The 47,654-nt window shown below is 70.6% G+C and carries 44 protein-coding genes; 20 read left to right on the forward strand and 24 right to left on the reverse strand.

The features are described 5' to 3' along the window. The 3 genes from HNV26_RS19785 to HNV26_RS19795 form a co-directional block, all read left to right on the forward strand. A partial coding sequence (locus tag HNV26_RS19785; protein WP_253816819.1) for an SDR family NAD(P)-dependent oxidoreductase occupies positions 1-1,573 on the forward strand: 1,573 nt, incomplete at its 5' end. Positions 1,574-1,592: 19 nt separating this feature from the next. Continuing rightward, the gene (locus HNV26_RS19790) at positions 1,593-2,084 is read left to right on the forward strand and encodes an Rv1443c family protein (protein ID WP_216612524.1); all 492 of its coding nucleotides are present in this window, start codon (positions 1,593-1,595) and stop codon (positions 2,082-2,084) included. A 6-nt stretch (positions 2,085-2,090) separates the two neighbouring features. Continuing rightward, entirely contained in the window at positions 2,091-2,414 is a 324-nt protein-coding gene (locus HNV26_RS19795) for a TerB family tellurite resistance protein (RefSeq protein ID WP_171441699.1), read from the forward strand. 15 nt (positions 2,415-2,429) lie between these two features. On the opposite strand, the gene HNV26_RS19800 is transcribed toward HNV26_RS19795, so the two are convergent. The 3 genes from HNV26_RS19800 to HNV26_RS19810 are packed head-to-tail and all read right to left on the reverse strand — an operon-like array spanning position 2,430 to position 5,713. Further along, positions 2,430-3,773, reverse strand: coding sequence for a sigma-54-dependent transcriptional regulator (locus HNV26_RS19800; protein ID WP_171441700.1), 1,344 nt, complete (start codon positions 3,771-3,773; stop codon positions 2,430-2,432). Beyond that, positions 3,770-5,200 carry a sensor histidine kinase gene (locus HNV26_RS19805; protein ID WP_090484865.1) on the reverse strand — a complete coding sequence of 477 codons (1,431 nt, stop codon included), beginning with the start codon at positions 5,198-5,200 and terminating at the stop codon, positions 3,770-3,772. Before HNV26_RS19805 ends, HNV26_RS19800 begins: the two co-directional genes overlap by 4 nt. A gap of 45 nt (positions 5,201-5,245) precedes the next feature. Continuing rightward, on the reverse strand, positions 5,246-5,713 hold the full coding sequence (locus tag HNV26_RS19810; RefSeq protein WP_171441701.1) for a hypothetical protein: 468 nt from the start codon (positions 5,711-5,713) through the stop codon (positions 5,246-5,248). A 298-nt stretch (positions 5,714-6,011) separates the two neighbouring features. On the opposite strand from HNV26_RS19810, the gene HNV26_RS19815 reads away from it, so the two are divergent. The 5 genes from HNV26_RS19815 to HNV26_RS19835 all read left to right on the forward strand — a co-directional run bounded on the left by HNV26_RS19815 (position 6,012) and on the right by HNV26_RS19835 (position 14,014). Continuing rightward, a complete protein-coding gene (locus HNV26_RS19815) occupies positions 6,012-6,254 on the forward strand; it encodes a hypothetical protein (protein WP_171441702.1) in 243 nt (80 codons plus the stop codon). A 286-nt stretch (positions 6,255-6,540) separates the two neighbouring features. Next, positions 6,541-7,131, forward strand: coding sequence for a GAF domain-containing protein (locus HNV26_RS19820; protein WP_171441703.1), 591 nt, complete (start codon positions 6,541-6,543; stop codon positions 7,129-7,131). 114 nt (positions 7,132-7,245) lie between these two features. Continuing rightward, positions 7,246-9,084 carry a serine/threonine-protein kinase gene (locus HNV26_RS19825; RefSeq protein WP_171441704.1) on the forward strand — a complete coding sequence of 613 codons (1,839 nt, stop codon included), beginning with the start codon at positions 7,246-7,248 and terminating at the stop codon, positions 9,082-9,084. 85 nt (positions 9,085-9,169) lie between these two features. Further along, entirely contained in the window at positions 9,170-12,949 is a 3,780-nt protein-coding gene (locus HNV26_RS19830) for a DUF3858 domain-containing protein (RefSeq protein WP_171441705.1), read from the forward strand. A 114-nt stretch (positions 12,950-13,063) separates the two neighbouring features. Continuing rightward, positions 13,064-14,014, forward strand: a complete 951-nt coding sequence (locus HNV26_RS19835) for a YXWGXW repeat-containing protein (RefSeq protein ID WP_171441706.1) — start codon at positions 13,064-13,066, stop codon at positions 14,012-14,014. Positions 14,015-14,029: 15 nt separating this feature from the next. Here the strand turns inward: HNV26_RS19835 and HNV26_RS19840 are convergent, their stop codons facing one another. Further along, positions 14,030-15,139 carry an isoaspartyl peptidase/L-asparaginase family protein gene (locus HNV26_RS19840; protein ID WP_171441707.1) on the reverse strand — a complete coding sequence of 370 codons (1,110 nt, stop codon included), beginning with the start codon at positions 15,137-15,139 and terminating at the stop codon, positions 14,030-14,032. 166 nt (positions 15,140-15,305) lie between these two features. On the opposite strand from HNV26_RS19840, the gene HNV26_RS19845 reads away from it, so the two are divergent. Further along, the gene (locus tag HNV26_RS19845) at positions 15,306-15,977 is read left to right on the forward strand and encodes a type 1 glutamine amidotransferase domain-containing protein (RefSeq protein ID WP_171441708.1); all 672 of its coding nucleotides are present in this window, start codon (positions 15,306-15,308) and stop codon (positions 15,975-15,977) included. A gap of 18 nt (positions 15,978-15,995) precedes the next feature. Here the strand turns inward: HNV26_RS19845 and sufT are convergent, their stop codons facing one another. The 7 genes from sufT to HNV26_RS19880 are packed head-to-tail and all read right to left on the reverse strand — an operon-like array spanning position 15,996 to position 22,301. Further along, entirely contained in the window at positions 15,996-16,538 is a 543-nt protein-coding gene (sufT, locus tag HNV26_RS19850; protein ID WP_140860970.1) for a putative Fe-S cluster assembly protein SufT, read from the reverse strand. 14 nt (positions 16,539-16,552) lie between these two features. Then, the gene (sufU, locus tag HNV26_RS19855; RefSeq protein ID WP_171441709.1) at positions 16,553-17,011 is read right to left on the reverse strand and encodes a Fe-S cluster assembly sulfur transfer protein SufU; all 459 of its coding nucleotides are present in this window, start codon (positions 17,009-17,011) and stop codon (positions 16,553-16,555) included. Beyond that, a complete protein-coding gene (locus HNV26_RS19860) occupies positions 17,008-18,231 on the reverse strand; it encodes a cysteine desulfurase (protein WP_171441710.1) in 1,224 nt (407 codons plus the stop codon). Before HNV26_RS19860 ends, sufU begins: the two co-directional genes overlap by 4 nt. After that, on the reverse strand, positions 18,228-19,568 hold the full coding sequence (gene sufD, locus HNV26_RS19865) for a Fe-S cluster assembly protein SufD (RefSeq protein ID WP_171441711.1): 1,341 nt from the start codon (positions 19,566-19,568) through the stop codon (positions 18,228-18,230). Before sufD ends, HNV26_RS19860 begins: the two co-directional genes overlap by 4 nt. Beyond that, a complete protein-coding gene (sufC, locus tag HNV26_RS19870) occupies positions 19,565-20,347 on the reverse strand; it encodes a Fe-S cluster assembly ATPase SufC (RefSeq protein ID WP_171441712.1) in 783 nt (260 codons plus the stop codon). The genes sufD and sufC overlap by 4 nt, the downstream gene beginning before the upstream one ends. 2 nt (positions 20,348-20,349) lie before the next feature. After that, positions 20,350-21,786 (reverse strand): Fe-S cluster assembly protein SufB, encoded by a 1,437-nt coding sequence (gene sufB / locus HNV26_RS19875; RefSeq protein WP_171441713.1) that lies wholly within the window; start codon positions 21,784-21,786, stop codon positions 20,350-20,352. Beyond that, positions 21,783-22,301, reverse strand: coding sequence for an SUF system Fe-S cluster assembly regulator (locus HNV26_RS19880; protein ID WP_171441714.1), 519 nt, complete (start codon positions 22,299-22,301; stop codon positions 21,783-21,785). Before HNV26_RS19880 ends, sufB begins: the two co-directional genes overlap by 4 nt. Positions 22,302-22,484: 183 nt before the next feature. Here HNV26_RS19880 and HNV26_RS19885 point away from each other — a divergent pair, with 183 nt between their 5' ends. After that, a complete protein-coding gene (locus tag HNV26_RS19885; RefSeq protein ID WP_171441715.1) occupies positions 22,485-23,669 on the forward strand; it encodes an ABC transporter substrate-binding protein in 1,185 nt (394 codons plus the stop codon). A gap of 25 nt (positions 23,670-23,694) precedes the next feature. On the opposite strand, the gene HNV26_RS19890 is transcribed toward HNV26_RS19885, so the two are convergent. The 9 genes from HNV26_RS19890 to HNV26_RS19930 all read right to left on the reverse strand — a co-directional run bounded on the left by HNV26_RS19890 (position 23,695) and on the right by HNV26_RS19930 (position 34,229). After that, on the reverse strand, positions 23,695-23,874 hold the full coding sequence (locus tag HNV26_RS19890) for a hypothetical protein (RefSeq protein ID WP_011551270.1): 180 nt from the start codon (positions 23,872-23,874) through the stop codon (positions 23,695-23,697). Continuing rightward, the gene (locus HNV26_RS19895; protein ID WP_171441716.1) at positions 23,871-24,728 is read right to left on the reverse strand and encodes a hypothetical protein; all 858 of its coding nucleotides are present in this window, start codon (positions 24,726-24,728) and stop codon (positions 23,871-23,873) included. The genes HNV26_RS19890 and HNV26_RS19895 overlap by 4 nt, the downstream gene beginning before the upstream one ends. After that, complete coding sequence (locus HNV26_RS19900) at positions 24,728-25,843, reverse strand: hypothetical protein (RefSeq protein WP_171441717.1); 1,116 nt, start codon at positions 25,841-25,843, stop codon at positions 24,728-24,730. Before HNV26_RS19900 ends, HNV26_RS19895 begins: the two co-directional genes overlap by 1 nt. Next, positions 25,840-27,417 (reverse strand): hypothetical protein, encoded by a 1,578-nt coding sequence (locus HNV26_RS19905; protein ID WP_171441718.1) that lies wholly within the window; start codon positions 27,415-27,417, stop codon positions 25,840-25,842. Before HNV26_RS19905 ends, HNV26_RS19900 begins: the two co-directional genes overlap by 4 nt. After that, positions 27,378-28,160 carry a TadE/TadG family type IV pilus assembly protein gene (locus HNV26_RS19910; RefSeq protein WP_171441719.1) on the reverse strand — a complete coding sequence of 261 codons (783 nt, stop codon included), beginning with the start codon at positions 28,158-28,160 and terminating at the stop codon, positions 27,378-27,380. The genes HNV26_RS19905 and HNV26_RS19910 overlap by 40 nt, the downstream gene beginning before the upstream one ends. A gap of 176 nt (positions 28,161-28,336) precedes the next feature. After that, entirely contained in the window at positions 28,337-29,872 is a 1,536-nt protein-coding gene (locus tag HNV26_RS19915) for a DUF4388 domain-containing protein (protein ID WP_171441720.1), read from the reverse strand. A 16-nt stretch (positions 29,873-29,888) separates the two neighbouring features. After that, positions 29,889-30,719 carry a tetratricopeptide repeat protein gene (locus HNV26_RS19920; RefSeq protein ID WP_171441721.1) on the reverse strand — a complete coding sequence of 277 codons (831 nt, stop codon included), beginning with the start codon at positions 30,717-30,719 and terminating at the stop codon, positions 29,889-29,891. A gap of 33 nt (positions 30,720-30,752) precedes the next feature. Beyond that, on the reverse strand, positions 30,753-31,958 hold the full coding sequence (hemW, locus tag HNV26_RS19925) for a radical SAM family heme chaperone HemW (protein WP_171441722.1): 1,206 nt from the start codon (positions 31,956-31,958) through the stop codon (positions 30,753-30,755). Positions 31,959-31,970: 12 nt separating this feature from the next. Beyond that, the gene (locus HNV26_RS19930) at positions 31,971-34,229 is read right to left on the reverse strand and encodes a coiled-coil domain-containing protein (RefSeq protein ID WP_171441723.1); all 2,259 of its coding nucleotides are present in this window, start codon (positions 34,227-34,229) and stop codon (positions 31,971-31,973) included. Positions 34,230-34,428: 199 nt separating this feature from the next. Between HNV26_RS19930 and HNV26_RS19935 the strand changes: the two genes are divergently transcribed. Beyond that, a complete protein-coding gene (locus HNV26_RS19935; protein ID WP_171441724.1) occupies positions 34,429-37,032 on the forward strand; it encodes a M16 family metallopeptidase in 2,604 nt (867 codons plus the stop codon). Positions 37,033-37,065: 33 nt separating this feature from the next. Here HNV26_RS19935 and HNV26_RS19940 read toward each other — a convergent pair whose 3' ends face one another. Beyond that, positions 37,066-37,977 (reverse strand): hypothetical protein, encoded by a 912-nt coding sequence (locus HNV26_RS19940; RefSeq protein ID WP_253816821.1) that lies wholly within the window; start codon positions 37,975-37,977, stop codon positions 37,066-37,068. Further along, a complete protein-coding gene (locus HNV26_RS38500; protein WP_253816822.1) occupies positions 37,974-38,210 on the reverse strand; it encodes a hypothetical protein in 237 nt (78 codons plus the stop codon). The genes HNV26_RS19940 and HNV26_RS38500 overlap by 4 nt, the downstream gene beginning before the upstream one ends. Positions 38,211-38,379: 169 nt before the next feature. On the opposite strand from HNV26_RS38500, the gene HNV26_RS19945 reads away from it, so the two are divergent. After that, positions 38,380-39,246 carry a 50S ribosomal protein L11 methyltransferase gene (locus HNV26_RS19945; protein WP_171441726.1) on the forward strand — a complete coding sequence of 289 codons (867 nt, stop codon included), beginning with the start codon at positions 38,380-38,382 and terminating at the stop codon, positions 39,244-39,246. Positions 39,247-39,378: 132 nt separating this feature from the next. On the opposite strand, the gene HNV26_RS19950 is transcribed toward HNV26_RS19945, so the two are convergent. Then, on the reverse strand, positions 39,379-40,500 hold the full coding sequence (locus HNV26_RS19950; protein WP_171441727.1) for a metal-dependent hydrolase: 1,122 nt from the start codon (positions 40,498-40,500) through the stop codon (positions 39,379-39,381). An 86-nt stretch (positions 40,501-40,586) separates the two neighbouring features. On the opposite strand from HNV26_RS19950, the gene HNV26_RS19955 reads away from it, so the two are divergent. The 3 genes from HNV26_RS19955 (at position 40,587) to HNV26_RS19965 (ending at position 42,757) form a co-directional block, all read left to right on the forward strand. After that, complete coding sequence (locus HNV26_RS19955) at positions 40,587-41,633, forward strand: AraC family transcriptional regulator (RefSeq protein ID WP_171452852.1); 1,047 nt, start codon at positions 40,587-40,589, stop codon at positions 41,631-41,633. 107 nt (positions 41,634-41,740) lie between these two features. After that, on the forward strand, positions 41,741-42,232 hold the full coding sequence (locus tag HNV26_RS19960) for an Mpo1 family 2-hydroxy fatty acid dioxygenase (RefSeq protein ID WP_090486952.1): 492 nt from the start codon (positions 41,741-41,743) through the stop codon (positions 42,230-42,232). Between the two features lie 9 nt (positions 42,233-42,241). Continuing rightward, positions 42,242-42,757, forward strand: coding sequence for an Mpo1 family 2-hydroxy fatty acid dioxygenase (locus tag HNV26_RS19965; protein ID WP_171445539.1), 516 nt, complete (start codon positions 42,242-42,244; stop codon positions 42,755-42,757). 22 nt (positions 42,758-42,779) lie between these two features. Here HNV26_RS19965 and HNV26_RS19970 read toward each other — a convergent pair whose 3' ends face one another. After that, positions 42,780-44,024, reverse strand: a complete 1,245-nt coding sequence (locus HNV26_RS19970) for an adenylate/guanylate cyclase domain-containing protein (protein ID WP_366816905.1) — start codon at positions 44,022-44,024, stop codon at positions 42,780-42,782. 234 nt (positions 44,025-44,258) lie between these two features. Between HNV26_RS19970 and HNV26_RS19975 the strand changes: the two genes are divergently transcribed. The 5 genes from HNV26_RS19975 to HNV26_RS19995 form a co-directional block, all read left to right on the forward strand. Then, positions 44,259-44,993, forward strand: coding sequence for a 16S rRNA (uracil(1498)-N(3))-methyltransferase (locus tag HNV26_RS19975; RefSeq protein ID WP_171445541.1), 735 nt, complete (start codon positions 44,259-44,261; stop codon positions 44,991-44,993). A gap of 110 nt (positions 44,994-45,103) precedes the next feature. Beyond that, positions 45,104-45,370, forward strand: a complete 267-nt coding sequence (locus HNV26_RS19980) for a GlsB/YeaQ/YmgE family stress response membrane protein (protein ID WP_140860942.1) — start codon at positions 45,104-45,106, stop codon at positions 45,368-45,370. A 192-nt stretch (positions 45,371-45,562) separates the two neighbouring features. Next, a complete protein-coding gene (locus tag HNV26_RS19985; protein ID WP_171452853.1) occupies positions 45,563-46,144 on the forward strand; it encodes a hypothetical protein in 582 nt (193 codons plus the stop codon). Further along, positions 46,141-46,977 carry an RDD family protein gene (locus HNV26_RS19990; RefSeq protein ID WP_253816823.1) on the forward strand — a complete coding sequence of 279 codons (837 nt, stop codon included), beginning with the start codon at positions 46,141-46,143 and terminating at the stop codon, positions 46,975-46,977. Before HNV26_RS19985 ends, HNV26_RS19990 begins: the two co-directional genes overlap by 4 nt. Before the next feature lie 52 nt (positions 46,978-47,029). Continuing rightward, positions 47,030-47,654 (forward strand): GspE/PulE/PilB domain-containing protein (locus HNV26_RS19995; protein ID WP_495525091.1); only part of this gene is annotated, 625 nt, incomplete at its 3' end.

Genomic DNA, 47,654 nt, shown 5'->3' on the forward strand with positions numbered 1-47,654 from the left:
CGCCGAGACTGCTCCGATTCCCGCCCCCGAAGCGCCGCCCGCTGCCCCCCTGTCCCTGGACGAGGTACGCCGCATCACCCAGGTCCTGGAGGCCATCAGCGAGGACCGCTTCCTGTTGGCCGGCCTCCCCGAGGAGGACCGCATCGCCTTCCTGAGCGCCGCGGGCCGCGTGCTGCACCCGGACCGCGACACCAAGTCCCGGATGGCGAAGGCGCTGCGCCGAGACAGGAAGAAGACGAAGCGCGAGCACGACCGCGCCATCCGCGCCACGACGGAGATTCGCACCCTGCGCCGCTCCGCCATCTTCACGGTGCCGGCGCTGCCCCCGCCGCCCCCGACGGAAGCAGGGCCCGAGCGCATCCTCGAGCAGCCCCGCCGCTGCTACGTCTGCAAGGCCGAGTACCGCAAGCTGCACTTCTTCTACGACGCGATGTGCATCGAGTGCGCGGACTACAACTACGCCAAGCGCACCCAGCGCGCCGACCTGAATGGGAAGGTCGCGCTCATCACCGGCGCCCGGGTGAAGATTGGCTTCCAGGCCTCGCTGATGCTGCTGCGCTCCGGCGCGCGCGTCATCGCCACCACGCGCTTCCCCAACGACGCCGCGAAGCGCTACGTCCAGGAGCCGGACTTCGCGGACTGGGCGCACCGGCTGCACATCCACGGGCTCGACCTGCGGCACGCGCCCAGCGTGGAGCTCTTCGCGAAGTACATCGAGCAGACGCACGAGCGCCTGGACATCCTCATCAACAACGCCGCGCAGACGGTGCGCCGGCCCCCAGGCTTCTACGGCCACCTGCTGCCGGGAGAGATGCGCCGCGCGGACGACCTGCCGGCGGCGGCGCGCGCGCTGCTCGCGGGCCATGACGCCTGTGTCGCCACGGTGCAACCGGCCGCCCTGGGCGCGGGCAACGCGGGCGGTTCGGAGCTGGCCACCACCTGGCGCAGCAGCGACCCGGCGCTGGGCATCCACTCCTCCGCCGCGCTGTCCATGCTGCCCTACAACCTGGAGCAGGAGGGGGACGAGCGCGCCCTCTTCCCGCAGGGCCGGCTGGACGCGGACCTGCAGCAGGTGGACCTGCGGGACATGAACTCGTGGCGGCTGCGGCTCGCCGAGGTCCAGACGGCGGAGATGCTGGAGGTCCACCTCATCAACGCGGTGGCCCCCTTCATCCTCGTCGGGAAGCTGAAGCCGCTGATGCTCAGGGACCGCTCGTCTCCCGGCCACGTGGTGAACGTCTCCGCGATGGAGGGCAGCTTCTCGCGCGGGACGAAGACGGACAAACACCCGCACACCAACATGGCGAAGGCGGCGCTCAACATGATGACGCTGACCTCCGCGCCGGACTACGCCCGGGACAACATCTACATGAACGCCGTGGACACCGGCTGGGTCACCGACGAGGACCCCGCGCAGCACGCGGAGCGCAAGGTGCAGGAGCTGGACTTCCAGCCACCGCTGGACATCGTCGACGGGGCGGCGCGGGTGGTGGACCCCATCATCGCCTCGGAGAACAGCGGCGAGTACGTCTGGGGCAACTTCTTCAAGGACTACCGTCACACCGCGTGGTGACACGCGGACCGGGGGCGTCATGGCAACCCGCAGTCTCCGCTTCGAGTCGTACGTGGAGGTCACCCCTGCTGAAGCCTGGGCGTGGGTGACGTCGATGAAGGGCATCTCCACGGAGATGCACCCGTACCTGCGGATGACGGCGCCTCCGGGCGTGGCGAGGCTCGAGGACGTGCCCTTCGAGCCTGGCCAACCGCTGTTCCGCAGCACGCTGCTGCTGGGCGGCGTGCTGCCGGTGGGCTGGTCCGACGTGACGCTGCGCGAGTTGGAGCCGGGACGCCGCTTCGTCGAGGAGTCCCCCATGAGCACGATGCGTCAGTGGCGGCACGAGCGCCGCATCATCGAGGCGCACGCCGGCGTCGACATCATCGACCAGCTCGACTTCGAGCCCCGCTTCGGCGGCCGGCTGGCGGAGGCCTTCATCCGGCGCCTCTTCGAGCACCGCCATTCGGTGCTCCGCCGCGCGCTGACGCCGTCAATAGGTGGACGGGCGTCCCAGGAAAAGCCAGCCTAGCGGGACATGAGCCCCGAACAGTTCCACGTCGAAGTCCTCAAGCTGCTGCTCCAGGTCGCCACCGTCGATGGCCGCGTCGCGCACTCCGAGATTCGGCACATCCTGGACACCGCGCGAGGCATGAGCGTGCCCCTGCAGGAGCTGGCTGCGCTGACGCGCTGTCTGCAGAACAACGAGCCCCTGCCTCCGCCGAACATGGGCCTCCTGCGCACCAACCCCTCCGCCGTCATCCAGGAGGCGAAGGCGCTCATCGCCAGCGACGGCAGCGTGCACGCGGCCGAAATCGAGCTGCTACGGCAGATTCGGGAGCTGCTCGGCGTCAGCAACTGACGGGCGCCGCGCGCGCTACGACTCGGCCTCCGGGGCCTCCAGCAGCTTGTAGAGCGTCTTGCGGTCCACATCGAGCAGGCGCGCCGCCTCGCTCTTGTTGCCGCCCACGTGCTGGAGCACCTGCGCGGCGTAGCGGCGGGACAGCTCGGCCAGACTCGGCATGTCGCCCGCCAGGCCCGCCATCTTCGGGGTGGACGCATCCCCGATGGGCTCCGGGAAGTCCTGGGGTCCCAGGACGCCCGTCACGTTGAGCGCCAGCGCCCGCGCCACCACGTTCTCCAGCTGCCGCACGTTGCCCGGCCAGTCGTAGGCCGCCAGGCGCGCGTTCGCCTCCGGCGTCACCACCGGCCGCACGCCGCCGCGCGCATGTCGCCCGGCGAAGTGCTCCACCAGCGCGGGGATGTCCTCGCTCCGCTCCCGCAGCGGCGGCAGGTGCAGGTGCACCACGTCCAGGCGGTACAGCAGGTCCTCGCGGAAGAGGCCTTCCGCCACCCGCGCCTTGAGGTCCTTGTTCGTCGCCGCCACCACGCGCACGTCCACCTTGACGGGGACGCTCTCACCCACGCGGCGGATTTCGCCCTCCTGCAACACGCGCAGGAGCTGCGACTGCACCTTCATGCCAACGTCGCCAATCTCATCCAGGAAGAGCGTGCCGCCGCTGGCCTCCTCGAAGACGCCTCGCCGCGCGCCGGACGCGCCGGTGAAGCTGCCCTTCGCGTGGCCGAACAGCTCGCTCTCCATCAGCGACTCGGTAATCGCGCCGCAGTCCACGGGGATGAAGGGCCCGTTCATGCGCGGCGAGCGCTTGTGCAGCGCGCGCGCCACCATCTCCTTCCCCGTGCCCGTCTCGCCCGTAATCAGCACGGGCACGTTGCTGGCCGCCGCGCGCGCCACGTGCTTGTACACCTCCAGCAGCGCCGGGCTGCGGCCCACCAGCATCGGCGAACCGCGCTCCACCTGCTGGCGCAGCGAGCGGTTCTCCTCCACCAGCCGCTTCTGCTCCAGCGCCCGGCGCGCCACGCGCAGAATCGCGTCCACGTCGAAGGGCTTCGCCAGGTAGTCGAAGGCGCCCTGCTGGATGCTGTCCAGCGCGCCCTCGATGTTGCCGAAGGCCGTCACCACCACCACGGGCGTGTCCGGCAGCTGCGCCTTCACCTCATGGAGCACCTTCAACCCGTCGCCCGGCTCGGGCATGGCCATGTCCGTGAGGACCAGGTCAAAGGCGCCCTCCGCGATGCGCTCGGTGGCGCGGCGCGGGTCCGGAGCCTGCGTCACCGCCCCCAGCGGCCCCAGCAAGCGCTGGAGCAAATCGCGGGCCTGCGGGTCATCATCCACGACGAGGATGCGGGCTGAGCTCATGTGCCGACCTTGCGAATTCCGGCGGAAGCAGTCGTTGTCTGAGAACCGCTGGTGCCCGCCGCCGGGCGCACCACGCGGGGGAAGCGCACCACCACGTGCGTTCCCTTTCCTTCTTCCGAGCGCACCACCAGCGTGCCGCCGTGCGCCTCCACCACGCGCTTGGTGGTGACCAGCCCCAGTCCGTGGCCCGGCAGCCCGCGCACCTCGGGCGCGCGGAAGAAGGGCTGGAACAGCGAGGCCTGGGTGCCCGGCGCCATGCCGATGCCGTTGTCCACGACCTCCAGCACGGCCATGCCGTCCTCGGTGGCCACGCGCACCTTCACCCGGGGGTCGGGCCGGCCCGCCGAGTACTTCACCGCGTTGGTGAGCAGGTTGCGCGCGCTCACCTGCAACAGCTGCCCAGGGCAGTCCACCGCCACGCCGGGCTCCAGCTCCCGCTCCAGCGCCACGCCCTGCGCCGCCGCCGTCTGCGCCACCTCCAGCAACACGGTGGTGACGGCCGTGTCCAGCTCACCCACCGTGCTCTCGCCGCGCGTACCGGCGCGGCAGAAGCGCAGCAGCGCCTCGATGAGCTCGCCCATGCGAACAGCGCTGGACTCACACTGCGCCAGCATCTCCAGCGCGCCCGCGTCGTTCACCGCGCCGGTGCGGCGGATGAGCGTCAGGTAGCCCTTGAGCGGCGCCAGCGGGGAGATGAGGTCGTGCGCCACGCGCCGCGTGAAGGCGTCCAGCTCCTGGTTGTGCCGGCCCAGCTCCTCCAACTGGCCCTGGATGATGGCCTCCTGGCGCTTGAGCAGCGAGGTGACGCGCCAGCCCACCAGCGACGACAGGAGGATGGCCAGCAGCGTGGCACCCGCGCCCAGGGCGGTGTTGCGCACGCGCAGGTCCTCCAACCGGTTCACCAGCCTGCGCGCCTCGGCCGCGTTCTCCTCCTCCAGCGCGCCGCCCAGCGCGTCCAGCTCCGCCGCCAGCGGGCGGATGCGCTCGGCCAGGTGGCGCCGGGCCCGCTCCGCCTCGCGGCGCTGTGAGAAGATGGCCGCCGCGCGCACCTGGTCCGCCAGCCCCTGGCACGCGGCGTTGAAGCGGTACCACAGCGCCTTCTCGCCCTGTGGGAGGTTGCGGGTGTACGCCTCCGACGAGGCGCGGATGTCCGCGAGAATCTGCTCCATCACCGCGTCCGCGGCGCGGCGCTCGGCGTCACCCGTGGCGCGGACATGCGCCTCGATGGCGGCCTCCAGCGACAGCGCGTCCACGCGGATGCGGCCAATGGAGCCGGCCCGCTCCAGCGCCTCCTGCACCAACCCGTCCACCTGGCTGCCCGTGCGGACCTCCGTCCACAACGTGAAGGCGGTGACGGCGGACAGCAGGACGACCACGAAGAAGAAGCCGGCCCGGTAGCCGCGGATGGGGATGCGGGAGCTCGCCACGCCGTTCCTCTATCACGGGGCCGGCGCCGCGCGTCCGGCGGGACGTCAGGGCACCGTCGGGGCGACGTTTCCGGCCGCCGGGAGGGCAGCCGGCTGGGGCGGATTGTTCAACCGCCGCCGTGCACGCTCCAGCGCGGACTCGTACCAGACGTCCGACAGCTCCTCGTGCATCTCCTTCAACTCCTTCAGCTCGTTGACCTCGCGCTCCAGCGCCAACAGCTGGGTGTTGTGCTCCTCCAGCGCGTGCCGGTCCGCCTCGGTGCGCACCAACTCCTCCAGCAGCGCCGCGCGCGCCTGCTCCGCTTCCGCGCGCTCCAGCCGCACCCGCTCCAGCGCGGACTCCAGCTGGGCCATGCGCAGCGCGAACGCCTCGGCCCGCTCCCGCTCCGCCTCGTACTCGCGACGCCACCGGTCCGCCTCGAGGACCTGGGCCTCCAGTCGCTCGAGCGGAATACCCGTCGCGCAACCCGTACCCAGGACGGCCAACGCTGTCGCGAAACTGAGGAACCGCATGGACCATCTCTCCCACACCATGACCGCGCGACATGCGCGGCGAAGGTGCTGGGCCGACACCCTGCAACCAGATGACGCGTGCAGCTTGCTCAAGTGCTCCGTCATCGTCAAAGCAGCAACTGCCCGTCTGGGGAGCCCGCCCCCATTGTCGGAGCTCCAACTGCGGAGTTTCTCCCCACGGACATCCCCGCAAGACACCTGCTCTCCCTCTGACAACGCTCCTGGCACGCCGCCTGCTCAAGCCCTCGCTCGCTGGGACGGCGCAATCTCGCGTCGTCGTTCGTCAACGGAGCTTTTCATGAAGACCGTGTTCGCCGCCGCCCTCCTCGCCGCCGCCACTGCGTTCGCCAACACCCCGGCTCCCGCCGAGCCCGCTGCCGGAGCCAAGCCCGCCGCCGCCGAGGCCAAGCTCGAGACCGCCGAGGCGCCCCAGGCCGAAGAGGCGAAGGCCGAGCCGGCCCCCGAGGCCAAGCCCACCAAGAAGGCCACGAAGCCGGCGAAGAAGGCCGCCAAGGCCACCTCCGCCTCCGAGGCCAACTAATCAAGATTTACGGCTTTGCAGCCAGCACGCGGGGGTACCTCTTCCAAGAGAGGTACCCCCGTTGTCTTTGCGGGTCCATAAAAACCCGTCTTACCTCTATTTCTGAGATATCCTCTCGAAATGCCTATTGAGGTCCGAGAAAACCCATCCGGGTCAGGACTTTCGCACACCCGTCAATCCGTCCAGTGAACGTGAGATTTGACAGAAACAGAAGAAACCTGCTTAATGCGACTTCAGAGAATCACTGACTGTCCCGGATAGGGACGGAACTCGAACGAGCGCACCAATGATCGAAGCCTTCTCGAAGGTGTCGGAAGCCTCGAAGCTGCTGCTGGAGAAGGGCCTGGGCCCGAGCACCGGCATGGAGGCGCTGAGCATGGTGGGCCACGCGCTGGGCGTGGACCGCGCGTACATCCTGGAGAACCGCGTGCAGGGCACGTACGGCCGGTTCATCACGGACATGCGCCACGCCTGGGCGGAGCCGCCCACGCCGTCGCCGCTGGCCAACCCGGTGATGCGGGCCTTCTCCTTCCGCGAGTTCGCGCCGGGTTGGGTGGACATGCTGGAGGCCGGCATGGTGGTGGCGTGCCCCACCCGTGACGCGCCCCCGATGATGAAGGATTTGTTGGAGCGCCAGGGAACGCAGTCCATCCTCCTGTGCCCCATCAACCCCTCCCGGCAGCAGTGGTGGGGCATGGTGGCCTTCGAGGACTGCCGCCGTCCCCGCGCCTGGAAGCCGGAGGAAGTGACGCTGCTCAAGTCCCTGGCGCGCGCGGTGGCGGCGTCCGTCCGACATGGGCAGATGCGCTCCTCCCTGGACCAGGTCCGAAACAGCCTGCGCCAGGCGGTCAGCCGCACCCCAGTGTCCGGCCCCTGAGCGGCAGGCGGGCGGGGCGCCTGACGGCTTGCCGGGGGGCAATGCCGACCCGCGCATGAGCGACATTTCCAACGCCGGGTTTCTGCTACCCTGGCCGCCCCTTCGCTCACCGCCATGTCCTCAATCGACCCCACCGCGATCAGCCGTCCGCGCTCGCCGGACATCATCAGCGGCTACCACCTCGACAAGCTTGTCGGCAGCGGAGGCATGGGGGAGGTCCACAAGGCCACCCAGCTCTCGCTAGGCCGCACGGTGGCGGTGAAGCTCCTCAATCCCGAGCTGGCGAAGGACCCGTCCTTCATCGCGCGCTTCCAGAAGGAAGCCGCCGCGCTCGCGGCCCTGAGCCATCCCCACATCGTCTCCATCGTCGACAAGGGGAAGACGGACACCACGTACTACCTGGTGATGGAGTTCGTGGACGGCCCGTCGCTGCGGGAGCTGATTCGCGAGCCGCAGCTGGACGTCATGGGCGCCCTGCGGCGCATGCTGCAGATCTGCCGCGCCATCGAGTACGCGCACGGCCGCGGCGTCATCCACCGGGACCTGAAGCCGGAGAACATCCTGCTGGACCAGCAGGCCGGCGGCATCGCCAAGGTGTCGGACTTCGGCCTGGCGTCCTTCCTGGAGGATGCCAGCCCCTCCTCGCGCTACGCGCTCACGTCCACGCACGTGTCCATGGGTACGCTGTCGTACATGGCGCCCGAGCAGCGCGTGGACGCGAAGAGCGCGGACGCGCGCGCGGACATCTTCTCGCTGGGCGTCATCCTCTACGAGTGGCTCACGGGAGAGGTGCCGCTGGGCACGTTCGACCCGCCGTCGCGGCGCAAGCCGGGGCTGGACTCGCGGCTGGACGCCATCGTCACGCGGTGCCTCAAGCCGGACCCGGAGGACCGCTACCCCTCCGTCACCACGCTCATCGCGGACCTGGAGCTGCTCGTCCCGGGCAGCCTGCCGTCCCTGGCGCCGGTGAAGCTGACGCACCTCCAGCGCGTCCGCCAGGGCGTGCGCAAGGTGGTGCGCATGGCCCTGCAGGCCGCGGCCGTGCTGCTGGTGATGGCGGCGCTGGCCGTGCTGGGCCGGGAGTGGCTGCGCAGCGGGGAGAAGCCCGTGCCACCCCAGCCCGGCGCCGCGCTGAACGCGGACCTGGGCCCGCCGTCGCCCCGGTCCATGCCCGGCCGGCTGGAGACAGGCTCCGAGAAGCGCACGGTGTCGGTGGGCCACGGCCCGGACGCGCCGTCGCTCCTGGTCGCCGGACGGCCGGTGGAGGCGGAGGAGAAGGCCATCATCTTCCCGCCCGTGGAGGAGCGCTCGCAGTCGCGCGTGGGCCGCGCCCGCGTGGACGTGGTGGGGCTGGACGGCGACATCGCCGTGCTCAGCGCCCGCGTGCGTGCGGACGCGCCGCCGGACACCTGGAAACGCCGCGCCTACGTCATGCTCTATGGGCCGTCGCTGCAGGCCCCCGCGGCCGCGCTGCTGCTCCAGGGCAGCACGGGCCGCTACGTGGCGCTCATCCATGACGGCGCGGGCGCGCCGCTGCGGCTCGAATGGGCCCTGGGCGAGCGCCGCGGCACCATGCTGGGCCTGGCGTCGCCGGAGGGCGAGGCCGCGCTGGAGCTGCGGGTGGACGCGGACGGCGTCATGCAGGGCTACGTCGGCAAGGGCAAGGACCAGCGGGCCATTGGCGAGCCGCTCAACCTGGGTCCGGGCTGGATGGAGCACTTCGGAGACGCGCCCGTGCCCGCCTTCGGCTGCATCGAAGGCACCTGCCGCGCGGAGGGCTTCCTCTACACCGTGCGGCGCGCGCCGCCTCCGGGGACGACGGCGCCCGTGCCCGACGCGCCGGTGGCGAAGGCCGTGGTCGCCGCGGTACCCGCCAAGCGGCCTGCTCCGCCGCCTCCCCCGAAGAAACAGCCCGCCAAGGCCCCCGCGAAGAGCCCTCCCAAGCGGCGGTAGAGCGCCCGGCAGTACGCGCCCCGGACATTGCAGCGCAGGGGAATATGGCCACGGCCGAGGGATTGCACTATCCCTGGCTCCTCCTATGCGCACCATTCGACTCGGCTTCGCCGCGCTCGCACTCGTCACGGCCCTCACGGGCTGCCACCGTTCCACTTCCACGGCGACACCGCGCGTCCTCGAATCCGCCGCGGAGCAGGCGCAGGAGGGCACCCAAGAGGCCCGCACGCTCGCGTTCGCCGGCTTCCACGCCCTGCTCGTCGCGGGTGATGCCTCGCTGGCGCAACAGCGCTTCGATGACGCCATTGCCCGCGACGCGGGAGATGTCTACGCGCTGGCCGGCCAGTCGCTGATGGCACGCCGCGCGGGCCGTCCCGACCGCGCCCTGACTGCGTCACTGGAGCTGGTGGCGCGCGCGCCCACGCACCCGCTGGCGGCCGTCGCGGCGCGCCACGTGTTGGACTCGGTGGGCACGTCGCGGGCGCTGGACGACGACATCCTCCACGGCGTGGAGCGCGCGCTGGCGGCGGGCGCGACGGGCGAGGCCGCCTATCTGATGCGCGGCGCGCGGATGTCGGTGGCCGTGGTGCGCGGCGACGCGGAGGCCCGCGACGCGGCGATGCAGCAACTGGGCGGGGTGAGCGAAGTCGCGCTGGTGGGGCCCTTCTCACCCTTCCACGTGCTGGCCTGGGATGAGCGCACGCCCGTGAGCGAGAATGGCTCGCTGGCGGGCCCCTTCACCGGCGCCTTCGGTCCGCTGCCGGTGCGCACGGTGCGCGCCCCCGACGGGCGGATGGACCTGACGGGCGAGCCCGGCCAGGGCGACCTCTACGTCCAGGCCTTCGACGCGGACGTGACGGAGCCGGGCCTCTATGTGGCTCGCACCGTGAGCGGCACCTCGCATCAGGTGCTGATGGACGGGGCTCCGCTGATGGAGCGCCGGGCCTGGGAGCGCGCCACCTCCACCGTCACCGCGCGCGCCGTGCAGCTGCCCGCGGGCAAGCACCGCTTCGTCGTGCGTCAGCTCAAGGGCGGCACCTCCGGCCTGCTCACCTTCGCCCTGCTGCGCGTGGACGGGCGCCCGTCCGGCGTGCGCTTCAGCGCGGCCACCGGCGCGGCGCCGCGAGCCTGGGGCAGCAAGGCCGAGTTCTCCGACGAGACGCCCGGCGTGTTCCCCACCACGGAGGGCTTGAAGACGGCCCTGCACGAGGAGGCCGGTGAGCTGCTCTCCGTCGTGCTGGCGGTGCGGGACGGCCTGCAGCGGGACGCGGACGGCGCGCGGCGGCTGATGGCCTCGGTGGACGCCAACACCCCGGCCCTGCTGTGGCTGCGCGCGGAAGTCGCCTCCGCGGACCGCACCGTGCCGTCCAAGGTGGCGCGTGGCCGGGCCACGCGAGATTTGGAGTCCGTGCTGGCCAAGGACCCGGGCAACGTGGCGGCGCTGTTGCTGCGCGCGGAGCTCTTCCTCGACGAGGGCCAGCCCGCCTCCGCCATGGACATGCTGAAGACGGCGTCCGAGGTGGCCCAGCCCGCCGGCCACCCGGTGTTCATGCTGCGCGCCCGCGCCGCGCTGGCGCTGGAAGTGGAGGCCCTGGCGGAGGAGTCACTCACCGCGGCGCTGGAGGCCCAGCCCGGCCTGTGCGAGGCGCTGACGCTCCAGTACAGTCTGGCCCGCCGCCGTGACGCGGCGGAGCGGAGCGACACCCTGGCGGCGTCCCTGAATGGCTGCCCGGGGACGGTGGTGCGCCAGGCCGAGCACGCGCGCACGCGCGGCGACATGGAGACGGCGACGAAGCTGTACAGCGAACTCCAGTCCCGCGACCCCAGCAGCATCAGCCTGGCCAACACGCTGACCAACCTCTACGTGTCCAAGCGCCGCTTCGACGACGCCACCGCGGTGCTCCAGAAGCTGGGGGCCGTGTGGCCTCGCAACGCGGAGCTGGTGAAGCGCATGGCGGACGTGCGCGAGTACGCGGGCCAGCCGGCCGAGGCGCTCAAGCTGCGTGAGAAGGCGCTGGTGATGGCGGGCGACGACCTGACGCTGCGCCGCGCGGAGGAGCGCGCGAAGACGGGCCGCGAGCTGCTGCAGGCGTACGCCGTGGACGGACGCGAGGCCATCCGCGCCTACGAGGCGGAGCCCGTCAGCGGCGGCAGCGCGGCGGCCTTCGTGCTGGATGCGGCGGCGGTGCGCGTGTACCCCGACGGCAGCATCGTCAACCGCATCCACACGGTGCAGAAGGCGCTGGAGCAGTCGGGCGTGCAGGAGATCGCCGAGGTGAATGTGCCGCGCGGCGCGCAGGTGCTGGCGCTGCGCACGCTGAAGGCGGACGGCCGGGTGCTGGAGCCGGAGAACATCGAAGGCAAGGACACGGTGAGCCTGCCCGGCGTGGCCGTGGGTGACTACGTGGAGGTGGAGTACCTGCTCGCGGAGCCTCCGCGCGGCCCCGCGCAGCCGGGCTTCACGGCGTCCGCCTTCTACTTCCAGATTGCGAACCAGCCCAACGCCTGGGTGACGTACACGGTGGTGGCGCCCAAGGGCGTGGGCATGAAGGTGGACGCGCACGGAATGAAGGTGCCGGAGCCCAAGGTGGACGGCGACCTGGAGGTGTTCCACTTCGAGACGCGCCGCGTGCCGCCGTTCATCCCTGAGCCGGACGCGCCGCCCTCCGCCAACGAGTACCTGCCCTTCGTCATCGTGGGCGCGGGCGACACGGGCAACGAGAGCCTGGTGAAGCTCTACGGCGATGCCTTCCAGGAGCGCTGGCTGCGCACCGCGGAAGTGGACGCCTTCGCGCGCAAGGCGGCGGAGGGCAAGTCCGGCCTGGACGCGGTGAAGGCCTTGCACGCGGCGGTGATGCAGCGCTTCTCCGGCCGGGACGCGAGCCTGAGCCAGACGGCGGCGTCCACGGTGGCCCAGGACCGGGGCAGCCGGCTGACGGTGATGAAGGCCGGCCTGGACGCGCTGGGCATCCCCTCGCGGGTGGTGGCGGTGCGGACCTTCAACACCGACCCGTCGGCCTACACCTTCCCCCAGGACGCGCTGCTGCCGTACGCGGCGCTGCGCGTGGAGGTGCCCGGCGCCGAGCCGGTGTGGGTGGACACGTCCGTGCGCTACGGCCCCTTCGGCGAGCTGCCGGAGCTGGCCATGGGTGGGCGGGAGGCGTGGCTGCTGCCCGAGCCCGGCCGCCCGTTGCAGAAGGTGCAGACGCCGCCCCTGAAGGAAGCCCCCGGCAAGGAAGTGAAGCTGACGCTGAAGGTCGCCGAGGATGGAACGCTCAGCGGGCAGGGCGAGGAGACGTACTCCGGCTTCGAGGCGGCGCAGATTGCCGAGGCCTTCAACCAGCTGTCGGCGGAGAGCCGCAACCAGGCGCTGCAGGGCGCGGTGGCGCGGTACTTCGGCGGTGCGTCGCTGTCGAGCGTGAAGCTGGAGAACCAGGAGCAGGTGGGCGCGCCCTTCGTGCTGCGCTACGAGTTCACCGTGCCGCGCTTCGGGCGGATGGAGGGCGGCCAGCGGATGGCGCTGGGGCCCCTCACCTTCCCCGCGCAGTTGGGCCGGCGGTTCGTGCAGCTGAGCACGCGCCGCACCCCGCTCTACATCGACACCACCGAGGCCAGCCGCACGCAGGTGACGCTGTCCATGCCCAAGGGCTGGAAGCTCGCCGACCCCCAGGCCTCGCTGGAGGCGAACAACGCCTTCGGCCGCTTCACCCGGTCCGAGAAGCAGGACGGCTCGACGCTCAGCGTCACCGAGTCGCTGCGCGTGCCGCGCAACCGCGTCATGCCTGCCCAGTACGAGCTGTTCTCTGGGTTCACCGGAGACGTGGACCTCATCCAGACGCGGGAGCTGGTCCTGGTAAAGCCCTAGCCGGGGATGAATAAAGCCGGACGGCACCGCGTCCTTTTTCTACACCGGCCCCGCACTGGGGACTCCCAGGGGGCCGGTGGCAGAATCTGTCTGGTAACCCACGGAGATGACGCGATGACTCCTCGATGGTGGGCTTGTCTGGTGACCTTGCTGGCGGCGCCCATGGTTCATGCGCAGACCGCGCCGGTCCCCGCGTCAGAGCCTGGATATTCCGAATACGCGTACGACGACACGGAGTTCGAGGACGAGGACACGGCGCCCATGGCGCCCTACGCCCCGCCCCAGCTCCCCGCCGAGAATCCCTCCGGCCGGCCCTTCACGGGCGCCGTCTGGGCCTCCGGCCACTGGTACTGGGACGGCGACGAGTGGCGCTTCAACGCCGGCACCTGGCTGGCGCCCATGGACGGCTACCGGTTCATCAACGGCTACTGGGAGCCGGACGGCCGGATGTGGCGGTGGGTGTCCGGCGGCTGGGCCCGGCATGACTCCCCGGTGGTGGAGATTCCCATCGCCGTGGCGAGCGAGGAGCTGTCCACGCAGCAGGCGCCTCCGCCGCTCCGCGTGGAGCACGCGCCGCCGCCGCCGGCCCCCTCCTACGTCTGGACGCCCGGCTACTGGTACTGGGCCGGCGTCAACTACGTGTGGGTGGACGGCATGTGGGCCGCCCCGCCCCGTCCTGGGCTCGTCTACGTGTCGTCCCGGTGGATGCGCCGCGGGCCCTCCTGGTACTTCTCCGCTGGCGGCTGGGCCACCCGGGGCTCGGTGCGAGTCACGGTGCCCGTCTACCGCCACGCGCACATCACCGTGGCGCGCCGGCACCCGCACTACTTCACGCACTCCTGGCGCCGCTACCCGGCGGTGCGCCACCACGCCTACCACCCCGGGCACCACTACCGGCGTGGCCCCGGCCCGGTGCGTCAGCACTACCGTGGCCACAACGGCGATCGCTGGGGCAATGGCCACCACCACCGGGCGTCGCCCGGCTGGAACGGGGGCGGGAGACATCACCGCCACGATGGGGGGCATCACCGCCGAGATGGGGGACATCGCGGCGGCCGGGACTGACGCCTCACGGCGCGCTCAGGGAGGCCCCCCGAGCGCGTCCCGGAAGATGGCCACGGAGGGCTGGCCGTCCTCGCCCACGTAGCCGCGGTACATGCCGGCGGAGTTGAAGGGCATGGCCACGTTGCCCTCGCGGTCCATCGCGATGACGCCGCCCTCGCCGCCGACCTTCACCAGCACGTCGTTGATGACGACGTCGGCGGCCTCCGGCAACGGCACGTTCTGGTATTCCACGCGGGCGCAGATGTCGCGCGCCACGGTGTAGCGAATGAAGAACTCGCCATGGCCGGTGGCGGACACGGCGCAGCGCGCGTCCGCGTACGTCCCCGCGCCGATGATGGGCGAGTCCCCCACGCGGCCGTAGCGCTTGTTCGTCATGCCCCCCGTGGACGTGGCCGCGGCGAGCGCGCCCGCCTGGTCCAGCGCCACGGCGCCCACGGTGCCGAACTTGTGGTCTCCGCTCACCGGGTCATATCCCGACGGGAGCGAGGAGGACGGCTGCCGCGAGCGCTCCTTCTCCAGCGCGCGCTGGAGGCCCTGCCAGCGGTCCTCCGTGAAGAAGTACTTCGGATCCACCAGTTCCACGCCCTGCGACTTCGCGAAGGCTTCGGCGCCCTCCCCCACCATCATCACGTGCGGCGACTGCTCCATGACGAGCCGCGCCAGCGAGATGGGGTTCTTCACGTGCCGCAGGCCCGCCACGGCCCCCGCCTTGCGCGTCGTGCCATCCATGATGGCGGCATCCAGCTCGTTGACCCCGTCATGCGTGAAGACGGCGCCCTTGCCCGCGTTGAAATACGGAGAGTCCTCCAGGATGCGGACCGCGGCGCTCACTGCGTCCAGCGCGGAGCCGCCGCCGGCCAGGACCGCGTGTCCCGCCTGGAGGGACCGGGTCAGCGCGGCGCGGACCTCCGCCTCGCGCTCTGGGGAGAGGTTCTCCCGGGAGATGACACCCGCGCCGCCGTGGATGACCAGCCCCCACTTCGGCCTGGGCGCGGATACATCACGCGAGGTGGGCTGCTCGCTGTCGGTGCGAGCAACCCCGGTACTGGCACAGCCCAGAGGAGAAAGCAGCATCACGGCACCCACGACGAGAACACGGCGGAGGGGAACGGAAGCGGCGGACATTCGAAGACCTCCAGAACACGCCGTCGGTAGCACGCCCTCCGAGGAGGCACAACGCGGGGCCTGGAGAGCCAGGGCTTCCCTGCCCGCCTCCCCCGGCATGCGCGGACCCAGCGGGAATGCACAGTGTCGAGGCGACGAACCGTTCCGACACAGCGAGGTGTGCGCGATGAAGAAGCTGAGAGGGTTGCGAGTGGCCGTGCTCGCGGCGGATGGCTTCGAACAGGTGGAGCTGACAGCGCCGGTGAAGAAGCTGGAGCGTCAGGGCGCCGAGGTGACGATTGTGTCCCCCCACAAGGGCCGCATCCGCGGGATGAACCTTCTCATTCCCGGGAAGAAGGTGAGCGTGGACGCGTCCCTGCGCGAGGTGAAGGCGGCGGACTTCGACGCGGTCCTCCTCCCAGGAGGTTTCGTGAACCCGGACCTCCTCCGGCAAAGCGCGCTCGCGCTGGACTTCGTCCGCGACGCCGACGCGCTGGACATGCCCATCGCCGTCATCTGCCATGGCCCCTGGGTGCTGATTTCGGCGGGGCTCGTGGAGGGACGGGCGCTGGCCGCGTGGCCGGGCATCCGCGACGACGTGCGCAACGCAGGGGGCCGCTGGGTGGACGAGCCGGTGATGCGCGATGGCAACTGGGTCTCCAGCCCGGGACCGCGACAGATGTTCGCGTTCATCAAGGGCATGGTGGAGCTCTTCGCGGAGAAGATGCCGGAGGTCTCCGCTCGTGCGCCGAGGGTGCCCGTGCGCCAGGCAGCGCCTCCCCGGTGGCCGAAGCTGCTCGCGGGAACGCTGGCCACCGCGGCGCTCGGATTGGGCGCGCGGCGGCTGGCCCCGCGCTGAGACGCCACCGGCCCTTGGCTACATCCAACCGAGCTGGAGCCGCGCCACGTCCGACATCCGCTCCTGCCCCCAGGGTGGGTCCCAGACGAGCTCCACGCGCGTCTCCGCCACCCCTGGCACCGAGCCCACCTTGGTGCGCACGTCCTCCACCAGCACCGGCCCCATGCCGCAGCCGGGCGCGGTGAGCGTCATCTGGATGTCCACCCGCTGCCCGCCTTCCGGCAGCGGCTCCGCCTTGCACGCGTACACCAGGCCCAGCTCGACGATGTTCACCGGAATCTCCGGGTCATACACCGTGCGCAGCTGCTCCCAGACCTGCTCCTCGTTGAACTCGCTGGGGTCGCCGGCGACCTTCTCCTTGGGGGCGTACTCCTCGCCCAGCGCGCCGCCGTCCTTCTCGTCGATGCGGAAGAGCTGACCGTAGGGGTCCTGCACCGTGATGTTGCCACCGAGCGTCTGCGTCACCCGCAGCTCGGCGCCTTCGGGCAGCACCACCCGGTCCCCGCTGGGGATGATTGTCGCGGACACGTCGCGCTCCAGCACCGCCATCATTCCTCGCATGTGGCCCTCCACCCCTACTCCGTGGACACGGCCTCGCCGTGTCCCTCCAATGCCGCGCGCAGCGTGTGCCAGGCCAGGCTGGCGCACTTCACCCGCGCGGGAAACTCACTGACGCCGGACAGCACCGCCAGCTTGCCCAGCGCGTCCACGTCCACCGACTCCGGACCTTCCGTCACCAGCTTGTGGACGCGCTCGAAGAGGTCCTCCGCCTCCGCGCGCGTCCGGTCCTTCACCGCCCCCGTCATCAACGACGCGGACGCCTTGGAGATGGCGCAGCCCTGGCCCTGGAAGGCCACGTCCTTGATGACGCCGCCCTCCACCTTCAGCGTCACCACCAACTGGTCACCGCACAGCGGGTTGTGGCCCGCCGCCTCCGCGGTGGCGCCCTCCACCACGCGGTAGTTGCGCGGCCGCTTGGAGTGCTCCAGCACGACCTCTTGATAGAGGTCCTTCAAGTCATCTGACGCACTCACTGGAACACCTCCAGGACCTTGTGCAGGGCACGGACGAGCGCGTCCACGTCCTCGCGCGTGTTGTAGAGCGCCAGCGACGCCCGGGACGTGGCCGGCACCTTGAAGTGCTGCATCACCGGCTGCGCGCAGTGGTGGCCCGTGCGGATGCAGATGCCCTCGCGGTCCAGGATGGTGCCCACGTCGTGCGGGTGGACATCCGCCAGCATGAAGGACAACACAGCGGACTTCTCGCGCGCCGTGCCCACCATGCGCAGCCCCGGCACCGACGCCAGCGCCTTCGTGGCATAGGCCAGCAGCTCCCGGTCGTGCGCGGCGACGTTCTCCATCCCCAGCGCCTCCAGATAGCGGATGGCCGCCGCCAACCCCACCGCGCCCTCCAGGTTGGGCGTGCCCGCCTCGAAGCGGTACGGCACCCGGTTGTACGTCACCTTCTCCATCGTCACGGAGAGGATCATGTCGCCGCCCCCCTGATAGGGCGGCATGGCCTCCAGGCGCTCCTTGCGGCCGTACAGCACGCCGATGCCGGTGGGGCCGAACATCTTGTGCCCGCTGAAGGCGTAGAAGTCGCAGCCCAGGTCCTGCACGTCCACGGGGAAGTGCGTCACCGCCTGTGCGCCGTCCACCAGCACGGGGACGCCCTTCGCGTGGGCCCGCCGCGTGAGCTCCTTCACCGGCACCACCGTGCCCAGCGCGTTGGACACGTGCGTCACCGCGAGGATGCGGGTGCGCTCCGTCAGCAGCGCGTCCACGGCGTCCAGCACCAGCTCGCCCCGGTCATCCACGGGGATGACCTTGAGCACGGCGCCCGTCTGCTCGCACAGCATCCGCCAGGGGACGATGTTGGCGTGGTGCTCCATCTGGGTGATGAGCACCTCGTCCCCGGCGCCGATGTGCTTGCGCCCGTACGTCTGCGCCACCAGGTTGATGGCCTCGGTGGTGCCACGCACGAAGACGACTTCCTTCGCGTCCCGGGCGTTGATGAAGCGGCGCACCGTCTCGCGCGCGCCCTCGTACGCCTCCGTGGCGCGCTCGGACAACACGTGGACGCCGCGGTGCACGTTGGCGTTGTCGTGCTGGTAGAAGCGCACCAGCGCGTCGATGACGGCCTGCGGCTTCTGCGCCGTGGCGGCGCTGTCCAGGTACACCAGCGGCCGGCCCCGCACCTCCTGGTGGAGGATGGGGAAGTCCTTGCGGACCTGGTTCACGTCGAAGCCGCTCATGCCGTCACCTCGCGCTGCGCCGCGCCCGGCAGCTTCGAGGCCAGGAGCGCTTCGATGTTCGCGCGCACAGGGCCAGCGGGCACCGCCTCCACCACCTCGCGAGCGAAGGCGTAGGTGAGCAGCCGCTCCGCCTCTGCCTGGGGCACGCCGCGCGAGCGCAGGTAGAACAGCGCCTGCGCGTCCAGCCGCCCCACCGCCGCGCCGTGCGCGCACTTCACGTCGTCCGCGAAGATTTCCAGCTGAGGCCGTGCGTCCGCCTGCGCCGACTCCGACAGCAGCAGGTTGCGGTTCTGCTGCCGCGAGTCCGTGCGCTGCGCGTCCTGCCGCACGCGGATGAGCCCGTGGAAGGTGCCGCGTGAATGGCCATCCAGCACGCCCTTGTACAGCTCGCGGCTGGTGCACCGGGGCACCGCATGGTCCAGCGCCGTGCGGTTGTCCAGGTGCTGCGCGCCCTGCCCCACGTACAGGCCATTCAACGTCGCGTCGCCACCCTCGCCCGCGAAGGCCGCGTGGACCTCGTTGCGCGCCATGGCCCCACCAAAGGCGAAGGCGTGCGAGGCGAAGCGGCTGTCCCGCCCCTGCCGCGCATGGAGCGCGCCCACGTGCAGCGCCGCGTCCGCCTCCACCTGGAGCTTGTAGTGGTGGAGGCTGGCGTTGTCGCCCAGCGTCACCTCCGTCACCGCGTTGGTGAACGTCGCCGCCGAGCCCGCGGGGCCCGCGCTGGCATACGTCTCCACCAGCGTCGCTTCGCTGCTCTCCCCCGCCACCACGAGGATGCGCGGGCTGGACAGCACCGGCGCGTCGCCGCGCGTGAGGAACACCACCTGCACGGGCACCTCGCTCAGCGCGCCCGGCGCCAGCCGCAACAGCACGCCCTCTTCCAGCAGCGCCGCGTTGAGCGCGGTGAAGGCGTGCTCGTTCGCCAGGGCCCGCTGCCCCAGCAAGGACTCCAGCAGCTCGCCGTCCTCACGCACCGCGTCCCGCAGCGGCTTCAGCGTCAGTCCGCGCGGCAGGCCCGCCACGGACGACAGCTCCGGCGCCAGCCGCCCGTCCACAAACACCAACCGGGGCCCCGGCAGGCCCAGCCGCGCGACCACCGCCGACAGGTGGGCGCTGTCCCGGGGCACATCCGTCCGTGGAATGAACGCGCCTTCCGCGATGGCCCCCAGCCGGGAGTACTTCCACGCCTCGTCACGCGTCGTGGGCAGGCCCTGCCGCTCGAAGTGGCCCAGGGCATCGGCGCGCAGGCGCTTGAGCCACTGCGGCGCGGACGCCTGCTCGGGCGCCGCCTGGAAGCGCGTGGCCACGTCCAGGTAGTGCGCCAGGGCGGCCGTCATCGCCGTGCCTCCGCCGTCGCCTTCTTTCCACCGTCCAGCCCCAGCCAGCCGTAGCCCTTCTCCTCCAGCTCCAGCGCCAGCTCTCGCCCGCCGGAGCGGACGATGCGGCCCGCCGCGATGACGTGCACCTTGTCCGGGACGATGTAGTCGAGCAGCCGCTGGTAGTGCGTAATCAGCACCATGCCGCGCTCGGGCGAGCGCAGCGCGTTGACGCCGCCCGCCACCGTGCGCAGCGCGTCGATGTCCAGGCCGGAGTCCGTCTCGTCGAGGATGGCCAGCCGCGGCTCCAGCACCGCCATCTGGAAAATCTCGTTGCGCTTCTTCTCCCCGCCGGAGAAGCCCTCGTTCACCGAGCGGTTCATGAAGGCCGCGTCGAGCTGCACCAGCTTCGACTTCTCCTTGGCCAGTTGGAGGAAGTCCATGGCGTCCAGCTCCTCCAGCCCCTTCGCGCGGCGCTGCGCGTTGAGCGCGGTGCGAAGGAAGTGGATGTTGCCCACGCCCGGAATCTCCACCGGGTACTGGAAGGCGAGGAACACGCCCGCGGCGGCGCGGGCCTCGGGCGACAGCTCCAGCAGCGGCTTGCCGTCGAACAGCACCTCGCCCTGCGTCACCTCGTAGCCGTCACGGCCCGCCAGCACGCTGGCCAGCGTGCTCTTCCCGGAGCCGTTGGGGCCCATGATGGCGTGGACCTCGCCGGGCGCGACCTCCAGGTCGATGCCCTTGAGGATGTCCTTGCCCGCCACGCGGGCGTGCAGGTTGCGAACAGTCAAAAGCGCCATGCCTACCCCACGCTCCCTTCCAGGCTGACTCCGAGCAGCTTCTGCGCTTCCACCGCGAACTCCATGGGGAGCTCCTTGAACACTTGGCGGCAGAAGCCGTTGACGATCATCGACACCGCGTCCTCCTGCGAGATGCCCCGCTGCCGGCAGTAGAAGAGCTGGTCCTCGCCAATCTTCGACGTGGACGCCTCGTGCTCCACCTGCGCCGACGCGTTCTTCACCTCGATGTACGGCACCGTGTGGGCGCCGCACTTGTCACCGAGCAGCAGCGAATCGCACTGCGTGTAGTTGCGCGCGTTCTCCGCGCTCTTGAGCACCTTCACCAGCCCGCGGTACGTGTTCTGCCCGCGGCCGGCGGAGATGCCCTTGGACACGATGGTGCTGCGGGAGTTCTTCCCGATGTGCACCATCTTCGTGCCCGTGTCCGCCTGCTGCATGTGGTTGGTGAGCGCCACCGAGTAGAACTCGCCCACCGAGTCATCCCCCTTGAGGATGACGCTCGGGTACTTCCACGTAATCGCCGAGCCCGTCTCCACCTGCGTCCACGAAATCTTCGCCGCCCGGTGCGCGATGCCGCGCTTGGTGACGAAGTTGTAGATGCCGCCGCGCCCCTCCGCGTCGCCCGGGTACCAGTTCTGCACCGTGGAGTACTTGATGGTGGCGTTGTCCAAGGCCACCAGCTCCACCACCGCGGCGTGGAGCTGGTTGGTGTCGCGCTGGGGCGCCGTGCAGCCCTCCAGGTAGCTCACGTAGGAGCCCTCCTCCGCGACGATGAGCGTGCGCTCGAACTGGCCCGTCTCCGCCGCGTTGATGCGGAAGTACGTGGACAGCTCCATGGGGCAGCGCACGCCCTTGGGGATGTAGACGAACGAGCCGTCGCTGAAGACCGCCGAGTTGAGCGCGGCGAAGTAGTTGTCCGAGTACGGCACGACGGTGCCCAGGTACTTCTTCACCAGCTCCGGGTGCTCGCGCACGGCCTCGGAGAACGAGCAGAAGATGACGCCCGCCTTGGCCAGCTTGTCCTTGAACGTGGTGGCCACCGACACCGAGTCGAAGACGGCGTCCACCGCCACGTTCTGCAGCAGCTTCTGCTCATGCAGCGGGATGCCGAGCTTCTCGTAGGTGCGCAGAATCTCCGGGTCCACCTCGTCCAGGCTGGCCTTCACCGGCTTCTGCTTCGGCGCCGAGTAATAGCTGATGGCCTGATAGTCGATGGGCGCGTAGGTGACGGCCTGCCACGTGGGCTCCCGCATCGTCTTCCAATGGCGGAAGGCCTTGAGGCGCCAGTCGAGGAGGAACTCCGGCTCACCCTTCTTCGCGGAGAGCCGGCGGATGACGTCCTCGTCCAGCCCGGGGGGGAACGTGTCCGACTCCACCTGGGTGACGAAGCCCGCCGCATACGGGCGGCGCGTCAGTTCCTGGAGGGTTTCGGTGCTCATGAGCGGACTCCTGTCGCGGAAGCGGAAGGGGGGTGGCCAGCGGCCGGGGAAGGCGCCGGACGAGAGGGCGTCCCCAGGCCCACGAGGCGCTCTGGCACGCGGGGCGCGGGGGCGATGAGGTCCGCCAGCGTCAGCCGCCCCAGGGCCTCCTGGATGGCGTCGTTGATGAGGCGCCAGTGGCCCCGCACCTGGCAGACGGACTCCAGCTCGCAGGGCGCACCCCCGGAGGTGTGGACGCCACACTCCGTGAGGGCGACCGGCCCCTCGAGCGCGGTGACCAGTTCGGCCAGCGGAAGCTCATGGGCCGGGCGTGCCAGTCCGTAGCCGCCGTTGGCGCCACGGTGCGACACCACGAGCGCCGCCTGGAGCAGGCTCTTGAGCACCTTGCTGGCCGAGGGAAGTGGCACGCGCGTGCGCGCCGCCAGCTCACGGGTGGTGCGCGTGTCACCCTCCGCGCGAGCCAGCTCGGTCATCAGCACGATGCCGTAGTCGGTCATCTTGCTCATCCGGAGCATGGGTGCGGGTGTCTCCTCTCTGGGTCCAGGCGCCGAAAAACCTCGGGCCACGAGGACCTCATATGTAATCAGGACCGTTTCAGTCCACATTGCAATTTGAATCCGTCCCTGAAGCGCCGCTGGTTGGAGGGCGGGAGGGAGAGGGATAGGGTGACGCCACCGTCCCCCGGAGGAACCTTGCCGATGCGCCGTCCCCTGATGCTGCTCGCGACCCTGGCCCTGGCCGTGGTGGCCTGCGAGAAGAAGAACGCGCCCGCCGCGCCCTCGCCGGAGGGGCAGGCGACCGGGGCACCGGCCGCTCCGGTGGACTCGAACACGATTCTGCTGGGTGAGGTCGGCAGCCTCACGGGGAGCGAGGCGACCTTCGGGGTGTCCGCGCGCAACGGCATCGAGCTGGCGCTGAACGAGGCCAACGAGGCGGGCGGCGTGAAGGGCAAGAAGCTCCTGGTGCGCGTCTACGACAGCCAGGGCCGGCCGGAGGAAGGCGCCCAGGCCGTGACGCGCCTCATCACCCAGGACAAGGTGGTGGCGATTCTGGGCGAGGCGGCGTCGTCGGTGTCCATGGCCATGGCGGAGAAGGCGCAGGCGGGCAAGGTGCCCATGGTGACGCCCACGTCCACCGCGCCGGAAGTGACGCAGAAGGGCGACTACATCTTCCGCGTCTGCTTCATCGACCCCTTCCAGGGGCTCGCCATGGCGAAGTTCGCGCGGGAGAACCTGAAGCTGTCCCGCGTGGCGGTGCTGCGCGACAACAAGAGCGCGTTCTCCATGGGCCTGGCGGACGTGTTCACCACCAGGTTCAAGGAGTTCGGCGGCGAGGTGCCGGGCGACGAGAGCTACTCCAAGGGCGACACGGACTTCCGCGCGCAGCTGACGTCCCTCAAGCGGCTGAAGCCGGACGCCGTCTTCGTCCCTGGCTACTACACGGACGTGGGCATCATCGCGCGGCAGGCGCGTGAAATCGGGCTCAAGGTGCCGCTGCTCGGCGGCGACGGCTGGGACTCCGACAAGCTGTACGAGCTGGGCGGCTCCGCGCTGGAGGGCAGCTACTTCGCCAACCACTACTCGCCGGACAACCCGGACCCGCTGCTCCAGAAGTTCCTGGCCCGCTACAAGGCCACCTACGGCAGCGTGCCGGACAGCGTGGCCGCGCTGGCGTACGACGCGGCGCGGGTGACCATCGACGCCATGAAGCGCGCGCCGGACCTGAGCGGCCCTGCGCTGCGCGACGCGATTGCCGCGACGAAGGAGTTCCCGGGCGTGACGGGCAGAATCACCCTGGACGCCAACCGCGACGCGGTGAAGGAGGCCGTGGTGCTCAAGGTCTCCGGCGGCAAGGCGGAGTTCGTCACCACGGTGACGCCGTAGCCCTGGGCGCCCAGGCCCCCGTGCCTCAGATGGGGGCCTGGATGACGTAGTAGATGGAGTTGAAGTAGCGGTGCAGCGCGTTGAGCAGCTGCACCAGGAAGGGCCACCCCATCGTGCTGAAGCCCAGCAGGGCCGCGGTGACGATGGCGTACTCCACCATGGACTGGCCGCGGGCGGACCGCGACGGACGCAGGGACTTCCTCATGGGGCAACGCTCCGGCGTAGCAGCGTGAGCTGGACCTCGACTCCCGGGCCCGGCGAGAGGCCGCGCAGCACCGCGCGGCCGCTCACGGACTCCTTGAGCACTTCGAAGGCGATGCCGTTCGGCGCCACCGGCGCGAGCGTCCCCACCTGCCAGCCGCGCTCACGGAAGAGGGCACCGTAGCGCCGTGCCGCCGCGTCCGGCGAGTCCGCCTGGAGCTGGCCCGTCACCACGTGGTGCGAGGCGCCCTCCAGGTTGAAGTTCACGGTGCGCGTCTCCGCGAGTTCGCCGGGCACGGGAAGCCAGTCAGGCACGGCCGCCGCCCGCGCCAGCATGGCGCCCACCTGGCCGGCGGAGACGAACACCAGCGTCTCCCCCCCTTGCGCCAGTGTGGACACCAGCCGCACCTCTTCCGTGGCGGCGCTCCAGTAGCCCACGTAGCCGCCCTTCTCTCCGTGGCGTTGGTGCAGCACCGGCAGCCCCTTGGCGAGCAGCGCCTGCGTGTAGTGCTCCAGGACCTTCGCGGGCGCGTCTTGCGTGGAGAACCACGCCACCGCCATGGGCGCCCCGGGCCCCAGGTAGTCGGCGGCGAGCGGTTCGGGACGGGTGGCGTTGGGGTACGGCGGGAAGTGGACCAGTGCCCGCTGGAGGATGGCCTCCTCCGCGGGCGTGCGCCCCCACCCACGGGAGGATGTCTCCACGTCGGTGCCCAGCTCCGGCGGGCTCCATTCCTGATGGCTGTCGCTGCCCCGGTAGACGGCGTGCTCCCATGAGAAGCCGATGAGACCGCCCACCACCGCCACGGAGAAGAGCAGCGCGGGAATCCGGACGACGGGGCGCGAGGCGGCAACGGGCATCAGCACGACTCCGACCTCGCGCACCCCAGATACCAGTTGCCACGCGCCTCGTAGGTGCGCTGGTTGTTGTTGCGCCCCCAGTCCTGCCACTCGTTGCTGAAGTAGCCCTGGCGGCGGCCTCCCTGCTGCTCGATTTGCTCCACGGCGCCGTCACCGCTCTGGTCGGGCTTGATGGCGAGGCTGGGATTGCGAGGATCGTCCCCAGGCGTCCTGTAGCTCTGGGACTCCAGCCTCAGGCTGTCATGGAGGAGCCCCGAGTTGATGGCCTGGTTCACCAACCGCTCGGACGCGCTCGACATGTCGGTGAAGCCGCTGTTGTCCTCGTTCTGGTAGAGCTGGGTGACGCGCTCGTGCATCCCTCGCCCACCCGCGGTGCCCGGCCGCACGTCCGCGTGCTCCGTGAGCGCCCAGGTGTCGGTGAGGATGGCAATCTGCTCCCAGGGGAGCAGGTAGACGTTGTCGCCGCGGGCATGGCCCTCCGGGAGATTTTCGCCCGTTGCGTTTCTGTGGATGCCGTTGGCCCGCTCCTGCTTCTCCTTGGCCAGCTTCACCTCGGAGAATTCCGGCAGGAACGACTCCGGCAAGAGGTAGTTCTGGACGCCCAGGCGCGCGGAACACCGGATGAGGCCACCCCGCCCGAAGGTGTCCATGAAGGACTGGTGGAGTGAGACTCCGTACGCGCCCACGGCCTGTGCATCCAGGGTGCAGTACACCTGCCGTGCGCCAGGATTGAGCCAGCACGCATGGGCGACAACGTCCGTGTGGTGGTCTTCTGAATCGGGAGTAGCGCTGCACTCCGGACCCTTTCCTGGGCCGTAGCTGTCGATACCCGACTCGTGGTCGCAGTACATGTACCGCGAATAGGCCTGCGCCATCTCGAAGCCGGAGAAGGCCTCCGTCGTCGTCCCCCCGTCCTCCGTCGCGACGCTCTCGGGCTCCTTCTCATAGTCCAGGACGGTGTAGTCCCAGGCCGTGGACAGGGAGGTCTCCTGCGAGTCCAACATGTGGCGCAGCAGGTCGAAGAGGAACAGCGAGTAGAGGAACACGGGGACGATGACGAGCATGCACACCGCCATCTCCACGGCCGCGGCACCTCGCCTGGATGCGCGCTTCACAGGGACACCCCCGGGACTCGCGCCAGCCGGGACGCGTCCGTGTTGCCCGCCGCTTCCAGGACCTCCGCGGCCTCGTCGGCTGAGATGGGGTGCAGCTTCGCGCGCCAGTAGGGACTGAAGAGGTTGGGTGCCTCACGCCAGCCGTTCGCGCCGAAGCGGTGGTAGTAGACGAGCGCCTTGGAGAGCGCCACGCCCTCCTGCGCCGCGAGCGTCAGCGTCGCTGTCCCCTGCGCGCCATGGTCCAGCTGAATCTGAGCCGACGCGTTCAACTCCCAGGGCGCCCGGCTCGGGTCGCCGACCCGGAGTCGCCGCGTCAGGTAGCTGTACACGCGCGGTTGCCCCCAATCCCTGCCAGAGGAGGGGTTGGCTCGGAACTTCATGAAGCAGTTGCCCGACCGGGCGCAGCCCGACAACGCGTTGGCGTTGACGCCCTCGAAGTTGTGCGAGCCCGAGTGCGCGCCACCCGGGGTATGGTCACCGCCGTTGGCGTCGCTCCAGACTTCCGCCTCGTAGTCGGTGGTCGACGTGAGCTGGTGCTCCCAGGTGTTCCGGATCGCCCCTTCCTCTCGCGCGGCGACCGTCGTCCCCTGATTACCGTCCTGCATCCCGCCCTCGTTGACCTGCCCCTTGTCCTGGACCGACTTCGCCGTTCCCTCGTGGGAGGTCACCGTGTACGGCTTCTTCTGTGCGATGTCCCGAAGGTCCCGGATGACGTCGTCATGCAGGTACGGGGGCTTGGCAACCCCGCGCGCTCCGGTCTTTCGTGCCGCCGGCCAGCCAGAACGGGTGGCGTTGGAGATTTCCGTCATGACCCTGGCGAGCGCTTCGGGCGAAGCGTTCTCCACGCTCCCCCGGCAGTTCATCCCATCCACCGCGCAGTTGAGTTCATTCGCGTTGAGCCCCCCCACGGCTTGCGGCAGCGCCCCGACGTCCGGCGCGGTGTAGTCCGCCAGGAGCGACAGGCCATGGCTGCGGCCATCCTGGATGGCCTGGAGCGTCTGGGAATGCGCCTCGCGCTGAGAGGCATGCAGGTTGTCCACCATGACGTCGAGCCCCCGGATCGCGGCGTTGAAGCTGGACTCCAGGGCACGGACCTTCTGGTCGTACTGACGGCCCGCGTTGGCGAACTCGGCCGCGATCTTCGACGCCTCCATGGCGTGCAAGCAGTGCTCGTAGCAGCCCTTGCAACTGCACATGATCTTCTCGCGCCTTGCGAACTCCTTGAAGTTCGCCTCCGAGGCCCGCATCATCGACCCCGTCACACTCGCCGCCGCCATGTATGCGTGGAGGCTGTTCATCGCGACGTAGGAAGCCGCGATGGCCCGGTTGCTGACTGCATAGTAATTGAGCGACCGCGCCTCCAGGACCGCCATGGAGTACGCCAACGCGTCGCTGTGCTGCTGCAAACCCATCTTCTGGCGCAGCGCATGCGCGAGGTTGAAGCTCAGCGTCACCATCAGCGCGAGCACCAGGAAGGACAGCGCTCCCAGGACAATGGATTGCCCCCGCTGCGCGCGTCTCCTGGCCGAGGCCCTCATGGCCCCTTGCCTTTGTAGGAGAATGGGAAGACGCATTCGTTGCTCCCTGGGAGGGCTGCCCGGTTGAGGAAGAAGTTGGACTGCATCCGCATGGTGTAGGTGGCGCGAATGGGAGTGATGTAGACCTTCTGCGCAGCCGCCTGCTCCAGGAGGGACTCCGTGCGGTCCGGTTTGTCACCCTGCTTCTTTGGGTCGGTCGGCTTGCGGTACATTCGCAATTCCTTCCGCAGCTCGCGGCCACGGGTGGATTGGTAGATGACCCAGTCCGCGAAGGGGATGATCATCCGGTAGTTGAACGTCACCTGGACGCGCAGCTTGGTGCGGTGGCTCTCCTTCCAGCCCGTGGGCGCGGTGTTCCGGGGGTCATCGAAGTCCAGCTCCGGCCCACCTCCGCCGACGTCGCTCCGCGTGGGGCCGCAGACGGTGACCTGCGCGTGCTTCAGTGACGTACCGGGAATCTGGTTGCCCGACACGTCACGCCACTTGGCCTGGAACTCCGCCGCGCTTCCCACCGGGGGGATATAGGCTCCCCGCTGCCCGGGAACGCTCAGCATCGGCATCAGCACCGCGAGCGCGGCCTTCTCCATCTCCTCGACCTTGGCGCTGTTCAGCACCCCAGCCCGCACAGCCTTGTAGGCGGCGTACTTGGTCAGCAGCCGGGCCTGGTGCATCAGCCCCAGCTGGAGGATGCCCAGGATGAGGAAGACGAACAGGGGAAGGACAATGGCAGCTTCGACGGCCGCCTGGCCCGACTGATTCCTCTCACGAACGCTGCCCATGGCGCCAAAGACTACCTAGCGCCCCCCGCAAAAAGGAAAACCCAGGCCCCTCCCGGCCCGCAAATAATGACATCCAATGTCGGGCGCCAGACAATTACCACCCGCAGGGACTGGAAATGGCCCCAAACCCAACACCAGACAAACCCTGTCAGGCAGGCGGCCAGACAAGGGCTTGCCTAGCGCCGGCGGACAATCTCCTGGATGAGTTCGACGTAGCGGCGGTTCTTCGGGTTCAGCTTGAACGCCCTGCGGAACGCGTCTTCGGCCTGCCCCCACTGGCCTTCACCCTGGGCCACTTCCCCCAGGAAGGCCCAGCCCTCCTCCAGCGTGGGCTCCTGGCGCAGCACCTCCTGCAACTCCTGCTGCGCCAGCCGTCCGTGCGCCTCCGGCTTCATCAGATAGCGCGCGTAGGCCCGGTAGGCCTGGTACAGCGGCTTCGGGTCGATGTCGCAGGCGTACTCGAAGTACTCGAAGGCCCCCACGTGGTTCCGCGCGGCCAGCCGGCGCTTCGCCTCGTCGAACTGCGTGGTCGCGTCCAGCAAGTCCGTGCGAATGCGGAACTGTTCGGCCGTGGTGGGCCGCGTGCCCCGGTCCTTCTCCCGCTGCGCCGCGCGCCGCTTGCGCCACAGCAGGTTCTGCTCCGCGTCCGACAGCGCGCCAAACGCCTTCGCATGGGCCGCCAGCAGCACCTCCGCCTTCTCGCGGAGCTCCGGCGTGTGGAAGCGCAGGGGCGCGTAGCGGTCCGCCAGGGCCAGGAAGGCCTTGCGCAGCGGCACCGGCTGCACGTCCTCGGGCACGTCCAGCAGCGCGAAGGGGTCCTTGCTCCGGTGCGACAGGAAGGCGCTCACCAGGGCATCGCGCGCCGCCTCGTCCTCGTCGGAGAACGGCGTCCCCTGCGGAGATTGCGCCGCCACCGGAGGCGCCACCGGTTCGGGCGCGGCGGGCGCCGCCCCCTTCCCCGCGCTCAGCCGGGCCGCCTTCGCGTCCACGTCCTCCACGAAGCCCGCGACCTCCAGCAGGCACAGCGCGTACAACCGCCGGAGCCCCCCCTCCGTGTCGAAGCCGGTGCGCTCCATCAGCTCACCGAAGGTGGGCCGCAGCCGGAGCGCCTGGAACAGCCGCGCGTCCTTCGATGACAGCTTCAGCCCCGCCTCCGAGCCCGGCATCTGCCCGAAGCGGCGCTCGTCCGTGAAGGTGAAGTGCGTGGCCACCGCGTCGAAAGGCATCACGTTGGCCACGCCCGTGAGGATGAGCTGGCCCGTGTTCGTCCGCACGCTGGCGTCCGGAGGCTCCACGTCGGCGATGAGCCGGTACTTCGCGTCCACCCAGCGGAAGCAGTCCAGCAGCTTGTGCGCCAGGTTCGCCTGCAATTGCTTGTACAAATCGAAGGGACTGATGAGGCCCTTCTGTACCAGCAGGCCGCTGAGCGGCACCTCCGCGGAGATGCTCTCCGACAGCGCCTTCTGGTAGTCCGTCTCCGACAGCTTGCCCTTCTCCACCAGGTACTTGCCCAGCGTCTCATGGAGGAGGTTGGACTGGCACGCCACCGGCGCGCCGTCCTCGAAGACGATGCGCTTCTCCCGCTGGCGCACCTTCAATTCCAACGTGCAGGTGCGCTCCTCCGCCATCAGCGCGTGAAGCAGCAGGGGGAACGGCGTATCGGCCAGCACTCCCTCCCGCTGGCGGAGGACTTGCGACGGCGTGGGGAACATGGGCGAGAGCCTAACGCTACTCGCCCTGGTACTCCTCCATCCCCACCGCGCTGGGTGGCTCGCCATGCGCGCCATGGTCGTAGCGGCCGCCGTAGTGTCCCTCTGGGGTCATGACGAACCGGGGCAACATGGACGCCAGCAGGCCCAGCACCAGGGCCACGGCCGCCGCGTACATCAACGGCCGGCTGGGCCGCGCGCGCCAGGCCCACTTGCGCTCCCGGCGCCGCTGGAACCGGGGCGCCACCACGTATTCGGACCAGGCCAGGTCGCGCATCCGCTTCGCGTCGTCGCCGCGGCCCGCCCGGCTCAGGGCCTTGGCCAGCAGATAGCGGCCTTCCACCGTGCCGTGTCGCACCTTGCAGTAGCGCTCCAGCGCCTCCACCGCGCCCGGCACGTCGCCGCGCTTCAGCCGGAAACGGCCGCGCTCCAGGTCGATGGCGCCCAGCTTGTGGCCCGCGTCCAGCTTCGCCGCCTCGTCCAGCAGCAGCTCGCCGCGCTGGGCGTCACCGGCGCCCAGGTAGGCCACGCCCAGCAGGTACAGCGTGTCCACGTCCTCGTCGCCCGCCTCCAGGTTGGGCCGGAGGATGTCCACCGCCTCGGCGTAGCGGCGCTGCTCCACGCGGATGTCCGCCAGTTCGTGCCGCGCGCGCCGCTCATGCGGGTTGGTGAGGATGGTGCCCGCCAGTTGCCCCGCGCGCTGGAAGCGCTTGAGCATCCGCACCGGGCTGGGCAGCACCTGCCACGTGAAGCGGTCCGCCACGAAGATGATGACGATGATGAGGCCCAGCGACAGCAGCGGGCTGCCCGTCAGCAGGGTGAGGAACAGCCACAATATCCACTTGCTCATACGCCTCTCGAAATCCGTTCCGGTGGACGCCGCCTAGAGCAGCCGCGCGCACACGGCGCTGTGGACGTCCGCGCCCTTCTCCGTCAGCGCCAGCCGCCCGTCCCGCAGCGTCGCGAAGCCGTGCGCCACCAGCCGCGCGACTTCCGCCCGACGGGGCTCCACCGGCTGCCCATATCGCTCGCAGACGGCCTCCCAGTCCACGCCCGACACCAGCCGCAGGCCCATGGCCAGGCGCTCCGCGAAGAGCTCCTCCGGGCTCAGCGGCTCGCGGCCGTCCTCTGGCAGCCGCCCCGCCTCCGCTTCCACGAGGTAGCGCTCCGCGCTGCGCAGGTTCACGTACCGGTGCGGCTGGGGCGACAGCAGCATGCCCGTGGCCCCCACGCCCAGCGCCAGGTACTCCCCGCCCGTCCAGTACAGCGCGTTGTGGCGCGAGCTGAACCCCGGCCGCGCGTGGTTGGACACCTCGTAGCGGTGCAGCCCCGCCGCCCCGTACACCTCGCGCACCACCCGCGCCATGTCGACCACGGTGTCGTCGGGCGGCAGCTCCAGCTCGCCGCGCTTGAGCCGCTTCGACAGGGGCGTGTCCTCCGCCAGCACGTCGCGCTCCACCGTCAGCGCGTAGGTGGACAGGTGCTCGGGAGCGAGCGCCACCGCCCGGCGCGCATCCGCCTCCACCTGCGCCACCGTCTGCCCGTGCACGCCATAGATGAAGTCCATGGCCACCACCGGGAAGCCCGCGCGCCGGGCCGCGTCCACGGCCACTTCCACCATGGCCGCGTCATGCGCGCGCCCCAACGCCTTGAGCGTCTCCGGCTGGAAGGACTGCACGCCCAGCGACAGCCGGTTCACCCCCGCCGCGCGGTAGCCCGCGAAGCGCTCCGCGTCCGCGCGCTCCGGATTGCCCTCCAGCGACACCTCCACGCCAGGCGCCACCCGCAGCCTCGCGGCGATGCCGTCCAGCACCTGGGCCACGTAGCGCGGGTGCCACAGGGACGGCGTCCCACCGCCCAGGAAGATGGAGTCGAGCACCCTCCCCGCGAGCGAGGGCTCGGCGGCCAGCCGGGTGTCCAGCTCCGCCAGCACCGCGCGGGCATAGCGCTCCTCCGGCACCTGCCGCGCCACCGCCACCGCGAAGTCGCAGTACGGGCACTTCGCGAGGCAGTACGGGAAATGCAGGTACAGCCCGAAGCGGGCCGCCGGCATTCCCGTGAGGGCATCCACTGGCGCGTCGAAAGGCATGAAGGAAAACCTCTACCTCTTGCCCTTCAATTGCGCCTCCAGCCGGGCAATCTTCGCCTTGTAGCCCGCCGCGTTCTCGAGCGCTGCCTCGGCCGCCACCAGCTTGCGCTTGAGGTTGGCCGCGTCCGCCTTGAGCTGCTCGCGCTCCGCCTCCCAGTCCGCTGGCGCCCCCGCGCTCTGGGAGGGAGCCCCCGGCTGCTCCGCCAGCTTCGCCTCGAGCGCCCGCCGTGCCTCCTGCTCCGCTCGCAGCGAGGCCTCCACGTCGGCCCGCTTCTGCGCCTCGGCCTTCAGCGACGCCTCGCTGCGCGCCAGCTTCGCCTCGGTCGCAGCGCGCGCCGCGTCCGACTTGCCGGCCGACGCGGCCTGGGCCTTCGCGCCTTCCAAGGCCCCCTCCATCATCTTCAGCCGGCCCTGGAGGCGCTCCACCTTGTCCGCCTCGGCGCGCGCGGCCTCCAGCTCCTCGGTGAGCGAGGCCACCTGCGCCTCGGCGCCGCCCTGCCCCACCGTCAGCGACTCCACCTGGGCCTCGGCCTGGGCCGCCTTCACCTCCGCATCGGTGCGCTCGACCTCCGCCGCCTCGCGGCGCGTACGCTCCAGCGCCAGCGCCTCGTGGGCCTTCGCCACCTCGGCTTGCAACCGCACCAGCTCCGCCTCGCGCTGGCTGGACGCCGCCTCCAGCATGGACACCCGGGCGGCCAGGCCGACGCGCTCGGCGTCCTTGGTGGCCGCCTTCAGCTCCACCGCGGCGAGCTGCTCCTTCCACGACGCATGGTCCGCGTGCGCGGCCTCCACCGCCGCCGTCAGCTCCGACACCTTCGTCTCGGCCTGCTGCACCGCCTCGCCCAGCGCCGCCGCGTCCGCTTCCATTCGGTCGCGCAACGACACCTGCTCCACCTCGGCGGCCTCCAGCGCCTCCTTCAGCGCCGCGGCCTCCCCCTCCGCCAGCTGCGCCCGCTCACTGGCCTGTGCCAACCCTTCTTCCAGGGCCAGCGAGCGCTCCTCGGCCTTGGCCGCCTCCGCCTCCAGCTTCGCCTTGAGCTGGGTCAGCTCCGCCGTGCGCGCCTCCAGCGCCTGACGCAGCGCGGGCAGCTCCGCGGCCTCGGTGGTGCGGGCGGTGAGCGCCGCGCGCAGGCCCACGATTTCGGCGTCCTTCAGCGCCAGCGAACGCTCCAGCTCCGCCACCTGCTCCTGCAGGGTGCGCAGCCCGTCCTCCACCACCGCCAGCTGCTTGCGCGCTTCGTCGCGCTCGGCCTCCAGCGTGCCCGCGCGGCCCTGGGCCTCCTCCAGCGAGCTCTTGGACCAGTCGCTCTCGCTCTCCAGCGCGCTCAGCCCTGACTGGGCCTCCGCCAGCGCGGCCTCCAGCTGCGCGGAGCGCAGGCTCAGCGAGTCCTTCTCCGCCGACGCCGCCTCCAGCTCGGTGGTGAGCCGCTCCACGTCGGCGATGGCCTGCTGGTACTGCTCCTGGACGGCCTCCAGGGCGCCCTGGGCCTCGGACTTCTCCGCGGCCAGCTCCGCCACGCGGTCCTGGGCCAGCGACAGCGCTTCCTTCGCGCCAATCAGCTCCTCGGCCACGGCGCCACGGGCCTCGCGCTCCTCCTGGAGCTCCGTCGTCAGGCGCGGCACGTCGGATTCGACCTCCGCCAGCGCGCGAGACAGGTCCTTGCGGTCCGCCTCCACCGCGGAGAGCTCTTCCTGGAGGCTGACGAGCCGCGACCGGGACTCCGCCTCCGCCCGGGCCAGCTCCTCCTGGAAGGCGGAGACACTGGCCTTCGACTCCGCCAGCTCCTTGCGCGCCAGCGTCAGCGACTGCTTCACGCCGTTGAGTTCGCCGTCGCGCTCCGCGTACAGCGTCCGGGCCCGCGCCAGGGTCTCCGTCTTCTGGCGGACCACGGCCCGGAAGTACTCCAGCTTGTCCTCGGGCGAGCCGCCCATGGGCATCCGGATTTCGGGCGGCTCACCGAATGGATCATTCCCCGGGGCCCGCGCGGCGCGGGCGGCGGGGGCCGCAGCAGCGGCAGCCGGGGACGCGGGCGCCTTCGGGGACGCGGGCGCTCCCGTGCCCTTGGGCACGGCGGCCAGGGGGGCGGCCGGACGGCGCGGCGGCAACGGAGGCGGAGCGGCGGGCGGTGGAGCCGAGGGCGGTGGCTTTGGCAAGGGCTTGGAGGCCACGGGAGCGGGGGCGGCGGGGGCCACCGAGGCACCGGTGTCTTCCAGGTCCAGGCTTTCGCGCAGGTCCGCGAGCGGATCCACCTCTTCCGGAGGTGACGGCATGGGCGGGCGCAGGTTACCCCCCGAACGGGCTCACGACCAGAGACGCGTGGGCATGTGCGCGTCCGAAGTCCGTCCATCCGGTCGGACGGCAGCCGTACAGTCCCCTCGACGCCGAGGCCCCCGGGCGTTAGCCAGTGAGGGAAAACATCACACCTCGCCTTGCCCTCTCGGTGGGCCGGTGACAGCTTCGGAAGTTTCTATGGCCATCCGCTACGCGCTACCCAACGGGCTTACCGTCGTCTTCGAGGAGCAGCACGCCGCCAAGGTCGCGGCCTTCCAGGTCTGGGTCAAGGCCGGGAGCGCCGATGAGCGGCCGGACCAGGCAGGACTGGCCCACCTGCACGAGCACATGCTCTTCAAGGGCACCGAGCGGCGCGGCCCCGGTGAGGTCGCCCGGGACGTGGAGTCCCATGGCGGCGAAATCAACGCCTGGACCTCCTACGACCAGACCGTCTACCACATCGTCATCGCCAGCCAGTTCGCCCGGATGGGCCTGGACATCCTGGGCGATGCGGTGCGCCGGTCGGCCTTCGACGCGGGCGAGCTGTCGCGCGAAATCGAGGTGGTGTGCGAGGAAATCAAGCGCAGCCAGGACACGCCGTCCCGCCGCGCCTCGCGTGACCTCTTCTCCACCGCCTACCAGGTGCACCCCTACCGGCTGCCCGTCATCGGCACCGACGAGAGCGTGCGCAGCTTCACGCGGGAGAAGGTGCTGGAGTTCTACCACCGCCACTACACACCCAAGAACCTGGTGCTGTCGGTGGCGGGAGACTTGCGCGAGGCGGACCTGCGCGAGTGGGTGGACGACATCTTCGGCGGCGACTGGGGCCGGCCGTATGAGGGCCGGGTAGCGCGCGCCCCGGAGCCCGTGGCCACGGGCCGACGCATCCTGCTGCGCCCGGACGAGGTGAAGGAGGCCTACCTCCACCTGGCCTTCGGGATTCCCCAGGCGGACCACGAGGACGTGCCCGCGCTGGACGTGCTGGCGATGATTGCCGGCCAGGGGGACGCGTCCCGGCTGGTGCGCGAGGTGAAGCGCCGCCACAACCTGGTCAACGACATCCACACCTTCGCGTATACGCCCACGGACCCGGGCCTCTTCTCCGCGTCGCTGACGCTCCAGCCCGCCAACGCCGTCCGAGCGCTGGAGGAGACGGCGCGGGGGCTGGCCACGCTGCGCGCCACGCCGGTGACGGCGGAGGAGCTGGCCACGGCCAAGGCGCTGGTGGAAGCGGAGGCCGTGTACCAGCGCGAGACGGTGCAGGGCGTGGCCCGGAAGATGGGCTTCTACCAGTCCGGCATGGGCAGCCTGGAGGCGGAGGCCCGCTACTACGAGGCCGTGCGCAACCTCACGCCCGAGCACCTGCGCGCCGCCGCCGAGCGCTACCTGCGCTTCGACCGCGCCGTCGTCACCGGCCTGCTGCCGGAGGGCACGCCGCTGACGGAGGCGCAGGTGCACGAGGTGCTGGATGCCGTGGACCGCGCGCCCGCCGCGGCGCCGCCCGAGCGCAAGCCGCGCAAGGTGGCCGTGAGTGACTCGCCGGTGCGCATCCTGAAGGGCACGAGCGCTGGCCCCAGCGACATCATCACGGAGAAGCTGCCGTCGGGCGCGACGATTGTCGTGCGCGTGGAGCCCGCGGTGCCGCTGTTCGCCATCCGCGCCGCCTTCGCGGGCGGTCTGCGCTACGAGACGCCGGAGGACAACGGCATCACCACGCTGCTCACCCGCAGCATCACGCGGGGGACGCCGACGCACGACGCGGAGGAGGTCTCCGACCTCATCGACGCGTACGCGGGCAGCCTGGGTGGCCAGGGTGGGCGCAACTCGGTGGGCCTGCGCGGTGAGTTCCTGTCGCGCCACTTCGAGCCGGCCTTCCGCCTCTTCGCGGACTGCCTGCTCAATCCCTCGTTCCCGGAGGCCGAGGTCGCCCGCGAGCGCACGCTGCTGCTCCAGGACATCCTCACGCGCGAGGACAAGCCGTCCAGCGTGGCCTTCGACCTGTTCAGCAAGACCATCTACCGCACGCACCCCTACCGGATGCCCACCACGGGTGAGCAGGCGTCCGTGGAGAAGCTGACGCCGGAGCTGCTGCGCGCGTGGCACGCGGCGCACATGGACCCGTCGCAGCTGACGCTCAGCGTGGTGGGCGACGTGAAGGTGGACGAGGTGATGGCCCTGGCGCGCGAGTACTTCGGCGCGTCGCGCGGCAAGGCGGCCCCGCCGCCGAAGGTGTCGCTGGAGGCGCCCCTGGAGGGGCCTCGCGAGGCGAAGAAGGTGCTGGCGCGGGCCCAGGCGCACCTGGTGCTCGGCTTCCCGGGCATCCGCGTGGGCGACCCGCAGCAGCACGCGCTGGAGGTGCTCTCCACGGTGCTGTCCGGCCAGGGCGGGCGGCTCTTCGTGGAGCTGCGGGACAAGCGCTCCATGGCGTACAGCGTCAGCTCGTTCGCCATCGAAGGCGTGGATCCGGGCTACTTCGCCACGTACATGGGCACCAGCCCGGAGAAGGTGGACGCGGCGCTGGCCGGCATCCGCGCGGAGCTGGAGCGCGTGCGCGACGAGCCCATCCCCGCCGAGGAGCTGGCGCGCGCCAAGCAGCACCTCATCGGCACGCACGAGATTGGCCTGCAGCGCAACGGCTCGCGCGCGGCGCTGCTGGCGCTGGACACCTGCTACGGCCTGGGCCTGGAGAACTTCCTCCACTACGCGGACCACGTCGCCAAGGTGACGGCGGACGACGTGCGCGAGGTGGCGCGCAAAATCATCGACTTCGACCGCAGCGCGCTGGCTGTCGTCGGTCCGTAGCGACGCGGTGCCCCTCGGGAGGACACGCCGCCCCTAGAGGGCGGTGCTCCCGAGGGCGCCTTCGATGGCTTCGAGCAGGGGCTGTGCCGGAGCGCCCGGAAGCGTCGTGCAGCCCCGCGCCAGCTCCCGCTTCATCCGCAGCCGGTCCGGGTGTGAGCGCGCCTCTCCGGCCAGCGCCTCCGGGTCCACCGGCGTGGCCAGCAGCGTCGCGCAGGTGCGGAAGGTCTCCAGCCGGTCCAGGTCCTCTTCTTCCAGCGTGACGGGCGTACCATCCAGCGCCAGTCCGACGAAGGACAGCCGCCGAATCTCGTCCGCCGTCAGCACCAGCGCCCCGTTGAGGGTGAGCCGGGGCGGAGGCTGCGGGCCCGGTCCTCCCGCCAGCTCCACCACGCCGTCCACGGGTTTGGGCAGGCAGGGCACCTCTCGCAAGGACAGCAGCTCATCTGTCTTGCGCGTCTCCCGCGTCTCGCCGCTGCGGGAGAGCTGAACAATGCCAGCCACCACCGCGGGCACACCGGCGATGAGCAGCCCCAACCCCCACCCCGTGGCGACGTCGCGGCTGGAAGCGCCGTAACGGCCCTGCTCATCGATGGCGGAGCGGTTCGGCGTGTCCGAGAAAAGCGTGCGCCCCACCAGCAGCGTCCCGCCCAGCACCGTGAGAAGGCCTCCGGTGCTCACCGCCGCCGCCGCGCCCGTGTTGCTGTGCGTGGAGATGATGTCCTCCGCGTACTCCCCATGCTGCTCGGTGCGGCAGATGTCCGACGAGGAGAACGCCAGCGTGAGCTGGGGCCACTGCACCTGCGTCGTGGCGAAGGGGATGCGCTCGTTCAGCGCCTTCTCCTGGGAGTAGGTCCGCAAGAGCGGCCCGCGCTCCGTCCTCCGCTCCACGTCCAGCGGCGCGCACCCCACCGCCATCACCAACACCGCCGCCCCCAGACGCTTCATGGTTGGCCCTCCCGGAAGAAGCCTGCGACGTCCGGGCACTCGGTGAGAAACCGCGTCGCGTCCGCACAGGTCGGGGGGTGGTCCGTGGACATGCCCCAGCTGAGCAGAGGCTCGCGGCACTCCAGGACGCGCTCCCGCGAAGGAGATGCGAAGGCAAAGGCGTCGCCCTCGCAGCCCGTCCGCTGGAGGAGGGTGGCCTCGCAGCCCAGCCCCAGGTCAAGCTGCACCGCCACGCCGGGACAGGCTACCGCCGACCGGCAAAGCCGGACGACGACATCCCGACAGACCGCGGCATCCGGCGCGTCCGGACCCGAGCAGGCAGTCAGGCCAATCAGGGGCCACCAGCGAATGAGGCGTCTCACGGCGCTTCCACGCTAGCCACGCTGGGATTAAAGGGCCCGCATGTCCCAGACCTATCTGTCACTCACAGTGGAGTTGCCCGAGGAAGCGTCCGAGGCCGTACAGGACCTCCTCCACGAGTCGGGCGCGCTGGGCCTCGAAGTGCGGGACCGCGAAGCGCCCCTCATGCCGGGCGTGCGCGGACCGAACCCTGGCGAGGCCATCATCATCGGCTACTTCGACGAGCGCGACACGGCCGAGTCCGCCCGTGACGAGGTGGCCGCGTCCTTCCCCGAGGCGAAGCTCACATTGGATGAGCAGCCCCAGCAGGACTGGAGCAACGAGTGGAAGTCGCTCATCAAGTCCGTGCATGTGGGCAGGTTGTGGGTCGGTCCTCCATGGGACAAGGCGAACGCACCCGCGGGCACCGTGCAGCTCGTGATTGAGCCGAAGATGGCCTTTGGCACCGGCGACCACCCGACGACGTCCCTGTGCCTGGCCGCGGTGGACGCGTACATGGCCGAACACCCGGGCGCCTCGGTCCTGGACGTGGGCACCGGCACGGGCGTGCTGGCCATCGCCGCGAAGAAGCTGGGCGCGGGCCGGACCGTGGCCACCGACAACGACCCCATCTCCGTGGAGCTGGCGCAGGAGAACCAGACGGAGAACGGCACGCCGGACATCGAGGTCTCCGGCAAGGAGCTGACCCAGGTGGAGGGCACCTTCGACCTGGTGCTCGCCAACATCCTGGCCAACACGCTCATCGAGCTGGCCCCGCTGATTGTGGCGAAGACGAAGGACCGGCTCGTGCTGGCCGGCGTGCTCTCCCACCAGCGCGCGGACGTGGAAGCCGCCTACCGCAACCTGGGCCTCACCGTGCTGACCGGCGCCACCCAGGGCGAATGGGTGCGCATCGACCTGCAGCGCTGAAGTGCGTGGCGCCGTCCCCGTGAGGAATGCACGGGGACGGCGGCCCTGGGGTGCCAGGCATCGCTCGCAGGCGCCTGCCTTGACACCGGCCCCACCTCCCGCCCGGCATCGCGAGCAGCGGAGGACATGCCCTTACGGCCGTTCGACCCGGACGGGGCGCAGCGCACCATCCAGCACCACCACCGCCGTGCCCAAGCCGCCGCTCTGCATCCGGGAGTAACGGACGTCGCGGATGGTGACGCGCCATCCATCGGCGCGCTCATCCACCTGATACGTGGGCAGGCGCAGCCAGTTGGCCAGCCCTCGAATCTGCGGCGCCGACAGCGCGGCCTGGATGACAGGCCCGGGCTGGGCTTCACGCGGCACGCTGGCGTCACTGATGCGGAAGCGGCCCGCGTCGTCCGCCAGGAAGTCGGCTCGGACGAAGTGGTAGCGGTCCGGCCCCAAGGCGATGATGTCCCGCACGAAGGGGTTGGCCGGCAGCGGTCCCGCGATGGCGCGCTCCACGGGGAGGTTCTGCGAGCGAAGCCATTCCAGCGCACGCGGCGCGGCCACCTGCGAGCCCAGGAAGATGGCTCCCAGGTAGAGCAACAGGCCCACGCCGCAGACCCGGGCCACACGCTGCGCGGAGAGGACGTGGGTCCCACGCAGCCGCAACCAGAGGATGGCGACCACGCCCGCGGCCCACATCACCTTCGCGGGCCACGGGACGAACGCGGGAACCATGATGAGCGCGGTGGAGGCCACGCCGAGCACCACCCACCCCGCGGCGGACCTGCGCGTGCGCGCATCCGCCATGATGACGGCGGCGCCCGCGAGCAGCCACACCCACGGGTCGATGATGAAGAGCGCGTCGCCGTAGAACCACGTCCCGTCAAAGGGCATCAGCAGCCGGACGCCATACGTGTTGAGCCAGTCCAGCGCGGGGTGGCTCAGCACCGACAACGTGGACAGCATCAGCAACGGTCCGAAGCGAGCCGGCGGCAGGTCCGGATGCTTGCGCCTTCGAACGTACCGGTCCCAGAACAGCATCAACCCGGTGAGGACGAAGGGCCACAGGGCCAGGGCGAGCACCCCGTGCGTCCAGCCCCGGCGCCAGTAGAGCGACGCATCCGAGCCCGCCAGGGTGACGAGGCCATCGACATCCGGCAGGTTGGCGCCGATGACGAGCGTCGCGGTGGCCAGCGGCGTGGTGCGCTTCAGCCCCGCCTCCGCCATCCACGCACCGACGAGCGAGTGAGCCAGATTGTCCATGCCCCCACTCTAGGCATGCCCGCACCGCCCAGCGCCTCTCCAGGGTGGTGGGCCCCGCGCTTGAGACACGGTAGCGTCGCGCCCGCGTGGAGATGCAGCCCCCTTCCCGGCCACCAACCGACGTCCGCTCCCAGCTCGTGGGGCCGATGCTCGCCTACCTGCGCGCGACGGGGCGCGACCCGTCCCCGCTGGTGGAGCGCTTCGGGCTGCCCGCCAACGCGAGCGCGCTGCCCGAAGTCACCCTCCCGCTGGCCACCCTGCACGCCTTCCTCGACGCGGCCGAGGCCCTGTCCGGAGACGCCTTCCTCGGCTTGCACGTGGCGCAGCGAGTCCCGCGCGGAAACTACGGACTGGTGGAGTACATCGCCCGGGCCTCCCCCACCGTCCGCGACACCTTCCGCGCGCTGGCCCGGTACCTGGCGCTGCTGGAGCCCGCCTGGCGCGCCTCCTTCCAGGACGCACCGGACGGCAGCGGCACCTTCGTCTACGGCATCCCCGGCGAGCCCCTCGCCTACGGCCGCCACGCCAGCGAGTTCGGGCTGGCCCTCTTCGTCCATGTCGGGCGCCAGCTCACCGAACACCCGTGGAATCCGCGCCACGTCTCCTTCGCCCACCCCGCCCCCGCGGACCTCCGCCCGCTCGAGCAGCACTTTGGTGTCACCCCGGCGTTCGACGCGGGCCGCAACGCCCTGACGCTGGACGCGGCCACGCTGGCGCTGCGCGTGGTGGACGCGGACCCCGTCCTCCTGTCCGTCCTGGAGCGGGCCGCAGGCACCCCCGCCGCCGAGCCACCGGCGGCGCCCCCCACGCCCCCCTTCCTGCAACAGGTCCGCGACGCCCTCCGCGACGCCCTGCGCGACGGAGCCCCGCAGATGGGCGACGTGGCCCGGCAACTCCACGTCAGCCCCCGCACCCTCCAGCGCCGGCTCGCCGAGCACGCCACGTCCTTCCAGGACGAGGTCGACGCAGTGCGCCGCAAGCTGGCCTTCGACTACCTGAGGGACGCGCACCTGGGGGTCAGTGAGGTGGCCTTCCTTCTGGGGTACTCGGAGCTGAGCACCTTCGACCGCGCCTTCAAGCGGTGGACGGGCATGACGCCCCGCGTCTGGCGGGAAAGGCCGGAAGCGGGCTGAGCCCGGATGGCGTGCGCTGCCAGGAGATTGGCGCCCGCGGCCAGGAAACCCGGCGCCACTTCCCCTACGCTGCGGAGCATCCACACCCCTTCGCTTCCGGAGGACGCATGCTCAAGCCCCATGTCGTCGCCCTCTTCGACGAGTACTACTCCTCGCATCAGCACCCGACGAACCGGCTGACGCACAAAATCGCCATCCCGCTCATCGTGCTCCACATCGTCGCGATGCTGGACTGGGTGCACCTGCTGGCGGTGCCCGCGATTCCCGGCGGCTCGCTGACGCTGGGCATGGTGGTGTTGGCCCTGGCTGCCGTCTGGTACCTGCGCGCCGACGTGAAGCTGGGCATCATCGTGGTGCTCTTCATGGCCGCGTGCTTCCCGGTGGGCCGGCTGATGCCCACGTGGAGCGTGGTGGTCATGGCCGCGTTCGCGTGGCTGGTGCAACTGGCCGGACACAGCGTGTGGGAGAAGAAGTCGCCTTCCTTCCTCACCAACCTGGTGCACGCGCTGGTGGGCCCGCTCTTCTTCGTCGCGGTGCTCCTGGGCGACTACGTCCTCAAGCCGCAGCAGCAGGCCGCCACCACGCCGGTCCGCGCGTAGTCCCACGCCATGACGAGCTTCGCCGACAAGCTGCGCGTCTGGTTGCCCCTGCATGAGAACGGCGTCAGCCGCGCCGTGCACTTCGTGGGGGCCTACATGTTCATCTTCGCGTTGCTCGTCCCGCTCAGCCTCGTCCGGCTGCCCGTGGGTGACACAGTGCTCACGGCGGCGCACGTGCTGCTGCTCGCGGTGGTCCTCTACGCCGTCTCCCTGGAGTGGACGGCGGGGCTGCTGATGGCGCTGCCCCTGGCGCCCACGCTGCTCGCCGCGGAGGCCGTCGTCGCGAGGTTTCCTGTGGGCACCGCCGCCGCGGTGGCGGTGGGCGTCATGGCCGTGCGCTTCGCGCTCGTCGTCGGCGCGCACGTCGTCTTCGAGAAGAAGACGCATGGCCTGTCCCTGGGCGGCCCCCTGCTCTTCTTCATCGAGCCCGTGTACCTGCTCACCGTGGCCCTGTTCTCGCTGGGCATGAAGCAGACGCTGCGGGCCGAGGTGATGTCGGGCCCCGCCGTGTCACAGCCCGCCTGAGCACCCAAGCCGCGGCGAGGCGCTACGTGCCCGCCGCGGCCTTGAGCACGGGCGGGATGTCCTCATGGGTGCGCGGGCCGTGCAGGGAGTAGACGACCACGGACTCCCGCCGGCCCTTCACGTGCGCTTCACCCAGGCGCTCGCCCGTGAAATGCCCGCCGCTCATCTGCCACGTCCGCTCGCTCACCAGGATGTCCACGCCGTGGGACTTGGTGAGGCCCTCCACGCGAGACGCCAGGTTCACCGCGTCACCGATGACGGTGTACTCGTACTGCTCGGCGCCGCCGAGCATGCCCGCCGCCACCATGCCGGTGTGCAGCCCGATGCCGATGCGCAGCGGCGGCAGGCCTCGCTGCACGCGCTGGGCGTTGATGTCCTCCAGCTTGGCGCGCATGTCGAGCGCCGCCCGCATGGCCAGCTCCGCGTGGTTCTCGCGCGCATCCGGAACGCCCCAGCACGCGAGCATCCCGTCGCCCAGGAACTTGTTCACGATGCCGTGGCGCGCCATGACGATGTGGGCCATGTGCCCGAAGTAGTCGTCCAGCAGCTCCAGCACCTGGCCCGGGTCCAGCGTCTCGCTCAGGGTGGTGAAGTCGCGGATGTCGCTGAAGAGGATGGTGACGTCGCGCTGCACCGGCTGGAGGGAGGCATCCCCCAATTGCATCACCCGCTCCACCACCTGGCGGGGCAGGAAGCGGGACAGGCCGTCGCGGCGCCGCAAGTTGAGGAACATGCCGCCCACTTCCGAGTTCGTCAGCGCGATGAGCGCGCCCAAGGCGGCGTAGCAGATGAGGACGAAGCTGGTGCGCGCCACCGAGCCGTGCCCCGTCATCCACGCGAGCAGCGCGTAGGCGCCGCTGGACAGCACCGTGGACAACAGCACGTGCCACCACGAGTACCGCACCACGGAGAACGCCAGCACCATGCCCAGGCTGGCGCACAACATGCCAGCATCGTAGACGCCGGAGATGCGCCAGGTGTGCCACGCCATGAATGAGAAGAAGCTGGTGTCCGCCAGCGTCGTGGGCACGGGCAGCCACCGGGCCCGCTTCGGGTGCGGCTTCTGGAGCAGCAGCACGGCGATGGCGACGACGGAGAAGAGCACGTACGCGGCCATCGCCTGCAGGCGCACGCCATCCACCGGTGCCGAGTACGTCTCCCCTCCGCCCCAGGCGATGACGACCTGGCTGACCGCCATCAGCAACACCACCAGGACGCGGACGATGGCCACCCGGCGCTCGCCCTGAAGCGAGCTGGTTGCCAGCACCACATCTTCGTTGGAGTGTGATGTGGCTTTGTCGCTGCGGCGCATGGTGACGAGCACTGCCCGCTATCGTGCCTCAACTCCCCCACAAACAGCGAGGACCCTGGGCTTCCGCAGTCAGCGCATCTTTTGCACACGCCAGGACGCGCACGGAGCAACTGTCTGCCAACCTGACACCTTGAAGTCGGTGGTCCCCAGGGTCAGAGTCCATCCCCCCCGCGCTCTGGAGAAATCGCCTTGGTCCGCCTCTTCGCCCCGTTGCCCGAGCCCGCTCCCGCCGAAGTGGAGCTGACCGGCGAGCGCCGTCACTACCTCCTGCATGTCCTGCGGCTGGAGGAAGGCGACGCGCTGGAGGTCTTCGACGGGAAGGGCCGGGCCTTCGAGGCCCGCGTGGCCCACGTCACGCCCGATGTCGTGCGCGTGACGTTGGGCGCCGCGCGCGTGGCCCCCCCGCGCCGCGAGGTCAGCATCCTTCAGGGCCTGCCCAAGGGCGACAAGCTGGAGCTGGTGCTCCAGAAGGGCACCGAGCTGGGCGCCACCGCCTTCCACCCCGTGGCCACGGCGCGGAGTGTCGTGAAGCTCGAGCCCAAGCGCGCGGAGGAGCGCACCTCCCGGTGGACGAAGATTGTCGAGGAGGCCGCTCGGCAGTGCCGCAGGGACGACGTGCCACGCGTGGCCACGCCTGCCCCACTGCTGGATGCGGCTCGCTCGCTGACCGCGGGCACCGTGCTGCTCGTGCTAGACGAGGAAGAGTCGGCCGTGCCCTTGGGCGAAGCGTTCCGGGCCGCGGGCGCGGGCACCGCCATGGCACTGGTGATTGGCCCCGAAGGGGGGCTTGCGCGTGAAGAAGTGGATGCCCTGATGGCCCTGGGCGCGCGACCAGTCACCCTGGGCAAACGCATCCTCCGTACCGAGACGGCGGCGCTCGCGGCGCTGGCGGTGATGATGCACCTGGACGGCGAACTCGGGTAGCAGGGGGGCAGCCGACCGCTCGGAGCGGGCGGTTCACACTGTCCGAAGATGATTCCTACGTTTCTGCCGTAGGGGACCTCAGGGGGACCCTCAACACAGGAGAGACACTCATGGGGATCATCGCATTCATCGTTATCGGCCTCATCGCGGGTCTCATCGCCCGCGCCATCCTCCCCGGGAAGCAGAGCATGGGGCTCATCGCAACGACCTTGCTCGGCATGGTCGGTTCGCTCGTGGGCGGCCTTGTCGGTTCGCTGTTCCAGCGTGATGGTCGGCTCTTCGAGCTGAGGCCTGCAGGCATCATCATGTCGGTGATTGGCGCAATCGTCGTGCTCCTGCTGGTGGGCGCGGCCGGACGGCGACGGGTACATGCCTGAGAGTGAAGGACTCTCCACGCGACGTCCCCCCTTGGGATACGCGCATGACACGGTGATGAGCCCCTGACGGTCCTTCGAGCAAGGGACCTCGGGGGCTCGCACTTTTCTTGCCCCCGGCTCATGGCTGTCTTTTCATGTAGCAGTCGTCCAGCCGGGAGGAGTCCGTTGTCCAAGTGCTTGAAGTGCGGTGCCATGCTTCCACCCGTGGGTGAGTGCGCGGCCTGCGACACCGTCACTGTCCGCTCACCCGGAGTGCCCAGCCTCCTCGATCGCGACATCCGCATCGACCGCCGCACGGAGCAACGCGAGGAAGAGCTATCGACGCTCCCGGGCACGCCCGCGTTCGCCGACCTGGCGCAGCACGCGCCGCCGCCCTCCGCGCCGCGCAGCCGGGGGCCGCCCCCCAGCAGGCCGGTGCCGCCCAGCCGGGTGCCGCTGTGCCTTGGGCCGCCGCCCAGCAGCAGGCCGCGCCCCGCGCCGCGCAGCCCGGTGCCGCCGCGCCTCAGCAGGTCGGTGCCGCGCAGCCAAGTGCCGCCGCCCTCCGCGCCGCGCATCCCGGTGCCGCCGCGCCTCAGCAGGCCGGTGCCGCACTGCCCCACGCCGCGCAGCCGGGTGCCGCCGCGCCTCAGCAGGCCGCACCTCGGGCCGCGCAGCCTGGCGCTGCACCCCCGCATGCGGGAGCCGCGCTGCCTCACGCCGCGCCGCGCCCGCCTCAGCCAGGCGCCGCCGCGCCTCGCGCCGCTCAGCCCCAGCCCGCGACGGGTTCTCCCATGACGCCGGCCTATGGAACGCCGCCGGTGGCGCCCGCGCCGCGCCCGCAGGCCCCGGCACAGCTGGCGGCTCCTGCGATTGCGCCCGTTGGCCTGCCCCGCATGGAGCAGGCGGCACCTCCCGCGGGCCTGCCCCGCATGGAGCAGGCGGCGCCTCCCGCCGCGTCCACTTCCGGACTGCCTCGCATGGAGCACGCGGAAGCCGCCTCCACGGGTCTCCCGGCGATGGAGTCCCCGGCCGCGGCCCCTTCGGCCCTGCCGAACATGGAGCCGCTCCTCCCCGGCGTGTCCGTGGGGGTGGCGCGCTCCGAGGCCATCAAGGCGCCCCCGTCCAAGGCCCAGGTCAAGTCCGCCTCGGGCGTCACGGAAGTGCGCGCCCGTCCAGCCGCCCTGTGGCGGCGGCTGCTCTCCTTCACCATCGACACGGCGGCCATCGCCGGCGTGGCGGCGCTCTACCTCACCCTGGCCTCGTCGGTGACGGGGCTGAAGACGCCGGAAGCGGGGCTGACGGGGTTCGATGCCTTCGTGGCCTGGCTGCGCGCCTTCCACACCATCCTCCTGCCCGGGTTTTTCCTCGTTCTGGTGCTCGCGCTCGTATACTGCGCGGTGGCTGCCTTCCTCTGGAATGGCCGGACGCTCGGACGGCTGCTCCTGGGGCTGCGGCTGGTGGACACACATGGGATCGCCCCGGCACCGGGACGAGCCATCGTGCGCGCCCTGCTTTCCGGCGTGTCCTTCGTCTTCTTCCTCGGTGGCTTCTGGATGGCGCTTTTCGACCGGCGCGGGCAGACGCTTCATGACAAGCTGACGTCCACCTTCGTCGTTCAACCGAGCTGAACCACCGGCTCATTGTGCCTTGCGGCCGCGGCCGTAAGATGCCGCGTCCTACATGCCCGCCCGTCTCGCCCAGTTCCTCGTCTCACGCATGCTTCTCACGCAGGAGAGGGCGGGGGAGGTGCTGCGTCAGCACCAGACCCTGGGCGGGCAGGTGGACTCCGTGCTGTTGGAGCAGGGCGTCGCCAGCGAGGCGGACGTGCTCGCGATGCTCGGAGAGGTCTCCGGCTTCATGCCGGTGAACCTGATGGACTTCGAGCCCAATCCCGAAGTCGCCTCCTTCATCCCGCCCAAAATCGCCGAGCGCCTGTGCGTCGTCCCTCTGTCCCTGGACGGCAACACGCTGCACGTCGCCAGCGGCTACCCGGTGCCCAAGAAGGAGCTCGACGAGGTCGGCTTCCTCCTGGGCAAGCCGCTCGAGCTCTGGGTGGCCACCGAGGTGCGCGTCCGCGAGTGGGTCTCCACCATCTACCGCCAGCCCCTGGCCCTGCGCTTCGCGAAGCTCGCGGCGGCGTTGGATCCGGAAGCCCAGGTGGCCCCGCCGCCACCGCCGCCCGCCGCGGCCATGGAAGAGGAGTCGCTCACCACGGACATGGTGGAGCGGTTGGCGCGCTCCGTCGCGCAAGAGCCCCTCGCCGTGGAGACCAGCGCCGCGCCCCAGGCCGCGGCCCCTCGTCCCC

Source organism: Myxococcus xanthus (genome assembly GCF_013116825.1).
GTDB lineage: Bacteria > Myxococcota > Myxococcia > Myxococcales > Myxococcaceae > Myxococcus > Myxococcus xanthus_B.

What these genes read in the sequence shown, in the direction of transcription:
- HNV26_RS19965 (WP_171445539.1), top strand. Translation starts at nt 42,242, where the DNA reads ATGACGAGCTTCGCCGACAAGCTGCGCGTCTGGTTGCCCCTGCATGAG.
- HNV26_RS19915 (WP_171441720.1), bottom strand. Translation starts at nt 29,872, where the DNA reads ATGTTCCCCACGCCGTCGCAAGTCCTCCGCCAGCGGGAGGGAGTGCTG.
- HNV26_RS19860 (WP_171441710.1), bottom strand. Translation starts at nt 18,231, where the DNA reads ATGAGCGGCTTCGACGTGAACCAGGTCCGCAAGGACTTCCCCATCCTC.
- HNV26_RS19890 (WP_011551270.1), bottom strand. Translation starts at nt 23,874, where the DNA reads ATGAGGAAGTCCCTGCGTCCGTCGCGGTCCGCCCGCGGCCAGTCCATG.
- HNV26_RS19795 (WP_171441699.1), top strand. Translation starts at nt 2,091, where the DNA reads ATGAGCCCCGAACAGTTCCACGTCGAAGTCCTCAAGCTGCTGCTCCAG.
- HNV26_RS19960 (WP_090486952.1), top strand. Translation starts at nt 41,741, where the DNA reads ATGCTCAAGCCCCATGTCGTCGCCCTCTTCGACGAGTACTACTCCTCG.
- HNV26_RS19990 (WP_253816823.1), top strand. Translation starts at nt 46,141, where the DNA reads ATGACGCCGGCCTATGGAACGCCGCCGGTGGCGCCCGCGCCGCGCCCG.
- HNV26_RS19980 (WP_140860942.1), top strand. Translation starts at nt 45,104, where the DNA reads ATGGGGATCATCGCATTCATCGTTATCGGCCTCATCGCGGGTCTCATC.
- HNV26_RS19840 (WP_171441707.1), bottom strand. Translation starts at nt 15,139, where the DNA reads ATGTCCGCCGCTTCCGTTCCCCTCCGCCGTGTTCTCGTCGTGGGTGCC.
- HNV26_RS19885 (WP_171441715.1), top strand. Translation starts at nt 22,485, where the DNA reads ATGCGCCGTCCCCTGATGCTGCTCGCGACCCTGGCCCTGGCCGTGGTG.
- sufT (WP_140860970.1), bottom strand. Translation starts at nt 16,538, where the DNA reads ATGCGAGGAATGATGGCGGTGCTGGAGCGCGACGTGTCCGCGACAATC.
- HNV26_RS19845 (WP_171441708.1), top strand. Translation starts at nt 15,306, where the DNA reads ATGAAGAAGCTGAGAGGGTTGCGAGTGGCCGTGCTCGCGGCGGATGGC.
- HNV26_RS19985 (WP_171452853.1), top strand. Translation starts at nt 45,563, where the DNA reads ATGCTTCCACCCGTGGGTGAGTGCGCGGCCTGCGACACCGTCACTGTC.
- HNV26_RS19810 (WP_171441701.1), bottom strand. Translation starts at nt 5,713, where the DNA reads ATGCGGTTCCTCAGTTTCGCGACAGCGTTGGCCGTCCTGGGTACGGGT.
- HNV26_RS19820 (WP_171441703.1), top strand. Translation starts at nt 6,541, where the DNA reads ATGATCGAAGCCTTCTCGAAGGTGTCGGAAGCCTCGAAGCTGCTGCTG.
- HNV26_RS19830 (WP_171441705.1), top strand. Translation starts at nt 9,170, where the DNA reads ATGCGCACCATTCGACTCGGCTTCGCCGCGCTCGCACTCGTCACGGCC.
- HNV26_RS19910 (WP_171441719.1), bottom strand. Translation starts at nt 28,160, where the DNA reads ATGGGCAGCGTTCGTGAGAGGAATCAGTCGGGCCAGGCGGCCGTCGAA.
- HNV26_RS19800 (WP_171441700.1), bottom strand. Translation starts at nt 3,773, where the DNA reads ATGAGCTCAGCCCGCATCCTCGTCGTGGATGATGACCCGCAGGCCCGC.
- sufC (WP_171441712.1), bottom strand. Translation starts at nt 20,347, where the DNA reads ATGGCGCTTTTGACTGTTCGCAACCTGCACGCCCGCGTGGCGGGCAAG.
- HNV26_RS19825 (WP_171441704.1), top strand. Translation starts at nt 7,246, where the DNA reads ATGTCCTCAATCGACCCCACCGCGATCAGCCGTCCGCGCTCGCCGGAC.
- HNV26_RS19930 (WP_171441723.1), bottom strand. Translation starts at nt 34,229, where the DNA reads ATGCCGTCACCTCCGGAAGAGGTGGATCCGCTCGCGGACCTGCGCGAA.
- HNV26_RS19940 (WP_253816821.1), bottom strand. Translation starts at nt 37,977, where the DNA reads ATGAAGCGTCTGGGGGCGGCGGTGTTGGTGATGGCGGTGGGGTGCGCG.
- hemW (WP_171441722.1), bottom strand. Translation starts at nt 31,958, where the DNA reads ATGCCTTTCGACGCGCCAGTGGATGCCCTCACGGGAATGCCGGCGGCC.
- HNV26_RS19835 (WP_171441706.1), top strand. Translation starts at nt 13,064, where the DNA reads ATGACTCCTCGATGGTGGGCTTGTCTGGTGACCTTGCTGGCGGCGCCC.
- HNV26_RS19945 (WP_171441726.1), top strand. Translation starts at nt 38,380, where the DNA reads ATGTCCCAGACCTATCTGTCACTCACAGTGGAGTTGCCCGAGGAAGCG.
- sufD (WP_171441711.1), bottom strand. Translation starts at nt 19,568, where the DNA reads ATGACGGCCGCCCTGGCGCACTACCTGGACGTGGCCACGCGCTTCCAG.
- HNV26_RS19905 (WP_171441718.1), bottom strand. Translation starts at nt 27,417, where the DNA reads ATGCGTCTTCCCATTCTCCTACAAAGGCAAGGGGCCATGAGGGCCTCG.
- HNV26_RS19880 (WP_171441714.1), bottom strand. Translation starts at nt 22,301, where the DNA reads ATGCTCCGGATGAGCAAGATGACCGACTACGGCATCGTGCTGATGACC.
- HNV26_RS19815 (WP_171441702.1), top strand. Translation starts at nt 6,012, where the DNA reads ATGAAGACCGTGTTCGCCGCCGCCCTCCTCGCCGCCGCCACTGCGTTC.
- HNV26_RS19935 (WP_171441724.1), top strand. Translation starts at nt 34,429, where the DNA reads ATGGCCATCCGCTACGCGCTACCCAACGGGCTTACCGTCGTCTTCGAG.
- sufB (WP_171441713.1), bottom strand. Translation starts at nt 21,786, where the DNA reads ATGAGCACCGAAACCCTCCAGGAACTGACGCGCCGCCCGTATGCGGCG.
- HNV26_RS19920 (WP_171441721.1), bottom strand. Translation starts at nt 30,719, where the DNA reads ATGAGCAAGTGGATATTGTGGCTGTTCCTCACCCTGCTGACGGGCAGC.
- HNV26_RS19950 (WP_171441727.1), bottom strand. Translation starts at nt 40,500, where the DNA reads ATGGACAATCTGGCTCACTCGCTCGTCGGTGCGTGGATGGCGGAGGCG.
- HNV26_RS19895 (WP_171441716.1), bottom strand. Translation starts at nt 24,728, where the DNA reads ATGCCCGTTGCCGCCTCGCGCCCCGTCGTCCGGATTCCCGCGCTGCTC.
- HNV26_RS19790 (WP_216612524.1), top strand. Translation starts at nt 1,593, where the DNA reads ATGGCAACCCGCAGTCTCCGCTTCGAGTCGTACGTGGAGGTCACCCCT.